Below are 47,410 nucleotides of genomic sequence, written 5' to 3' on the forward strand. Positions count from 1 at the left end.
GCCCGCCGATATCGGCGGTATGACGATCAAATCCTATATTCAGGAACAGCGTCTCGGTACCGGCCACGCCGTTCTCGCTGCCCGCGAGGCGATTGCCGAAGGCTATGACGATATCCTTGTGACCTACGGTGATGTGCCGCTCCAGACGGCGGGTCCGCTGCTCGAGGCGCGCAAGGCGATTGCCGAAGGCAGCGACATCGTCGTCATCGGTTTTCACACGGATCGTCCGACCGGCTATGGACGCCTGCTCGTCAAGGACGGCGAACTGATTGCCATCCGCGAGGAAAAGGACGCGACCGATGCCGAGCGCACCGTCAAGTGGTGCAATAGCGGTCTGATGGCGATCAACGGCCGCAAGGCGCTCGACCTTCTGTCACGCATCGGCAACAGCAATGCCAAGGGCGAATATTATCTGACCGATCTTGTCGAGATCGCCCGCTCGCTCGGTGGCCGCGTCACTGCCGTCGATGCGCCTGAAGTCGAGATGGCCGGCTGCAACAACCGTGCTGAACTCGCTGCGATCGAACGTTTCTGGCAGGAGCGCCGCCGTCATGAACTGATGCTCTCGGGTGTTACGATGATCGCTCCGGAAACGGTCTTCCTCTCCTATGACACCGTGATTGGCCAGGATGCGCTGATCGAGCCGAATGTTGTCTTCGGTCCGGGCGCCGTCATCGATAGCGGCGCGGTCATTCATGCCTTCTCGCATATCGAGGGCGCCCATGTCAGCGAAGGCGCAACAGTCGGTCCGTTTGCGCGTCTGCGGCCGGGTGCCGATCTCTCGGTTGGCTCCAAGGTCGGCAATTTCTGCGAAGTCAAGAACGGCAAGATCGGCGAGGGCGCCAAGGTCAATCACCTGACCTATATCGGTGATGCCGTCATCGGCTCCGGCACCAATATCGGCGCCGGCACGATCACCTGCAATTATGACGGCGTGAACAAGTTCGAGACTGTTATCGGCAAGGATACCTTCATCGGCTCGAACTCGTCGCTGGTTGCCCCCGTCACGATCGGGGACAGCGCCTATATCGCTTCGGGCAGCGTCATCACAGCGGATGTGCCGACCGAGGCGCTCGCCTTCGGCCGTGCGCGGCAGGAAATCAAGCCTGAACGGGCCAAGCTGCTGCGCGAGCGGGCGCTTGCCATCAAGGCGGCGAAAAAGGCCAAGGCTTGAGCCTTCTTGCGTAACGGGCGGAAACCGAAAGTGACCGCCGTACCAATTGAGAAATAAGCGAGAATCGCTACGAGTGACCTCACTGGATAGGTCTGAGGGGAAGTTTGCATGTGCGGAATTGTGGGGATCGTCGGAAATGCGCCGGTTGCGGGCCGTCTCGTCGATGCGCTGAAGCGGCTGGAATATCGCGGTTATGATTCCGCCGGCGTCGCCACGATCTATGAGGGTGTGATGGATCGCCGCCGCGCCGAGGGCAAGCTCTTCAATCTCGAAAAGCGTCTCGACAGCGAGCCGTTGCCTGGAACGACCGGCATTGCCCATACCCGCTGGGCAACTCACGGCGTGCCCAATGAGACCAACGCCCATCCGCATTTCGTCGAAGGCGTCGCCGTCGTCCACAATGGCATCATCGAGAACTTCTCCGAGCTGCGCGACGAGCTGAGCCACGAGGGCGCGGCCTTTCAAAGCCAGACCGATACGGAAGTCGTCGCCCACCTGATGGCGAAATATCTGCGCGAGGGTCTTTCCCCGCGCGAAGCCATGCTGAAGATGCTGAACCGCGTCACCGGCGCCTATGCGCTGGCGGTCATGCTGAAGAACGACCCCGGCACGATCATGGCGGCCCGCTCCGGCCCGCCGCTCGCCATCGGTTACGGCAAGGGCGAAATGTTCCTGGGCTCGGATGCCATTGCGCTATCGCCATTCACCAACGAGATCAGCTATCTCGTCGATGGCGACTGGGCGATCATCACCCGCGAGGGCGCGACCGTACTCGATTTCTCCGGCAAGGTGGTCAAGCGTCCGCGGCAGATCTCCCAGGCGACCGCTTATGTGGTCGACAAGGGTAATCACCGCCACTTCATGGAAAAGGAAATCTACGAGCAGCCTGAGGTGATTTCCCACGCGCTCAGCCACTATGTGGATTTCGCCGCCAACACGATCAGCCCGAATGCATCCGCCATCGATTTCAAGGCCGCGACCGGCCTTGCAATCTCGGCCTGCGGCACGGCCTATCTCGCCGGCCTGATCGGCAAATACTGGTTCGAGCGTTATGCGCGGCTGCCGGTCGAAATCGATGTCGCCTCGGAGTTCCGTTACCGCGAAATGCCGCTGCAGCCCTCGCAGGCAGCCCTCTTCATCTCGCAGTCGGGTGAGACCGCCGATACGCTGGCATCACTCCGCTACTGCAAGGACAACGGTTTGAAGATCGGCGCCGTCGTTAACGTGCGGGAATCGACCATCGCCCGCGAATCCGACGCCGTTTTCCCGATCATGGCCGGGCCGGAAATCGGTGTCGCCTCCACCAAGGCCTTCACTTGCCAGCTTGCCGTGCTTGCCTCGCTGGCAATCGGCGCTGGCCGTGCGCGCGGCACGATCAACGCCGACGACGAGAAGGCGATGGTGCGCCATCTTGCGGAAATGCCACGCATCATGAGCCGCGTCCTCAATCTCATCCAGCCTCAGATGGAAGGCCTGTCCCGCGAACTCTCCAAGTGCAAGGACGTGCTCTATCTCGGCCGTGGCACCAGCTTCCCGCTTGCCATGGAAGGGGCGCTGAAGCTCAAGGAAATCTCCTATATCCATGCCGAAGGTTATGCCGCCGGCGAGCTGAAGCATGGACCGATCGCGCTGATCGACGAAAACATGCCCGTCATCGTCATCGCACCCTATGACCGTTTCTTCGAAAAGACCGTCTCCAACATGCAGGAAGTCGCAGCCCGCGGCGGCCGCATCATCTTCATCACCGATGAGAACGGTGCGGCTGCTTCGAAACTGCCGACGATGGCGACGATCACGCTTCCAAATGTCGATGAAATCATCTCGCCGATGATCTTCTCGCTGCCGATACAGCTGCTCGCCTACCACACGGCGGTCTTCATGGGCACGGACGTCGACCAGCCGCGCAACCTCGCAAAATCAGTAACTGTGGAGTAAGTCCCGGCGGGCTGAAATATATTGTATGATAAGCCGAATTCTGGCAGTTTTGTGCCTGCGGACACAGGGGGAAGGCCGGGTGAACCGGCCTGTCTAAAGACTGAAACGGAGTTCATCAGAAAAGATGACCGAGAAGGCTCCCCGTGTGCCGGTCGCAATGCGGCTGAGGAATAATTTTCTCGCCGGCCTTATCATCTGCGCACCGATCGCGATCACCATTTGGCTGACTTGGACCTTCATCCACTGGTCGGACAGCTGGGTGCGGCCCTATATCCCGGCGCGCTGGAATCCGGAAAGCTACATAAATTTCGCCATTCCCGGCTTCGGCCTGTTGACCGCGGTGATTATCATCACGATCGTTGGCTTCCTCGGCAAGAACCTCATCGGTCAGAGCATCGTCCGCTTCGGCGAATCTATCGTTCAGCGCATGCCGCTGGTGCGCACCATCTACAGGAGCGTGAAGCAGATCTTCGAAACGGTGCTGAAGGAACAGTCGAATTCCTTCAAGAAGGTCGGCCTGATCGAATATCCTGGCCCAGGCCTTTGGGCGCTCGTCTTCATCGCCACCGATGCCAAGGGTGAGATTGGCTCGAAGTTCAACGCCATGGGTGAGGATATGGTCGCGGTATTCCTGCCGCCGACACCGGTGCCGACGGCGGGCTTTCTCATCTTCGTGCCGCGCGAGAAGATCGTCATGCTCGACATGAACCCGGAGGATGCCGCCAAATTCCTGATATCAGGCGGCCTCGTCGCCCCGGAACATTTGCCGGTCGTGCGTCCCAAGCCGAAAGCGATATCCAAGGTCGATTAGAGCCTTTCCTGGTCAGAATGCTGCAATCTAACCGGCTCTAAGGAACCGGATCGCTTCATCTCGACGGAAGAGATAGAGCAGGGTGCGCACTGCCTCGCCGCGCTCGCTCGTCAGTTCCGGATCGCGCTCGATCAGATAGGCCGCGTCCTTGCGGGCGATCTCCAGAAGGTCGGCATGGGCCTCGAGACTGGCGATACGAAATCCCGGCGTACCTGACTGACGCGTTCCGAGAACTTCGCCTTCGCCGCGCAGTTTCAAATCTTCTTCGGCAATCCGGAAGCCGTCTTCCGTATCGCGCATGATGGACAGCCGCGCATGCCCGGTCTCACCGAGCGGTCCCTTGTAGAGCAGGATGCAGGTCGAAGCCTCGTCCCCGCGGCCGACCCGACCGCGAAGCTGATGCAGCTGCGCCAGCCCGAAGCGCTCGGCATGTTCGATCACCATGATCGTCGCATCAGGCACGTCGACGCCGACTTCGACCACGGTCGTCGCCACCAGCAGCCGCAATTCGCCGCTCTTGAAGGCGAGCATCACGGCATCCTTCTCCGGTCCGCTCATCCGCCCGTGGATGAGGCCGATGCCTGGGCCGAGCGCCGAGACGAGGGTCGCATGCCGCTCTTCCGCCGACATCAGATCCAGCTCTTCGGATTCCTCGACCAATGGGCAGATCCAGTAGGCCTTCTTGCCTTCCGCCAGCGCGCTCTTCAGGCGGCCGACGATCTCGCCGGTCCGCTCGGTCGGAACGGTGATCGTCTGGATCGGCTTTCGGCCCGCCGGTTTCTCCGTCAGCTTCGAGACGTCCATGTCGCCGAAGGCTGCCAGCACCAGCGTGCGCGGGATCGGCGTCGCCGTCATGACCAGCATATGCGGTGAGATGCCCTTTGCTGTCAGCCGCAGGCGCTGGTGTACGCCGAAACGATGCTGCTCGTCGACAACGGCCAGCATCAGGTTCTTGTAATTGACGCTGTCTTGGAAGAGGGCGTGCGTGCCGATGATGATCTGAGCTTCGCCCGACGCAATACGCCCGAGACTATCTTCCCGCTCGCGGCCCTTGGTGCGGCCCGTCAGCACTTCGACGCCGAGACCGGCGGCGGCTGCAAATTTCGAGACCGTCGCATGATGCTGGCGGGCGAGAATTTCCGTCGGCGCCATCAGCACGGCCTGTCCGCCGCTCTCGATGACGGCGGCCATCGACAGCAGCGCGACCAGCGTCTTGCCCGAGCCAACATCGCCCTGCAGCAGCCGCAGCATGCGTTCCTCACCGGCCATGTCTTTGAGAATGTCGGCAATGGCTTCGGTCTGGCTGCGTGTTGGCGAAAAAGGAAGGTGTTGCAATATCTTGCCGCTGATTTCTCCAGTGGCATATACGGGTTGTCCGGCCACTTTGCGCAGCCGCTGGCGCACCAGCGCCAAGGACAACTGGCCGGCCAGGAATTCATCATAGGCGAGCCGGCGGCGGGCAGGGGCTTGCGGATCGATATCGGACGTATCCCGCGGCTCGTGCAGCATATGGAAGCTGTCGCGGATCGACGGCAGACCTTGCTTCTGCGCCAGCGAAAGATCGATCCATTCCGGCAGTTCCGGCATGCGTGGCAGAGCCGCCTCGATGATCTTGCGCAGCGTCTTCGGCGAAAGCCCTGCCGTCAGCGGATAGATCGGCTCGACCAGAGGCAGGTTCTCACCCTCGCTCGCCCTGACGATATAATCAGGGTGGACCATCGAGGCGCGGCCGTTGAACCAGTCCACTTTGCCGCTGACGGTCACTTCCTCGTCGATCGGCAGTTGTTTTTCCAGCCAAGCCGCCTGTCCGCGGAAGAAAACGAGCGTCAGCTCGCCAGTCTCGTCGTGCAGGAAGACGCGGTAGGGAATATTGCTCTTGCCGCGTGGCGGCGCCTGATGCCGGTCGACACGGGCGGTGATCGTCACGATAGCACCCTGCGGCGCGCGGGCTATCCCCGGCTGGTTGCGCCGGTCGATCAGCGAATAGGGCGCATGGAACAGGAGGTCGATGACCCGGCAATCGTCAGGCGTCTCGCGTCCGAGCAGCTTGACGAAGAGCTCCGAGATCTTCGGGCCGACGCCTGGAAGGCCCGAAACGGTAGAAAACAGCGGATCGAGAATGGCGGGGCGCATGGGCGCCAAAATGCGATGAACAATAGGGCCTTGGCAAGGCTGACAAGCTGCTTTCGAGGGTCTATAGAGGCGCATCAACAAAGAAGGTGAATGCCATGACAGGTGTAACGCTCACGAGCGCCGGTCTTGACCCGCGCCGCCGCCGGATTCTTTTCCGTTGCTGGCACCGCGGTATCAGAGAGATGGATCTTGTCTTCGGCCAGTTCGCTGAAAACGAACTTCCCACCATGAGCGAAGCCGAGCTCGACGAGTTCGAGACGATCATGGCCGAGGAGGACAATGACCTCGTGCGCTGGATCATGGGAACCTGGCCGACGCCTGAGCATTTAAAGACACCCATGTTTGCCCGCATCGCCGCCTATAAGCCCGATTTTGACACGCCCCGGATGCCTGAATGATCCCCGGTCTTGACGCCAAGAAGCTTGCAGCCGCCGCAGAGCCGCTGACGATCGGCAACGTGCCTGCCGGCATGGAACCGCTGCTGCTTGCCGAGCTCGCCCGCAACGGCGAACCCGTTGCCTATGTGCTGTCGGACGGTCATCGCATGGCCGATCTGGAGCAGATGCTGGGCTTCGTCGCCCCCGATATCCCGGTCCTGACGCTGCCCGCCTGGGACTGCCTTCCCTATGACCGCGTCTCGCCGAGCGCCGATACTTCGGCACGCCGTCTCGCAGCGCTTTCAGGCCTGATCGCCCACCGCAAGAAGCCGCATGCGGCAATCGTGCTGGTGACGGCCAATGCCATGCTGCAGAAGGTGGCGCCGCAGGACATCATCGAAAGCCTGACCTTCTCGGCGCGACCCGGCAATCAGGTCCGCATGGAGGATATTGCCGGTCGGCTCGAGCGCAACGGCTTCGAGCGCGTGGCAACCGTGCGTGAGGTCGGCGAATATGCCGTGCGCGGCGGCATTCTGGATGTCTTTGTTCCCGGGTCGGAAGAGCCCGTCCGCCTCGATTTCTTCGGCGATACGCTGGAGAGCATCCGCAGCTTCGATCCGGCAAGCCAGCGCACGATCGGCCAAGTCCGCTCCCTTGATCTCAATCCGATGAGCGAGGTGACGCTGACGCCGGATACGATCAGCCGCTTCCGCAAGAACTACCTCTCCACCTTTGGCGCTGCCACCCGCGACGATGCGCTCTACCTCGCCGTTTCCGAAGGTCGCCGCTATCCCGGCATGGAGCACTGGCTGCCGCTGTTCTACGAGAAGCTGGAGACGGTGTTCGATTACCTCTCCGGCTTCCGCATCGTCACCGATCATACGGTTCGCGAGGCGGCCGAAGAGCGTTCCAAGCTCGTCTATGATTATTATGATGCACGCCTGAATTCCGGCCAGCCGGGCAAGGGCCAGATGGCGCAGGGCACGCCCTATAAGCCGGTTTCGCCCGGTCAGCTCTATCTCGACAGCAAGACCTTCGCGCGCACGCTCGATGCGATCAACGCTATCAGGGTGTCGCCTTTCAACGAGCATGAGGGCGAGGCACGCCGCGTCGTCAATCTCGATGCACGCCAGGGGCCGCGATGGGCGCGCTCCAATGCCGAAGGCGGTGGCGATGCCGAGCGCGTCAACGTCTTCGACGTCGTTGTCAAACATATTGCCGATAAGCGCGCCGGCGGCGCGAAGGTCGTCATCACCGCCTGGACCGAGGGTTCGCTCGAGCGCCTGCTGCAGGTCCTGAACGAACACGGCCTTGAACGGGTCAAGCCGATCACCGCGCTGAAGGATCTCGGCGGCCTGGCAAAGGGGGAGGCGGCAGCGGCTGTATTCAGCCTCGAGTCCGGTTTCGAGACCGGCGATCTCATCGTCATCGGCGAGCAGGATATTCTCGGCGACCGTATGGTGCGCCGCTCCCGCCGCCGCAAGCGCGCGGCCGATTTCATCTCCGAAGTCGCCGGCCTTGATGAAGGATCGATCGTCGTCCACGCCGAACACGGCATCGGCCGTTTCGTCGGCCTTCGCACCATTGAGGCGGCCGGTGCGCCGCATGCCTGCCTCGAGCTGCAATATGCAGATGATGCCAAGCTCTTCCTGCCGGTCGAAAACATCGATCTTCTGTCGCGGTTTGGCGGTGAGGGCACGGAAGTACAGCTCGACAAGCTCGGCGGTGGCGCATGGCAGATGCGCAAGGCCAAGCTCAAGAAGCGGCTGCTGGACATGGCTGATGCGCTGATCCGCATCGCCGCCGAGCGCCTGACGCGCCAAGCGCCTGTACTGACGACGCCGGAAGGACTCTACGACGAGTTCGCCGCCCGTTTCCCCTATGACGAAACGGAAGATCAGGAGAACGCCATCGAAGCCGTGCGCGGCGATCTCGGCGCCGGCCGTCCGATGGACCGCCTCGTCTGTGGCGACGTCGGCTTCGGCAAAACCGAGGTTGCGTTGCGTGCCGCCTTCGTCGCTGCCATGAACGGCGCGCAGGTCGCCGTCGTCGTGCCGACCACGCTGCTCTCCCGCCAGCATTTCAAGACTTTCTCCGAGCGCTTCCGTGGTCTGCCGATCCGCATCCAGCAGGCCTCGCGCCTCGTCGGCTCCAAGGAGCTGGCGCTCACGAAGAAGGAAGTGGCAGACGGCAAGACGGACATCGTTGTTGGCACCCATGCGCTGCTTGGCGCCGGCATCAACTTCGCCAATCTCGGCCTGTTGATCATCGATGAGGAGCAGCATTTTGGTGTCAAGCACAAGGAACGCCTAAAGGAACTGAAGAGCGACGTGCATGTGCTGACGCTCTCTGCAACGCCGATCCCGCGCACGCTGCAGCTTGCCATGACTGGGGTGCGCGAACTCTCGCTGATCACCACGCCGCCGGTGGACCGCATGGCGGTGCGCACCTTCATTTCGCCCTTCGACAGCCTTGTCATCCGCGAGACGCTGATGCGCGAGCATTATCGCGGCGGCCAGAGCTTCTATGTCTGCCCGCGCCTTGCCGATCTGGAAGATGTGCACGCCTTCCTGCAGTCAGACGTGCCGGAGCTGAAGGTTGCCGTCGCCCACGGCCAGATGCCGGCCGGCGAACTAGAGGACATCATGAATGCGTTCTACGAAGGCCGGTATGATGTGCTGCTCTCGACCACCATCGTCGAATCCGGCCTCGATGTGCCGACCGCCAATACGTTGATCGTCCACCGCGCCGATATGTTCGGCCTTGCCCAGCTCTACCAGTTGCGCGGCCGTGTCGGCCGCTCGAAGGTGCGCGCCTTCGCGCTCTTCACGCTGCCGGTCAACAAGGTGCTGACCGCGACCGCCGAGCGCCGCCTCAAGGTGCTGCAGTCGCTGGATACGCTCGGCGCCGGCTTCCAGCTTGCAAGCCATGACCTCGATATCCGTGGTGCCGGCAACCTGCTCGGCGAGGAGCAGTCCGGCCACATCAAGGAAGTCGGCTTCGAGCTGTATCAGCAGATGCTGGAAGAGGCGGTCGCCGAGGTGAAGGGTGTCGACGAGATCCAGGATACCGGCTGGTCGCCGCAGATATCCGTCGGTACGACCGTGATGATCCCGGAAGGTTACGTGCCCGACCTGCACCTGCGCATGGCGCTCTACCGCCGCCTCGGCGAACTCACCGATCTCAAGGAGATCGATGGCTTCGGTGCCGAGATGATCGACCGCTTCGGCCCGATGCCGGTGGAGGTCCAGCACCTGCTGAAGATCGTCTACATCAAGTCACTCTGCCGCACGGCCAATGTCGAGAAACTCGATGCCGGCCCCAAGGGTGTCGTCGTGCAGTTCCGCAACAAGGAATTCCCCAACCCGGCCAATCTCGTCGGTTATATCGGCAAGCAGGGCGCGATGGCGAAGATCCGCCCCGACCATAGCCTGTTCCTGACCCGCGACCTGCCGACCCCGGAAAAGCGTCTGCAGGGTGCAGCCGTCATCATGACGCAGCTTGCGGAGCTCGCGAAAAGCTAAGGGCAGCCCGGCGAAAACCGGACTGCCCCCGACTGCGTTTTCAGTTTACCGATGCCGACGCGCGTCAGTTCATCCCGGCGCGTGCTTCGGCCTTTGCTGCGGCAATTTCCCTGAGAGCGCCTGCCAGCACATCCGGTGTCTGTGCGCCGCTGACGGCATACTGCTGGTCGAAGATGAAGAACGGCACGCCGTTGACGCCCATGCGCTGCGCTGCGTCGATTTCCGAGAGAATGACGCTGCTGTCAGCGTCCGAAGTGAGCAGGGCGGTAATGACGGAACGCTGCAAACCTGCCTTCTCGGCAATATCGAGCAGCACTTCATGATCGCCGACATTGCGGCCTTCCTCGAAATTGGCCTTGAACAGTGCCGAGACGACTGCCTCCTGCTTCTGCCGGTCCTCGACACCAGCCCAGTGGATCAGGCGGTGTGCATCGAGCGTATTCGGTCCGATCTTGATGGCCTCGAAATTGAACTTGATGCCGACGTCACGGCCATAGCCGGTCAGCATCTTGTGCGCCTCAGCCACGCGTTCGGCGCCACCGAGTTTCTGCTCCAGCATTTTTTTCTGGTCGACGCCTTCGGGCGGATAATCCGGGTTGAGGCGGTAGGGGCGCCAGTTGATATCTACGCCGATTTCATCCTGCACCTCGGCGATCGCCAGCTCCAGCCGCGCCTTGCCGAGATAGCACCAGGGGCAGACGACATCGGAGACAACGTCGATGGTGATGCGTTCCATTGTGATTCCTTATTCTGCCATCCCTCAATGACGGTTGGCTCGATCGCATAGAAGATGTTTTCGACGATCTTTAGAGGAAGGTCGAGGCAAGAGAAAGGAAATAGAACGATGCGCCTGATGATGTGATTATTGCGCGCTCGTATCCCACCATGTCTGCAGCTGATAGCCATAGAGCGGCACCGCATCCGGGTGGCCGATGCGCTTGTTGCGCGCCACCCATTGCTGATCGATGTGGTAGAGGGGCAGCACATAGTGGTTGGAGAGCAGCAGCCGGTCATAGGAGCGGACGGAAGCCGTAAAATCCTCCGTCGAGCGCGAGCGCAGCAGATGATCGATCAGCGTATCGAGATTGGGATCGTTGGCCCCGGCGAAACTGTCCGTCCCTTCACGCGTGCGGGCAGCGGAGGACCAGCGGCCGAGCTGCTCGTTGCCGGGTGACAGCGATGAGGTGTAGGCCTTCATGATCATGTCATAGTCAAAACTGTTCGTGCGGCTCTGATACTGCGAATCGTCGACGGTGCGGATTGAGGCTGCGACGCCGATCGTCTGCAGTGATCGCTGGTAGGCGACAGCGAGCTTCTCCTGGTCGGCATTCTGGGTCATGATCTCGAAGGAGAGCTGCTTGCCGCTCTGATCGGCCATCTTGCCGCCCTGGATCGTGTAGCCCCCTTGTTTCAGGAGGTCGACAGCCTGCTTCAGCACGTTGCGGTCGCGTCCCGAGCCATCGGTCACCGGCAGCTTGTAGCTGCCGTCAAGGATGGCGGGGTCGATCTGGTCCTTGATCGTTCCGAGCAGCGTCAGCTCACGCGCATCCGCCGGCACTCCAAAGCTCGACAGATCAGAGTTCTGCCAGAAGCTTTGTGTGCGCTTATAAGCGCCGGAATAGAGGTTCTTGTTGGCCCATTCGAAATCGAAGACCAGTGACAGGCCCTCGCGCACCTTGATATCGCTAAAGATCGGCCGCCGCGTGTTGAAGACGAAGCCGAGCATACCGCTCGGCAGTTTTGGCTTGAACACATCCTTCACGACCGCGCCCGACGTTGCGGCCGGGAAATCATAGGCATTGGCCCAATGCCCCGGATTGCCTTCCAGATAGATATCGACGTCGCCTTTCTTGAAGGCCTCGAAAAGCGTCGTATCCTGCAGGAAATACTGCACCGTGAGCTGGTCGTAATTGTCCATGCCGACCTTGGCCGGAATGTCCTTGCCCCAGTAATTCGGGTCGCGCTCATAGGTGATGCTTTCGCCTGGCTTCAGGCTCTTGATCTTGTAGGGACCGGAACCGATGGGCGGCGTGAGCGAGCTGCGGTCGAAGCTGTCAGGGTCGATCGCATGTTTCGGCAGGATGGGAAACAGGCCGAAGATCATCGGTGTCTCGCGGTCGGCCTTCTCATTGAAGGTGAAGCGCACGCTGTGGTCGCCAACCTTCTCCATCTTTGAAACGAGATTGAGGCGGCTGGAGAAGGGCACACGCCCCTTGTCGCGCAGCAGCTCGAAGGAAAACATCACGTCTTCCGGCGTGACCGGCTGCCCGTCCGACCACCTGGCCTTCGGATTGAGGTTGAACTGGATGAAGGTGCGGTCTTCATCCCATTCCACCGTTTCCGCCAGCAGGCCGTAGAGCGTGAAGGGCTCGTCGCTCGAACGCTGCAGCATGGATTCATAGATGAGGTTACCGAATTGCGGATCCCACATGCCGCGCGCCGTCGTGCGCATGCTTTTCAGGATAAAGGGGTTTAAACTATCGAAAGTGCCGACCACGCCATAGGTGATTTTCCCGCCCTTCTTCACGTCGGGATTGACGTAAGGGAAGTGTTTGTAATCGGCAGGCAGCGCCGCCGTACCATGCATGGCGATACCGTGCACGGGTTCCGCGGAGGCGGCACCGCCGATAAGCATGAAAGCGGCGAGGAGGACGATCCGAAGCATTCTGAAATTCCTTGATGCGTGGCGACGGGCACGATTCGCCGGAAGGGTAGCATGGGAGCGCTCAATTCCAACCGCGGTCGCCGCTTTCTTTACCTATGTGCCAAAATGCCCGCGAAATTGCCAAAGAAATGCTGGATATCTTCAACGCTGCGATGTAACACGTGACCCGAAGTTTTGGGGTCATGCATTTGCCTTATTTTTTTAAGAGGTGGAGTGCCGAACGACCCGGTGGTAGGGGCGGCCGAACGTAGCCCCGAAACGGATATCAGGAGACGGAATTCGTTATGATGTTCAAGTCTGAAAAGAAAATGCGGGCAGCACTGTCCGTTATGGCAGTGATCTTCGGCGCTTCGGCTCCGGTCTCGTCCTTCGCACAGGATGCGGCCGCCCAGGCTCCAGCAGCGTCGGCTGACGCTCCCGCACAGGCCGTCGGCGCCCCGCGCCTCGGCTGGTACAAGACCTGCAGCAAGCAGGAAGACAACGACATCTGCGTTGTTCAGAACCTCGTTCTCGCCAATGGCGGCCAGCTCGTGACGGCCGTTGGCCTGATCTCGGTTTCCGGCAAGATCAACCGCAAGATCCTTCAGGTCTCGGTTCCGGCCGCACGCCTGATCCCGCCGGGCATTGCGATGCAGATCGACGGCGGCAAGGGCCAGAAGCTCGACTACGCCGTCTGCCTGCCGGACAAGTGCACGGCTGAAATTCCGCTGACGGATGCCATGATCGCAAGCCTCAAGAAGGGCAGCGACGTGGTCTTCACCTCGATAAACTTCCGCCGTGCTCCGAACCCGATCAAGGTTTCGCTGGAAGGCTTTACCGGCGCTTATGATGGCGAGCCGGTTTCCGAATCGAAGCTTGCCGAAAGCCAGCGCAGCCTGCAGGACAGCATGCAGAAGAAGGCTGAAGAGGCCCGCAAGAAGCTGGAAGATGCCCAGAAGGCAGCAAAGGCCCAGTAATCAGAGCCTTCAGGAATTCCTTGAAAAACCCGGTTTCGAGCCGGGTTTTTTATTGCCAAAAAGAAAGGCCCCGACATGCGGGGCCTTGATGGATGGATATTGATGTCCGACTTAGTGGGCGAAGCTCATCTTGGGTTTGAACTGGCCCGTCGGGCCGCGGTCGAAGATCTGCTCGACCTGCGGATTGCGAAGCGGCGTGTCGCTCTCGTCGCTCACCAAGTTCTGCTCGGAAACGTAGGCGACATATTCGCTATCGTCGTTCTCTGCAAGCAGATGGTAGAACGGCTGGTCTTTGCTCGGGCGGACTTCCGCGGGAATGGAATTCCACCATTCTTCCGTATTCGCGAACTCCGGATCAACGTCGAAGATGACGCCGCGAAACGGAAAAACCTTGTGCCGAACCACTTCGCCTATACTAAACTTTGCAACTCTTTCTTTCATGGTACGACTTCCTTTCTCACCTGATTTGGTGATCGGTCCCCCGCAAATCAAGATTTTTGCGGGATTTCGTCACATGACTGTCATCTCTGCCCATCGGCCTTCATGGCCTCCGGATCGAAGAAAGCCCCGGCGAACCGGGGCTTTCATGTCTCATCTTATGCCGAGTAGTACATGTCGTATTCGACCGGATGCGGCGTCATTTCGAAACGCATCACCTCGGCCATCTTCAGCTCGATGAAGGCATCGATCTGGTCGTCGTCGAAGACGCCGCCGGCGGTCAGGAACTTGCGATCCTTGTCGAGGCTTTCGAGCGCTTCGCGCAGTGAGCCGCAGACGGTCGGGATCTTCTTGAGTTCCTTCGGCGGCAGGTCGTAGAGATCCTTGTCCATGGCCTTGCCGGGATGGATCTTGTTCTTGATGCCATCGAGACCGGCCATCAGCATGGCGGCGAAGGCGAGGTAGGGGTTGGCGGTAGGATCCGGGAAGCGAACTTCGACGCGCTTGGCCTTCGGGTTGGAGCCGAACGGAATGCGGCAGGAGGCCGAGCGGTTGCGGGCCGAATAGGCGAGCAGTACCGGAGCCTCATAACCTGGGACGAGACGCTTGTAGGAGTTCGTCGACGGATTGGTGAAGGCGTTGATCGCCTTGGCATGCTTGATGATGCCGCCGATATAGTAGAGGCAGGTTTCGGAAAGGCCTGCATATTCGTCACCGGCAAAGGTCGGCTTTCCGCCCTTCCAGATCGACTGGTGCACGTGCATGCCCGAGCCGTTATCGCCGAAGATCGGCTTCGGCATGAAGGTTGCCGTCTTGCCATAGGCATTGGCGACCTGATGAACGACGTACTTGTAGATCTGCATCTTGTCGGCGTTGCGAACGAGCGTGTCGAACTTGATGCCGAGTTCGTGCTGGGCGGCAGCCACTTCGTGGTGGTGCTTCTCGACGACGACGCCCATTTCGGAGAGAACCGTCAGCATTTCCGAACGCATGTCCTGGGCGCTGTCGACGGGCGGAACCGGGAAGTAGCCGCCCTTGACGCGCGGACGGTGGCCGAGATTGCCGGTTTCGTAATCGGTGTCGTCGTTCGACGGCAGTTCGGTGGAGTCGAGCTTGAAGCCGGTGTTGTACGGATCGGCCTTGTACTTGACGTCGTCGAAGACGAAGAATTCGGCTTCCGGGCCGACGAAGATCGTGTCACCGATGCCGGATGCCTTCAGATAGGCTTCGGCCTTTTTGGCGGTGCCGCGTGGATCGCGGTTATAGGCTTCGCCGGAAACCGGGTCGAGGATGTCGCAGACGATTACCATGGTCGATTGGGCGAAGAACGGGTCCATATGCACCGTGTCCGTGTCGGGCATCAGCACCATGTCGGACTCGTTGATGGCCTTCCAGCCGCCGATCGAGGAACCGTCGAACATGACGCCGTCGGCGAACATGTCTTCATCGACGCAGGCTATGTCCATCGTAACGTGCTGCAGCTTGCCCTTGGGATCGGTGAAGCGCAGGTCGACGAACTTTACATCGTTGTCCTTGATCTGCTTCAGGATTTCGCTTGCACTCGCCATAAGATGCTTCCTCTGTTTTGTGATGATGTTACGTTATGTGCGATGAGGATGGTCAAGCTTCGCCGAAGGCAAAGCCGGTCAGATGGCATCGATACCGGTTTCACCGGTGCGGATGCGGATGACCTCTTCGACGTTGGAAACGAAAATCTTTCCGTCGCCGATGCGCCCCGTCTGCGCGGCCTTGCGGATCGCGTCGATGACGGCCTCCGCGTTTTCATCTGCGAGCACGACCTCAACCTTCACCTTCGGCAGGAAATCGACGACATATTCTGCGCCGCGGTAGAGTTCGGTATGGCCCTTCTGGCGACCGAAGCCCTTCGCTTCCGTGACAGTGATACCCTGCAGACCGACTTCCTGAAGGGCTTCCTTCACCTCGTCCAGCTTGAAAGGCTTAATGATCGCTTCGATCTTTTTCATGAGAAAATGTCTCTCCGCTTCTCCCGTTACAGCAGGAACCTTCCCGCTCGCGGGATATGATGCAGATATCGTGCCAGTTTGAAATCCATCTCACGCAAAAAATCGCGGAATTTTGTGCGCGCGACCTTGTTTGCCCGCGTTTCCGTGTCGTTTTGATGAAGAACGAGGTGAGCAATAGTGCATTTTGATCAAAAATGACGCGAAAATTGAAAAAATCGCTCGACTCATAATTTCTTGTGGTTCGTTACAGAGGGGGCAAAAAATAGGCAATTGCACAATATTTGCTCTTTGGTTTTGGCAATCAGGCGGTTGTTTTTTAGGCGCTTTTTGAATTGAATAGGGGGCATGAGCAAACGTCTCGCCGATCTTCTTCTGACACCTGTCGAAATGGCTGCGGCCGATAAGGCTGCAGCCGAATCCGGAATCGATTCCTATGGCCTGATGGAAAAGGCAGGTGCCGCGGTCGCCGCTGCAGCATTGCGTCTTTATCCCGGCGCACAACGTTTCGCGGTGTTCTGCGGTCCCGGCAACAATGGTGGTGACGGTTATGTCGCCGCCCGGCTCCTTCGGGAGAGTGGTGGACGGGTGGAGATCTTCCATCTTGGCAACCCGGAAAAGCTGAAGGGCGATGCGGGCCGCGCTAGGGCGGCCTGTGCGCTGAAGGGGCAGGATATCGCGTACTATGGCCAGCAGCAGGGTGATGTCATCATCGACGGCCTCTTCGGAGCCGGCCTTGCACGCGATGTGCCACCCGAGGTCGCCGATCTGATCCACAAGGTCGGCAAGGCAGGAATTCCCGTCATCGCCATCGACCTGCCATCTGGCCTGGACGGGCGTACCGGCGCCGTGCTCGGTGGCGCCTTCCGAGCGGCGCACACCGTGACCTTTATGACCCGCAAGCCCGGCCATCTGCTGATGCCGGGCAGGGAGCTTTGCGGTACGCTCGAGGTCTTCGACATCGGCATCCCCGGACGCATCATCAGGGCACAGACGGATGGCCGTGTGGACGAGAATACACCTGCCGCATGGCGCGCTGTCATTCCGATCGAGCAGCTGGAGACCCACAAATATAAGCGTGGTCACCTTGTCGTATTTTCGGGTGAGGCGAGCAAGACGGGCGCCGCCCGGATGTCGGCCATGGCGGGGTTGAAGGCCGGGGCAGGGCTCGTTACCATCGCCGCGCCGACCGAAGCACTTTCCGCCAATAGCGCGCACCTGACAGCAGTCATGCTGCACGCCATTGATGATGCAGCAGCATTGGCAGGATGGCTGAAGGACACACGCCTTCAAACCTTCGTTCTCGGCCCCGGTTTCGGCATCGGAAAGAAGGCCCGCAAATTCGTATCCCTACTGCGCGACCGTCATCTCGTTCTCGACGCCGATGGCATCAGCTCCTTCAAGGACGATCCGCAGGCGCTTTTCGAGCTGTTCAAGGGAGTGCCGCGCCTCGTTCTCACGCCGCACGACGGCGAGTTTGCCCGCCTCTTTCCCGATATTGCCGCCGACAAGAAGGCGGGCAAGGTCGACAAGGCGCTCGCCGCTGCCAGCCGCGCCAATGCTGCTATCATCTATAAGGGGGCGGATACCGTTATCGCCTCACCAGACGGCCGGGCGCTGATCAACACCAACGCACCGGTCTGGCTTGCCACCGCCGGCTCAGGCGATGTGCTGGCAGGCATTATCGGCGGTCTGCTCGCCCAGGGCCTGCCGGCCTTCGAGGCGGCCGCCGCTGCTGTCTGGCTGCATGGAGGGGCAGGCCATCGCGCCGGCAAGGGGTTGACGGCCGAAGATCTCGCCGCGCACGTGCTGCCTTATTGAGCGATTACTTGTCGACCCGCTTCTGTAAGGCGATCGCCCCGTGCGGCGCATTGACCTTGCCCTCGTGGATCATGAAGGCAAAGACGTCGCGCGGCTCGACCTTGACCTTCCTGTCCTTGTCGATCAGCGGTAAGTCGTCAGGCACTTTGCCCTCGGCCCAGATCTGTAGCCGCTTGGTCCAATCCTTCAGCTCCGGTTCCGGATAGCAGGTCGGGATATCGTCGGACCCTTTCTGCAGCCGCGTATAGACGAAATCCGCTGTCACATCGGCAATCATCGGATAGTCGAAATGCTCGGCGCAGACGGGTGCCACGCCATATTTCTCCAGCAGCGACACGAATTCCGGCACCTTGAAGGAATCGTGCCGGACTTCCACGACATGGCGCAGCTTCAGCCCATCCTGTTTTTCCGGCAGCAGCTTCAGAAAGGCTTCAAAATCATCGGGTTCGAATTTCTTTGTTGGCGCGAATTGCCAGAGCAGTGGGCCGAGGTGATCACCAAGTTCGCTGATGCCCGACGAGAGGAACCTCTCCATCGATTCCCAGGCCTCGGCTAGCACACGGCGGTTCGTGGTGTAACGCGTCGCTTTCAGCGAAAAAACGAAGCCATCGGGCACATCGGCGGCCCACTTCGCGAAGACTGCCGGCTTCTGCGTGCTGTAATAGGTGCCGTTGACCTCGATGACCTTCAGCTGGCGGCTGGCATAGTTCAGCTCGTCCTTCTGCTTGAGATCGGTGGGAAAGAAATGGCCGCGCCACGGCTCGAACGTCCAGCCGCCGATGCCTACGCGGATCGTGCCCGATTTGCTCATCTGCTCCTCCTCGCTTGCGATCTCTCAGATCGCACCAACCTTTTTCGTCATGTCGACGATGGTCCATCCTGGCCGATAGGGATTGGGCCGGCGACCCGTTTCCTGAAAACCGAAGGCGGAATAAAGCGCGATGTTCCGCTCCATCCGTGCATTGGTATAGAGCCGCATCTCGAGTGTTTCCCACTCCTGCGCCTTGTCCTCCAGCCAGCGCAACATGGCCACACCATGTCCCGCCCCCTGGAAGTCCGGCGATACCGCGATACTGAAAAGCATCACATGGTCGGCATGGCGCTCGACGACCGAGAGCCCCGCCACAGCACCGTCAGCCTCCCGCAGCCAGACCTCGCCGCGCTCAATCCGCGGCTTGTAATCTTCCGTCACCGGAATCGGCGGATAGCCGAAAAGATCGGTATAGGGCTGGTAGGCGGCCGTCGTCAGCGCCACCACGGCGGGCAGGTCCGCAATCGTGGCGAGCCGCATGGTCATTCCGCCGCTGCGACCGCCTTCTTGACCGGCCGCCGCTCCAGCAGCTCCTTGAGGAACTGGCCGGTATAGGAGCGCTTCTCCTTGACGATCGTCTCTGGCGTGCCGACAGCCACGATCTCGCCGCCGCCGTCACCACCTTCGGGCCCGAAATCGAGGATCCAGTCGGCAGTTTTGATGACTTCGAGATTGTGCTCGATGACAACGACAGAATTGCCCTGATTGACCAGTTCGTGCAGCATTTCCAGAAGCTTGGCGACATCATGGAAATGCAGGCCGGTGGTAGGCTCGTCGAGGATATAGAGCGTGCGGCCCGTCGAGCGTTTCGACAATTCCTTGGCGAGCTTGACGCGCTGCGCCTCGCCGCCCGACAGCGTATTGGCCTGCTGACCGACCTTGATGTAACCGAGGCCGACATCGAAAAGCGACTGCAGCTTGTCGCGCACGGCCGGGACGGCCGTGAAGAACTCGACACCTTCCTCCACGGTCATATCGAGCACGTCGGAAATCGACTTGCCCTTGAAGGTGACATCGAGCGTTTCGCGGTTGTAACGCTTGCCGTGGCAGACGTCGCAGGTGACGTATACGTCAGGCAGGAAGTGCATCTCGATTTTGATGACGCCGTCGCCCTGGCAAGCCTCGCAGCGGCCGCCCTTGACGTTGAACGAGAAACGGCCAGGCTGGTAACCGCGCGCCTTCGCCTCCGGCAGGCCGGCAAACCAGTCACGGATCGGTGTGAAGGCGCCGGTATAGGTCGCGGGGTTCGAACGCGGCGTGCGGCCGATCGGCGACTGGTCGATGTCGATCACCTTGTCGATATGCTCGAAACCATCGATGCGGTCGTGATCGGCAGGGATTTCACGAGCGCCCATGACACGCCGTGCCGCCGACTTGTAGAGCGTTTCGATCAGGAAGGTGGATTTGCCGCCACCGGACACACCCGTTACAGCGGTAAAGACGCCGAGCGGGATTGCCGCCGTGACATTCTTCAGATTGTTGCCGCGTGCGCCAACGACCTTGATCTCCTTGCCCTTCTTCGGCTTGCGCCGCTCGTCAGGCAGGGCCACGCCGAGCTCGCCCGACAGGTATTTGCCGGTAAGCGATTTCGGATTGGCCATGATCTCCTGCGGCGTGCCATGCGCCACCACCTGGCCGCCATGCACACCGGCGGCGGGGCCGATATCAACCACATCGTCAGCCGTCAGGATCGCATCTTCGTCATGTTCGACGACGATGACCGTATTGCCGATGTCGCGAAGGTGCTTCAGCGTATCGAGAAGACGGGCATTGTCGCGCTGATGCAGACCGATCGACGGTTCGTCGAGCACATAGAGAACGCCGGTCAGGCCCGATCCGATCTGCGAGGCAAGGCGGATACGCTGGCTCTCGCCGCCGGACAGCGTGCCGGAATTGCGCGACAGGCTCAGATATTCGAGGCCCACATCATTGAGGAACCGCAGGCGGTCGCGGATTTCCTTGAGAATGCGCACGGCAATTTCGTTCTGCTTGGCGTTGAATGTCGCCGGCAGCGTCTCGAACCAGTCGCGGGCGATGCGGATCGACATCTGCGTGACTTCGCCGATATGCAGCTTGTTGATCTTGACCGCCAATGCTTCCGGCTTCAGGCGAAAACCGTTGCAGGCCGGGCAGGGGGCTGCCGACATGAAGCGTTCGATATCTTCGCGCGCCCAGGCGGAATCCGTTTCCTTCCAGCGTCGCTCGAGATTGGGCACGATGCCTTCGAAATTCTTCGAGGTCGTGTAGGAGCGCGCGCCATCCGCATAGTGGAACTCAATCCTCTCCTCGGTGCCGTTCAGGATGACATCCTTGGCTTTTTCGGGAAGGTCGTTCCAGCGGCTGCCGAGCTTGAAGCCGAAATGTTTGCCGAGCGCTTCCAGCGTCTGATTGTAATAAGGAGAAGTCGACTTGGCCCAGGGCGCGATAGCACCGTCGCGCAGCGTACGCTCCGGCTCGGGCACGATCAGGTCAGGGTCGATCTTCTGCTGCGAACCGAGACCGTCGCAAGTCGGGCATGCGCCGAAGGGATTGTTGAACGAGAAGAGCCGTGGTTCGATTTCCGGAATGGTGAAACCGGAGACCGGGCAGGCGAACTTCTCCGAAAACAGCACGCGCTCATGCGTTTCATTGAGCGACTTGTTGGCCGAGCCGCCGGCCGAGGTTTCCTCGGGCGGCAGCGGCTTGTCGGCGAATTCGGCAACGGCGAGGCCATCGGCGAGCTTCAGCGCCGTTTCGAAACTGTCGGCCAGGCGCGAGGCCATGTCGGGCCGCACGACGATACGGTCGATGACCACGTCGATATCGTGCTTGTATTTCTTGTCGAGAACAGGTGCATCGGCGATTTCGTAGAACTGACCGTCCACCTTGACGCGCTGGAAGCCCTTTTTCATGAGCTCCGCCAGTTCCTTCTTATACTCGCCCTTGCGGCCGCGGATCATCGGCGCCAAGATGTAAAGACGCGTGCCTTCCTCGAAGGCCAGCACACGGTCAACCATCTGGCTCACCGTCTGGCTTTCGATCGGCAGGCCCGTGGCCGGCGAATAGGGAACCCCGACGCGTGCAAACAGCAGGCGCATATAGTCGTAGATTTCGGTGACCGTGCCGACCGTCGAGCGCGGGTTGCGCGAGGTCGTCTTCTGCTCGATCGAGATTGCCGGCGACAGCCCGTCGATCTGGTCGACATCGGGTTTCTGCATCATTTCCAGGAACTGGCGCGCATAGGCCGAAAGGCTTTCGACATAGCGGCGCTGGCCTTCGGCATAGATCGTATCGAAGGCGAGCGAGGATTTGCCGGAGCCGGAAAGGCCGGTCATAACGATCAGCTTGTTCCGCGGCAGATCGAGGTCGATGCCCTTCAGATTATGCTCGCGCGCGCCACGGATGGAGATCGTCTTCAGTTCGCTCATCGTCTCTGCTTCAGATGGTTTGGGGATAACAGCCCTTATTTAGTGATGCCAGCGGGCGAGTCGAGGCTGAATGTCCGGAACAACAAAGGTTTTCGATTCTGTTGACAGGATCATAGCGAATAATTAGAACAAATAAAGAACAAAATTCCTTGTGGATTAAGAGGCCCTGGATGCGCATCGCTTGTCCTCTATGGTTTAAGGTGCGCCGATGATTTTTGAACGTCGCCGGTCAGGGCGGCAGTAAGGTGAATGATATGGCTGGCAGTGTGAACAAGGTAATTCTTATCGGAAACGTGGGTGCCGACCCCGAAATCCGGCGCACGCAGGATGGCCGGCCGATCGCCAATCTTCGCATCGCGACTTCGGAAACATGGCGCGACCGCAATTCCGGCGAGCGCCGCGAGAAGACCGAATGGCACACGGTGGTGGTCTTCAACGAAGGCCTCTGCAAGGTCGTCGAGCAATATGTGAAGAAGGGCGCCAAGCTCTATATCGAGGGCGCGCTGCAGACCCGCAAGTGGCAGGACCAGACCGGCAACGATCGCTACTCGACGGAAATCGTGCTGCAGGGCTTCAACTCGACGCTGACGATGCTCGATGGACGTGGTGAAGGCGGCGGCGCAAGTTCCGGCTTCGGCGGCGGTCGCGGCGGCGATGATTTCGGTGGCGGCGGTTATGGCGATGATTACGGCGCACCCGCTCCATCGTCCGGCGGTGGTCGCAGCGGTGGTGGCCGTAGCGGCGGAAGCAGCGGCGGCGGTAACGCTGGTGGCGGCAACTTCTCGCGCGATCTCGACGACGATATCCCGTTTTGATCGATGCTATCCGAAAGTTCTGATGACGGCGCCCTTGGGCGCCGTTTTCATGTCGGCGTGGCGCTGATCAGATTGAGAGCAGATTTCGCACCGTCGACAACGAACTGCGCGGCGAGTGCGGCCAGGATCACGCCAAGAAGACGGGTGAGGATCGCCCGGCCGGTCACGCCGAGGAAGCGGTCGAGCCGGTCGGCAAGGAACAGCACCACTAGGGTGATCAGCAGGCAGCCGGCAATGACGCCGATCAGCTGCGCCCGCTCGACGGTAGAGGGCAGGGTGCCTCCGAGCAGGATCGTCGCGGAAATGGCGCCCGGCCCGGCAATCAGCGGCAGTGCCAGCGGGAAGACGGCAATATTCTCGATATGATCCTTGGTGATCGCCACTTCCGTGGTCTTTTCCTTGCGGTCCTGGCGCTTCTCGAAAACCATTTCGAAGGCGATCCAGAAAAGCAGCAGTCCGCCGGCCAGCCGGAAGGCGCCGATGGAAATGCCGAGCACCCCGAGCACGCTGGAGCCGAACAGCGCGAAGACGGCAAGGATGATGAAGGCGATGGTAGCGCCGCGCAGCGCCACCTGCTTACGCTCCGGCCTGCTCATGCCGACGGTGAGGCCGAGGAAGAGCGGAGCAAGCCCCGGCGGATCGATGGTAACGAGCAGCGTCGTGAACGCGTTGATCAGTTGGTCTGCGCTTGCCATCGCTTCTTCAAAACCCCATATAGATGCTTGTTTTTGATGATTGTGATGTGCGGCTTCCGATTTGGCAAATGCATGATCGCTGATTGTCTCCTACCCATGGGCAAATGGCGCGATTTGCCCTCTTTCGACCGCAAAAGTCTGTTCAAAACCCCTGGCTAAATTGGCGCGGGAACAGGCTTTCCGCTATAAATCTTCAAGTGATTCTAGAAGAGAACGTGAACCGTTTTGACTGAGCAAACACCCCCCGGCGGCGGGAAGCTCCCGCCAGGTATCGAGCCCATCTCCATTATGGAGGAAATGCAGAGGTCGTATCTCGATTACGCGATGAGCGTGATCGTGTCCCGCGCACTGCCTGACGTGCGCGATGGCCTCAAGCCCGTGCACCGGCGCATTCTCTACGGCATGTCCGAACTCGGCATCGACTGGAACAAGAAATACGTCAAATGCGCCCGTGTCACCGGGGACGTGATGGGTAAATACCATCCGCACGGCAACGCCGCGATCTATGACGCGCTGGCCCGCATGGCGCAGCATTGGTCACTGCGCCTGCCCCTGATCGACGGTCAGGGCAATTTCGGCTCTGTCGACGGTGACCCGCCGGCGGCCGAACGTTACACCGAATGCCGCCTGCAGAAGGCCGCCCATTCGCTGCTCGACGATCTCGACAAGGAGACGGTCGACTTCCGTGACAACTATGACGGCACTCTGTCAGAGCCGGTCGTGGTTCCCGCCAAGTTCCCGAACTTGCTGGTCAATGGTGCGGGCGGCATTGCCGTCGGCATGGCGACCAATATTCCGCCGCACAACCTGTCTGAGGTCATCGACGGCTGCATCGCGCTGATCAACGATCCGGCGATCGAGCTGCCTGATTTGATGCAGATCATCCCGGGTCCGGATTTCCCGACCGGCGCCAAGATCCTCGGCCGCGCCGGCATCCGTTCGGCTTATGAAACCGGCCGTGGTTCGGTCATCATGCGCGGCGTTGCCGCCATCGAGCCGATGCGCGGCGATCGCGAACAGATCATCATTACTGAAATTCCCTATCAGGTGAACAAGGCGACGATGATCGAGAAGATGGCCGAACTGGTGCGCGAAAAGCGCATCGAAGGCATTTCCGATCTGCGCGACGAATCCGACCGTCAGGGCTACCGCGTCGTCGTCGAGCTGAAGCGCGACGCCAATGCCGACGTCATCCTCAACCAGCTCTACCGCTACACGCCACTGCAGACCTCCTTCGGCTGCAACATGGTGGCGCTGAACGGCGGCAAGCCGGAACAGCTGACGCTGCTCGACATGCTCCGCGCTTTCGTCTCCTTCCGTGAGGAAGTCGTTAGCCGGAGAACGAAGTTTCTGCTTCGTAAGGCGCGCGAACGCGCGCATGTCTTGGTGGGTCTCGCAATCGCCGTCGCCAATATCGACGAAGTCATCCGCGTTATCCGCCAGGCGCCGGACCCGCAGTCCGCCCGCGAAGAACTGATGACCCGCCGTTGGCCGGCGGAAGACGTCGAAAGCCTGATCCGCCTCATCGACGACCCGCGTCACCGCATCAATGACGACCTGACCTACAACCTCTCGGAAGAGCAGGCCCGTGCGATCCTTGAGCTCCGCCTTGCACGTCTGACGGCCCTCGGCCGCGACGAAATCGGCGATGAACTCAATAAGATAGGCGAGGAAATCAAGGACTACCTCGATATCCTGTCGTCGCGCGTGCGCATCCAGACAATAGTCAAGGACGAGCTGACCTCTGTCCGTGACGAGTTCGGCACACCGCGTCGCACAGAGATCATCGATGGCGGCCTCGAGATGGACGATGAGGACCTCATCGCCCGCGAAGACATGGTCGTGACCGTCTCGCATCTCGGCTACATCAAGCGCGTGCCGCTCGCGACCTATCGTGCGCAGCGCCGCGGCGGCAAGGGCCGCTCGGGCATGACCACTCGCGACGAAGATTTCGTTAGCCGGCTATTTGTGGTTAACACTCATACCCCGGTTCTGTTCTTCTCCTCGCGCGGCATCGTCTACAAGGAAAAGGTCTGGCGCCTACCGATCGGCACCCCGACTTCGCGCGGCAAGGCGTTGATCAACATGCTGCCGCTGGAATCCGGTGAACGCATCACCACCATCCTGCCTTTGCCTGAGGACGAGGATAGCTGGGATAACCTCGACGTCATGTTCTCGACGACGCGCGGCACTGTCCGCCGCAACAAGCTGTCGGATTTCGTCCAGGTGAATCGCAATGGTAAGATCGCCATGAAGCTGGACGAGGAGGGCGATGAAATCCTCTCGGTCGAGACCTGTACCGATCAGGACGACGTTCTGCTGACCACGGCGCTCGGCCAATGCATCCGCTTCTCCGTCGATGACGTCCGTGTCTTTGCCGGCCGCAACTCCATCGGCGTGCGCGGCATCAATCTCGGCGACGGCGACAGCATCATCTCGATGACGATCGTTGGCCATGTCGATGCGGAGCCATGGGAACGTGCTGCCTATCTCAAGCGCTCGGCTACAGAGCGTCGTGCAATAGGCGTGGACGAAGAGGATATCGCTCTGGTAGGTGAAGAAGTCACCGAAGAGGGACAGCTCTCTGACGAGCGTTACGAAGAGCTGAAGGCGCGCGAACAGTTCGTGCTGACGGTCTCGGAAAAGGGCTTCGGCAAGCGCTCGTCCTCTTACGATTTCCGCATCTCCGGCCGTGGTGGCAAGGGTATCCGCGCCACCGACACGTCGAAAACAGGCGAAATCGGCAAGCTGGTCGCGGCCTTCCCGATCGACGACGGCGATCAGATCATGCTCGTCTCGGATGGCGGTCAGTTGATCCGCGTCCCGGTCGGCGGCATCCGCATCGCCAGCCGCGCTACGAAGGGCGTGACAATCTTCTCCACCGCCAAGGATGAGAAGGTTGTCTCGGTCGAGCGCATCAGCGAGCCGGAAGAAGAAGAGACGACGGAAAACGGTGACGAAGCCGTGGTTTCCGAAGGCGAAGCTCCTGCAGCGGGCGAAGCTGACGAAACCCCGTCGGCTGAATAATTCACCACTTTCTCATTGCAGACCGGGCGGCCCCTGCCGCCCGGTTTTTTATTGCGCTATGAAGGACTTGCCGATTCATCCGGAGGGGGAATGTTGTGGGCAGGTGGACAAGGCGAGGAGTGCTGGCCGGTATTTCGGCCGCAGCCGGTGTGGCGGCGGGGCGTTTTCTGCTTCAGCCGCAAAGTGATCCCGGACCAGCCTTTCCAGCGGAACTTCCCATTGAAGATGGCGCGACCATTCTCAATGACGCCGGAGAACTGACACCGACCCGGGTCGCGGCACATCTGACCGTCAAGGAGCCGCCGCAGGAGGCCATGATCGGCCGGTTGCGCACGGCGCTCGCTGAAGCCGTCAGGGCAAACAGGCCCTTCATCGCCAGCGCGGCGCGCCATTCGATGGGCGGCCAGAGCCTTGTCGAGAATGGCACGGCACTGACGCTTGATCAGGATTGGCTGGAGGCAGATACAGCCGCCAAGACCTACCGCGTCGCGGCCGGCGCGCGTTGGTCGACGATCATTTCCAAGCTCGATAGCATCGGCTTTTCGCCCGCCGTCATGCAGTCCAACAACGACTTCGGCGTTGCCAGCACCTTTTCGGTCAATGCCCATGGCTGGCCGGTTCCATTCAGTGCTTGCGGCAGCACTGTCCGCTCCATCAGGTTGATGACGGTGGACGGCAATCTGATGACCTGCTCACGCACGGAGAATGCGGAGCTCTTCAACCATGCCATGGGTGGATACGGCCTTTTCGGTGTCATCACCGAGCTTGAACTCGACATGGTGCCGAATATGCTCCTGCAGCCGACCTTCGAGCACCTGGCGGGCAAGGATCTCGGCCGCCGCTTTGCCGAGGTTCTGGCGGGCGACAGCGCGATCAACATGGCCTATGGCCGCATGGATGTTTCGCTCGACCGTTTCTTTGAAGATGCGCTGTTGATTACCTATCGCGCCGCTCCGGACCAGACGAAGATACCTCCGGCCTCCGGTTCCGGCTTCATCAGCCACGTGTCGCGTGAAATCTTCCGGGCGCAGCTCGGTTCGGATGCGGCCAAACATCTTCGCTGGTGGACCGAGGCTGTCATCAATCCATCGCTTGGGGCGCAGGCGACACGCAACAGCCTGATGAACGAACCCGTCATCACACTCGATGACCGCGATCCGTCCCGCACGGATATCCTGCACGAATATTTCGTCTCGCCGTCTCGCTTCGCTGATTTCGTTGCAGCCTGCCAGGATGTCATCCCGGCTTCGTATCAGCAGCTTCTCAATATTACGCTGCGTTATGTCGATACCGATCGCGCCAGTGTGCTGGCTTATGCTGGGGAACCCCGCATTGCCGCCGTCATGCTCTTCTCGCAGGAAAAAACGGTGAGGGGCGAGGCTGACATGCAGCGCATGACAGAAGCGCTGATCGAGCGCGTGCTCGCAATCGGCGGCAGCTATTATCTGCCGTATCGGCCGCATGCCCGATTGGATCAGTTTACCCGCGCCTATCCCCGCGCTGAGGAATTTGCAGCGGCCAAGCGCCGGCTGGATCCCCGCCTTACTTTCCGTAATCATTTCTGGGATCGCTATCTCGGAAGCCTCTAGGGAGATGACATGTCCAGGCTTCGGCTGATTGCTGTGCTTTATACGGTGACTCTGCTCTTTGCGGCCGCATTGAATTACATTCCGGGACTGACGGATGCGGAGGGGCGCGCATTCGGCATCTTCGCGCTCGATATCTACGACGACAGCCTGCATCTGGCCTCGGCTGCCTGGGCCGGCATCGCAGCCTTCCTGTCGGCCCGGGCGTCCCGAAACTTTCTTTTCTATTTCGGCCTGCTCTATTTCAGCGATGGTCTGCTCGGCCTGATCACCGGGTCGGGTTACCTTGATCTCGGCATCGTCAATTACGGCATTCAGGATCTTCCCTTTACGTTCAAGATCCTCGCCAACCTGCCGCATCTCTTTCTTGGCGGTGCGGGAATCGCCTCCAGCTATATTTTCCGCCGTGAGGCTCTGTGATGCGCCGCCTTCTGAAGATCATCGGCTGGCTCCTCGCGGTTCTCATCGTCGCCGTCCTGCTGCTGCTGAGCCCGGCCGCCTATGTCGAGACCTTCTGCCACGCCGACCCCGAGCCCGACAGCTACAAACCGCTGATATCGGATCCTGAATTCCGCCGGCAGGGGGCCAATACCTATCTCACCTATCCGGAGTGGCATATCGTCTATGCCTATGACGGCCTCGCCGAAACGCTGAAGACGAGCGACGAATATGGCTTCGGCTATTTCTCCAGCATGAAGGATTTCTGGATCGCAGACTGCGCGCTGACCCGCATTGCCGATCGCCACGGCGGCGCCGACAGCGAGACGCGAATGATGATCGCGACCATCGGCGTCAGCTTCACGCTCGAAATGGGCCTGAAGGCGGCCTATGAGGAAACGATCGGCCGAGTTTTTGCGCTCTGGCGCGGCAGCCAAAAGTCACCGCAGGATATCGTCGCTCGCGATATGGCGATCGATTATGCAGCCTTCCTGCGCCAGACACCCTGGTACAAATATCCCTTCCAGCCCTGGATCGACAGGCTTTGGGCCGCACCGGTGGAAGAGCCGTTGCGTGGTTGGGAACGCCGTCTGGCACTCGGCGGCGAGTGGCGTGCAAAGATCGCCTATGCCGGCATGATCGCCAGCGCTGTTGCCGCAACCGGCGAGGCGAAGTTGACGATCCGATCGGTCGTTTCAGGCCTGCCGGCTACCACGCTTTCGGCAATTCCCGATGTATCGGTCATTTCAGAAAGTGCCGATGGCGTGCTGATCGAGACGCCGCGCTACGACCGCTTCACCCATATCCTCGCGGAGATCGCCAAGGCAGGCGGTACAATCCGCGAGATTGCCGGCAATGACGAGATCATGGTATCGCTTACCATGCCGTCAGGGATGGAGCAGGGCAATCTGCCCGGCGAGGTGATCGCACGCCTGCCTCGCACCGGTTTTGACAGCGACCGCCTGCTTCTGTCGGTCAAGATGGCTGATCTCGCGCCTCTGCTCAAGGACCGGCCAATTGCCGATCCGGGCCTCGAACATATATTCGATTTCTGAAACATCGGACGGGTGGCTCTTTGATCAGGCGCTTGGCACGCAGGACCGGCACTGCGATTGCGGTCGTTGCCGCAGTCTTCGCGCTGTTTGCTGTCGTCTTCGCGGCAACGGGCGAGGCGCCGGCTGCCATGGTCTTTCCCGCCGGCAGCATCGAACCCGGCGCATTGCCCGAAGGTGTCTCCATCCTGCGATGGGGCAGGGGCTTTGCCGTCGTCACAAGCGAACGCAGCGACTATGTGCGTGCGCTCTATGGCAAGGGGGCTCTTCTTGTTCTGCCGCTGCGAAAGAGCGGCTGTCTGGCGCTGCGGCCTGCATCTTCGACATGAGAAAAGCCGGATGCAGAACCTCCGGCTTGCATTCATGCCTTGTGCTGCGGGAGCGGCTTTAGAAAGCGCTATGCTTCTTGTTCATCGATTTCACTTCCTCGCTTTCACGGCGCAGCGCGGAAATCGTCGAAGTAACGGACACTATGAACATGATGCTGATGAGTGCTGTGAAAACTGTCAGGATCGTGAACATGGTGGCGTTCCTTTCTGTAGGGAGTTGCGTTCGCGCCCCTCAGTACTGACCGAGCACGCTTACGGAGCGAGCCGAAGCGAACGGGCCATAGACCTTCGAGGTATCGACCTTCTGATTGTCATAGAGAGCGATTGTGGCAGTCAGCATGCCTGTAATCATTACCATCCAGAGCATGTTAATCATGGTGATCTTGCCAGGCATCTTAATTCCCTTCCTGCCGCGCTTCCGCATCTCATATGTGTCGATCATTTGAACGCATCCGTCTTTAAAAGGTTCCCGCCGGATGTTGACGGGGGATTTACCAACCGTGATCTGAAGCGACCTTGAATGTCGCGTTCATCTGCCGTTCAGAATTCAAATCGATTAGAACGCATCCGGCCAAGCTGTCGCATCATGGCCGCATGTTCATTGACCTCCGGCCGTACCCAGCCAAGCTGATGCCGATCTGCGAAGTAGCCGTAGAAAAGCTCCGCAAACACCGAAAAAATAACGGCTATGGCGATAAGGATGATCAGCATGATCGGGGTCTTTCCGGGGAGTGACGCTGCCGGGACCGGCAGCTTCTGTTGATGATCCGAGTAAAGCAGATCGCATCTGAGCGGGCCTTGAACGCCCCGTTCATTCATCGTTCAGACGCGTGGGGCGGCACGGCTAAATAACTTGCGGGAAACCGGCTTCCGTGACAAAAGGCGTGAAAACAAACGGCCGGACGACATGACCAACGCTTTCTATCCGGGGTCCTTCGACCCGATCACCAATGGACACGTTGACGTGCTGGTCCAGGCGCTCAATGTCGCCGAGAAGGTGATCGTCGCGATCGGTATTCATCCTGGCAAGGCGCCACTCTTCTCCTTCGAGGAAAAGGCAGCGCTGATCCGCGCGTCGCTCGCTGAGGTCCTGCCAGAAAAGAGCGCGCATATCGACGTCGTCTCCTTCGACAATCTCGTTGTTGATGCCGCACGGGCGCACGGTACGAGCCTGCTGATCCGCGGCCTGCGCGACGGTACGGATCTCGACTATGAAATGCAGATGGCCGGCATGAACCGGCAGATGGCGCCTGATATCCAGACCATCTTTCTGCCGGCAGGCACGGCCTCGCGGCCCATTACCGCCACATTGGTGCGCCAGATCGCGGCCATGGGCGGCGATGTCAGCGCCTTCGTGCCGGCCGCCGTCTTGCAAGCCCTGAAATCCAAGCGCAAAGCCTAGGCGGATACCGCCTCAATGGAGCTCACATGAAACTCTTTTATCTTGCATTTGCCGGCGTGCTCTATCTCGCTTCCTTCGCGGGCGACGCTTTTGCGCAGGCTGCCGATCACTATGTCACCATTCAGTTGAAGAGTGGCCCGGTCGTCATTCAGCTTCTGCCTGACGTCGCGCCGAAGCATGTGGCGCAGATCGAGGCGCTGGTGAAGAAGGGCGAATATGACAATGTCGCCTTCCACCGCGTCATCCCTGGCTTCATGGCCCAGACCGGCGACGTGAAGTATGGCAACATGGAAAAGAACTTCGATGCGAGCCAGGCCGGTACCGGCGGCTCCGACCTGCCTGACCTTCCGGCTGAATTCTCCAAGACGCCCTTTGTCCGCGGCACGGTCGGCATGGCGCGCGCCCAGGATCCGAATTCCGCCAACTCGCAGTTCTTCATCATGTTCGCGGACGGCTCCTTCCTGAACGGCCAGTACACGGTCGTCGGCAAGGTTGTCTCGGGCATGGAAAACGTCGACAAGATCAAGAAGGGCGAAGGCCAGAACGGCGAAGTCAGCAATCCTGACCGCATGATCAAGGTCACGATCGGCAAGAAGTAAGTTCAAGACAAGAAGGAGAACGACAATGGCCGAGATCAAGGATCCGGAAAACACCATCATTCTGGAAACCACCAAGGGCAAGGTTGTCATCCAGCTTCTGCCGCAGGTCGCGCCCGAGCATGTCAAGCGTATCAAGGAACTCGCCCGCGAGAAGGCATATGACGGTGTCGTTTTCCACCGCGTCATCGCCGATTTCATGGCGCAGACCGGTGACGTGCAGTTCGGTAAGAAGGGCGGCGAAAACTTCAACCCTGGTCGTGCCGGCATGGGCGGCTCTGAAAAGGACGACCTGAAGGCTGAATTCTCGGCAACGCCGCATATCCGCGGCACCTGCTCGATGGCCCGTTCGCAGAGCCCGAACTCGGCGAACTCCCAGTTCTTCATCTGCTTCACCGACGCTCCGTGGCTGAACAAGCAGTATTCCGTCTGGGGCCAGGTTATCGAAGGCATGGACAATATCGACAAGATCAAGAAGGGCGAGCCCGTCTCCGATCCGGATTCGATCGTCTCCTTGCGGGTTGCCGCCGACGTCTGATTGTGATTTCTGCTGGAACCCGCCCTTGCGCGAGAGCGCGGGGCGGGTTTCGCTTTGCCTGAAAGTACCTTGATGCGCGTAGACCTCTTCGATTTCGACCTGCCGGATGAACGCATTGCGCTGCGGCCCGCCGAGCCGCGCGATAGCGCGGGTCTGCTTGTCGTCGATCCGAATACGCAGCCCGTTCTTTCCGATCATCGCGTCTTCGACCTGCCGTCTTTCCTGCGGGCAGGCGACGCGCTGGTGTTCAACGATACCAAGGTCATTCCGGCCCAGCTTGAGGGCATTCGTCATCGCGAGGGCGCTGGCGGCCAACAGGTGTCGGCCACACTCCACATGCGCATCGGTGCCAGCAAGTGGAAAGCCTTCGCCAAGCCCGGCAAGCGTATCAAGGAAGGCGACCGTATCGCCTTCGGCCACGGCGGCGAAAGCTGCATGATCGGCTCGCTCGATGCGACGGTCGAGGAAAAGGGCGAAGCGGGTGAAGTGACGCTCGCATTCGATCTCTCCGGCCCTGCGCTGGACGAGGCGATTGCCAGCGTCGGCCATATTCCGCTGCCGCCCTATATCGCCGCCAAGCGTCCCGAAGACGAACGTGACCGCGCCGATTACCAGACCATCTATGCGCGGGAGGAGGGCGCCGTCGCCGCCCCGACTGCCGGCCTGCATTTCACGCCCGGCCTGTTTGAAGCGCTCGACAAAGCGGGCATCGAAAGGCATTTCGTGACCCTGCATGTTGGCGCCGGCACATTCCTGCCGGTCAAGGCTGATGATACCGACGATCACAAGATGCATCTTGAAAGCGGCTATGTAAGCGCGGAAACGGCGGCCCGGCTGAATGCGGTCAAGCAAAGGGGCGGGCGCATCATCTGCGTCGGCACGACCTCGTTGCGGCTGATCGAGAGCGCTGCAGACGAGAACGGTGAGATAAAGCCCTGGGCCGGCGCGACAGGCATCTTCATTACGCCCGGCTACCGCTTCAAGGCGGTCGATATCCTGATGACGAACTTTCACCTGCCGCGCTCGACGCTCTTCATGCTGGTTTCGGCCTTTGCCGGTTTCGACACCATGCAAGCGGCCTATAAACACGCCATTTCGACAGGCTACCGCTTCTATTCTTACGGCGACGCGAGCCTTCTTTTCCGGAAAGACCGATGACGACTGAGAACTTCCAGTTCACCCTCAAGAAGACCGATGGCGGTGCCCGCCTCGGTGAAGTTTCCATGCCGCGCGGCACGATCCGCACGCCGGCCTTCATGCCCGTCGGCACGGTCGGCACTGTCAAGGCCATGTATCTCGACCAGGTGCGCGAGACGGGTGCCGACATCATCCTCGGCAATACCTATCACCTGATGCTGCGCCCAACGGCCGAACGCGTTGCTCGCCTCGGCGGCTTGCACAAGCTCATCCGCTGGGAACACCCGATCCTGACGGATTCCGGCGGCTTCCAGGTCATGTCGCTTTCCGGCCTGCGCAAGCTCGATGAGCAGGGTGTCACCTTCAAGTCGCATGTCGACGGCAGCCTGCATCACATGTCACCGGAGCGCTCCATCGAAATCCAGGGGCTGCTCGGCTCCGATATCCAGATGCAGCTCGATGAATGCGTGGCATTGCCGGCCGAACCCAAGGAAATCGAGCGCGCCATGGAGCTCTCGCTGCGCTGGGCCGAGCGCTGCAAGGTTGCCTTCGGCAACCAGCCGGGCAAGGCCATGTTCGGTATCGTCCAGGGTGGCGACGTGCCGGCCCTGCGTGTCCGCTCAGCCGAGGAACTCGCCAAACTCGACCTCAAGGGCTACGCCGTCGGCGGTCTTGCGGTCGGCGAGCCGCAGGACGTCATGCTGAAGATGCTCGAGGAGACGCTTCCGGTCCTGCCAGGCGAAAAGCCGCGTTATCTGATGGGTGTCGGCACGCCCGATGACATCCTGAAATCCGTTGCCCGCGGTATCGACATGTTCGACTGCGTGATGCCGACCCGCTCGGGCCGTCATGGTTTGGCCTTTACCCGCCGTGGCAAGGTCAATATCCGCAATGCCCGACACGCCGAGGACATGCGGCCGCTCGACGAAAAGTCGAACTGCCCGGCAACGCGTGACTATTCCCGCGCCTATCTCCACCACCTCGTCCGCGCCAACGAGGCGCTCGGCGGCATGCTGCTTTCCTGGCACAATCTGAACTACTATCAGGAACTGATGCAGGGCATCCGCAAGGCGATCGCCGAAGGCCGTTTCGCCGATTTCATGGCCGAGACGATTGAGGAATGGGCGAGGGGTGATCTCGAACCCGTCTGATCAGATGCCCTTGCTGTCGGCATTCGGCACGATCTGCACGCCGTTGATCTTGAAGCTGCCGTCAGGCTGACGAGCGACCTGATAGATCGCCGTCCAGTCCTTGCCGTCGCGGCCGGAAATCAGCACTTCCTGATAGATCATTGCGCCATCGTCGATCGACCTGCTGCGCCCGAAGGCATAGTTGCCAGGATGATAGACCGGCTCGTAGCTCTTCTTCACCATGGCGAAGAAGACATTCTTGTCGGGATACATGGCCTTGATGCCGGGCGCAGCGAAGGAATAGGCGGTATCCGCATCGTCCTTGAGGAATGCCCTGATCTGCTCCTCGATCATCGTCTGTGTTGTCTGCACGGGATCTTCGGCGCGGGCCGCCATGCCTGACATTACGGATACGGCACACAGAACCAGCACTGCGAAGAAAGCGCGCATGGGATCATCTCCGGCTATATCACCGGAAGTGTAGGCTATTTTGCGCGCAAGGAAAGAGCCCGATAAAAACCAGGACCTCAGGACCAGCGGCGAAAGAGGGCGCTGGCATTCACGCCGCCGAAGCCGAAGCCGTTGGTGATCGCATATTCCATCGCTACCGTGCGGGCCACCTTTCCCACGAGATCGATGCCTTCGGCTGCCGGATCGGCCGTTTCCAGATTGCGCGTCGGCGGGGCGATCTGATCGCGCAGCGCAAGGATCGTGAAGATGGCTTCAAGCCCGCCTGCAGCACCCAGAAGATGGCCAGTCGCCGATTTGGTGGCGCTGACGGCAATGCCGCCGTCACGGCCGAAGACCGTACCAATTGCAGCGATCTCGCCCTTGTCGCCGACCGGTGTCGAGGTCGCATGGGCGTTGAGATGCCTGACCTCGGAAGTCGGGATCCTGGCCTGCCGTAAGGCTGCCTCCATCGCCCGGCGGGCGCCATCGCCATCTTCCGGCCCTGCCGTCATGTGATAGGCGTCGGCGGCCGTGCCGTAGCCGACGAGTTCGGCAAGCGGCGTCGCGCCGCGCGCCAGCGCATGCTCAAGCGTTTCGATGACGAGAATGCCAGCCCCTTCGCCCATCACGAAGCCGTCGCGCGCGGTATCGAAGGGACGCGAGGCAAGTTCAGGCCTGTCGTTGAAACCGCTCGAGAGTGCACGGGCTGCGGCAAAGCCGCCAAGGCTTACCTTGTCGATGCAGGCTTCCGAGCCGCCGCAGATAGCGACATCCGCCTCGCCGGACCGGATCAGCCGCGCTGCATCGCCGATTGCCTGAACGCTTGCCGCGCAGGCCGTTACCGGCGCCCCGAGCGGCCCCTTGAAGCCGTAGCGGATGCTGACCTGACCGGCCGCCAGATTGACGAGGAAGGAAGGCACGGTGAAGGGCGAGAGCCGCCGCACTCCGCGCGTCTCAGCCGTGCGTACCGCATCCGCAATCGCCGGAAAGCCGCCGACGCCGGAGGCGATGATCGTCGCCGTTCGCTCGCGCGCATCGACGCCCTCAGGCATCCAGCCGGCCTGGCGCACAGCTTCGTCTGTTGCCGCCATGGCGAACTGAATGAAGCGGTCCATCTTCTTCTGGTCCTTGGGCGGAACGGCGCGATCGGGATCGAAACCCGCTTCGGCATCCTCCTCGATGGAGGGAACGACCCCGCCGACCTTGGCGGCGAGATCGCCGACCACAGTCTCTGGCAGCACGCGCAGGCCGGAGCCGCCTGCGACGAGCCGATTCCATGCGGGTTCGACGCCAACGCCGAGCGGCGAAACAAGTCCCATGCCGGTGACAACAATGCGTTCCATGGATTTGTCCTTTCTAAAGCAATTCCGGCAAAAGTGCGCAGCGGTTTTGCGTTCCGAATTGCGTAAAAACAAAGAGATAGAGCATTCCCGTGCCTCGCAGAAAAGTGGAAATGCTCTAGGCGTCGATGCCGAGGTAATAAGCGCGCATGCGGGCGATCCGTTCGAGATCGCTTTCATCAGCGGCCGGTCCTGGCAGCAGGCAGGTGTTTTCGGGTTTCAATTCTTCGCCGCTGGCTGCATCCACCAGCACGGGCTGGCGTTCCTCGCCGGAAACGGCATTGCCGAGCAGGAAGGCAAGATCCTCTTGCGGAGCGTGCCGACGTCCCCAGGAAAACAAGGTCATCAGAACGGGGAAGAAATCACGTCCCTTGTCGGTCAGTACATATTCATAGCGGGTAGGGCGCTCGTTGTAGAGGCGCTTCTCGAATAGTCCTTCATCGATCAGATGCGCGAGACGCCGCGTCAGGATATTCGGCGCGACGCCGAGGCTCTTCTGGAATTCGTCGAAGCGCGTCAGCCCCTGAAAGGCGTCGCGGAGGATCATCATGCTCCACCAGTCGCCGACGCTGTCGAGCGCGCGGGCCGCCGGGCATTTGAAATTGGCGAAGCTTGTTCGTTGCATGATGCAAGTCTCTACAGAAGTGACTTGCATAATGCAAGTAACTTGCTATGCGCAAGTAACTTGTCAGGCGTTGTCTCGCCCGAAGGTCCGCGCCAGAGGAATACCGGTTACAAGAACGCCCGCTGCAACAAAAAACGTATCGCCCGGCGTGCCGATATAAAGCGGCCGAGATTGCTAAAGAGCAGGAAGGCGACGAGGAAATGAACCAGCTGATGGGGCTCTGCTGACAATGTTGTGCGGGGCCGGCGCAGAATAAGAAAAGGGGCTCCGGAAAGGAGCCCCATATGGGACCGCCGCTTGAAGACGTCACGTTCGGATGTCAGATGAACAGGAAATCGTCGTGATGAAGCGCCGCCAGATTGGAGAGGGTCGCGATCTGTACGGCCGCGCCACCCCCGCTTCCGTCTGCATCGTAAAAAAGCTTTCCCGTTGTCTGGTCGTAGATCAGGCGGTCGTTCGAATCCAAAGCCTTGGTGCCGAGTACGAAGTTCCCAGCGGAAAAATTCGCTGGATCGATGGCGGTGAAAATCTCGTGATCGAGCACGATCTTGTCACCGGCACTTTCCGAGAAATCCTCGATTTTGTCGATGTTGTTGTAAGCGCTGGGTTTGAAGTCGAAGACGAAATGGTCGGCTCCAGCTCCGCCGTTCAGGATATCGTTGCCGTTGCCGCCGATGAGCTGGTCGTTTCCTGCGCCGCCCGACAGCATGTTGCCTGCGATGTTTCCGGTCAGCACGTTGTTTTCGCCGTTACCCGTGGCATTGATCGCTGACGAGCCTGTGAGCGTCAGATTTTCGACTGTCCCGAGAACATTCTCCAGAGAGAAGGATACGGAGGCATTGACGGTGTCGTTGCCAGCACCGCCTGTTTCGTCGACGATGTCGCCCGCCGAATCCACTTTGTACGTGTCGTTGCCAAGACCGCCGATCATTCGGTCTTCGCCTCTGCCGCCATCGAAATAGTTGTCGCCGGAATTGCCGGTGAGAACGTTGTTCATGACGTTGCCGGTCGCATTGATGTTGTCGGTACCCAACAGGGTCAGGTTCTCGACAGTTCCCGTCACGTGATCCTTGTCCATCAGGCTGAGGGAGACATAGGACTTGATGGTGTCCTTTCCGGAGCCGCCAGCTTCGATCACCACATCATTGATGTTGTCGACAATATAGGTGTCGTCGCCGCCACCGCCCTTCATGCTGTCTGCGCCCGCGCCGCCATCCAGCACATTGGCTCCGTAATTGCCGACGAGAATGTTGGCGAGTTGATTGCCAGTGGCGTTGATGTTGGCGTTGCCGGTCAGTGTCAGGTTCTCGATGGCGCCGATCGCATGCGCGGTATCGGCCAGACTGAAGCTGATCGACGACATGACGGTATCGGTTCCACCGCCGCGGCTTTCGTCAACGATGTCGGTCGGGGAGGTGACCGTGAAAGTATCGTCTCCGGTGCCGCCATAGATGTGGCCGGGTTCCAGCGCCGCGCCGCCACCTGCCGCTATGTTGATAATGATGGGATGGTCGACGACGTCCACATTGAGGGAGGATATGTTGCTGAAGCTTTTGACCGGCGTATCGCCCGCCAGCGGATCGTAGACCTGCACCGTCCCGAAAGCTCCGCCCAGATTGACGTTGACGCTGGTCGTCGACGCCTGGATCGCCTTGTCGGTCGTCTGGTTCCAGATATCGGGCTCGTTCCAGATGATGATCTGGTAGCTTCCGTCGGATTTCTCCGTCAGGTAGCTGCGCGCTGTGGAGGGTAGTCCGTTGATGGAATAATTGAGCGCACCCGGATTGAAACTCGCCTGCGTCGCGCCGTCATCTGCGAGAATTTCGGTCAGGTTGTGGATCGCCGTTGCTGCCGGCTTCGGGGTGTAATCCAGGCGAAAGAGCCCGAAATGCTTTTCCTGGTCGGAACCCTGCGGATCCGAATAGGCATCGAGAAGCTGGTAGATGAAGGTTCCCTCCGATCCGAGAAAGGCGCCGTCCATCAGCGTGTTGAGAAGCAGTTTTGCCTGCGTCGTCTCGTCGACGCCTTCCCATCCACCGTTGGTGTCGGCGGTCAGCGATGTGTGGTAACCGATCTCGGTGATGGCAAGCGGCTTGCCGGGATCGGCCTGCATCTGGTCGCCGGATTCACGTGAGAGCCAGGAGAAGGGCTGGTCGCCCTCTTTCGCATAGGTGTGGATCGTCGTGTAATCGTTGGCAGAGGCAACCGTGTAACCGGTAAAGCCGAGAACCGGAATGTCCTTCAACAGCGGATCGGCATTTACCGCATTGAACAGATCCTTTTGGTAGGCAAGTGCCGCAGCCTCTCCTGACAGCCCTTTGTAGGCGACAGGCCAATTGTTGACCTCGTTCGGGCCTTCGATGCCGACGATCGAACCCGGATGCGCTTCCACGAAGGCATGCAGTCGCTGGACCACGGTGGCGGGAGTGTCATCTCGCCCGGAGACGAAAACGAATTTGACACCCGCATCTGCCGCATCCCCAAGATGGCCTTGACCATAAGGGTCGGAGGCGGGGGTGGGGGCATGATCTCGAACTGTGTCGAGGCCGAGATAGCCCAATGCTTTAACAACTTCCGCGATATTGGAATATTTCCCATCGGTATAGTCGATATGTGTATCAATTCCGAATGAATCGATAACATCTGTAATTCTAATAGCTTGGGCCATTTCATCCTCCTCGCCTGGAAGTAGAAAACATTACTTCGATGGTATAGTGATTCTCTTCAAAAGTAGGGCCTGCTTCACAGTAGAATCCGCCAAAGTTATGATCACGTTAACTATATTGTATTGTTCGCAATATGATTGCTAAGCACTGCTTTGGAGGCGATCCGATATTATGCGGACCTTGCATCTCGCCCGTCAGGGCGGCAGGAAGGGCCTCGTTGCCCAAAGCGATAAGGTTTAGTCGCCGAGCGGAAGATCGCCACACGTGATATCGATCATCTCGTGCTCGGCCTTAAGGCCGGTATCCGCTTCAGTGCTTTCGATCAGGGGACGACGCCGGAATTGAGGGCGAGGTCGTGCCGGTTCCACCTGATGTGGTGGCCAAACAGCGCAGCGGCGTCGATTGTTGGCCGGTGCCCATCAAGACGGAACCGACAAGCTCGTAAAAGCTCACCCACATAGCGCTCTATTCAAGTGCCGGCGGAGGTCTTCATTAAGGTCGCGGATCGTTCCGTTACCTCATACATGACGAAGCCGCTGATGCGTCAGATCAGCCACACTTTCTGTGAACATTAGTTGGCTGGCGAATGTGTAGAGGAGGCGCGTCGATCGCGTTGCCAGTCGGGAATGCCGGGGCGTTTCTGCCCCGGCACATCATATCGATCACGCTGCTTTGGCAATTGCACCATGCGGGTCGAGAACGAATTTCGTCGCGGCACCCTGGTCAAAGCTTTCATAGCCCTGGGCGGCATCTTCAAGCGAAATCACCTTCGCATTGACGATGTCGGCAATCGGCAGGCGGTCATGCAGGATCGCCTGCATCAGCTGTCGGTTATATTTGAGCACCGGCGTCTGGCCGGTATGGAACGACTGCGCCTTCGCCCAGCCGAGACCGAAGCGTAGAGAGAGGCTTCCCTGCTTGGCCGCATTGTCCACTGCGCCCGGATCTTCCGTGACATAGAGGCCGGGAATGCCGATGGAGCCGGCGGCGCGGGTGATCTCCATCATCTGGTTCAGCACGATCGCCGGCTGTTCGCCGCCGGAATGTCCACGCGCTTCAAAGCCGACGGCATCGATGGCGCTGTCCACTTCATTGGTGCCGACCACCTGGGCAATCATGTCTCCCAGCCGGTCGCTCTTCGAGAGATCGATCGCCTCGAAGCCGACGCGGCTGGCATGGGCGAGGCGGTCTTTGTTAAAGTCACCGATCATGACGACGGCCGCACCGAGGATACGGGCGGATGCCGCCGCTGCAAGGCCGACCGGGCCGGCACCTGCGACATAGACAGTAGAACCGACGCCGACGCCGGCTTTGACGGCGCCGTGGAAGCCGGTTGGCAGGATATCGGACAGCATGGTGAGATCACGGATCTTGGCCATCGCCTTGTCGCGGTCGGGGAATTTCAAGAGGTTGAAATCCGCATAGGGGACAGTGACGTAACGAGCCTGGCCGCCGATCCAGCCGCCCATGTCGACATAGCCATAAGCGCCGCCCGCCCGTGACGGATTAACCGTCAAGCAGACGCCAGTATCCTGTGATTTGCAGCAGCGGCAGCGCCCGCAGGCCACGTTGAAAGGTACGGAGACGATGTCCCCGACATCGAGCATTTCCACATCGATGCCTTTTTCGATGATCTCGCCGGTGATCTCATGTCCCAGCACGAGGCCCGGCATCGCTGTGGTGCGGCCGCGGACCATGTGCTGGTCCGAACCGCAGATATTGGTGGAGATGACTTTCAGGATGACGCCATGTTCGATACGGCGGCCATCCGGCGCCTCGAGTTTCGGATCGTCGATGTCGCGGACTTCCACTTTTCCGGGCCGCAAATAGACGACGCCACGGTTCTTGCTCATTTCCGTCTCCTCCGTTTGAAATCAAGGCAACGCGCTAGCAGCTCCTCCCGCAGCGGTTGCCTGCTACAGAGTAGACCAGAAAGATCCCAGTGCCGTCCCGAAAGCGACGCCTTGCAGGCGGAAACCAGCAAAACCGGACCAAAGCGCCGCTCGCGCCGGTACGGTCCGGCCACCCGCCTTGGCGGACTCGGAGGCAGGTGGCCTTTCCCAGGCAGGTGGGGTGTCTCCTGCCGAGGCGCCGCGTTAGCATCACCCCGACAGATGCAATATCAAAACAGCCGCTCCCTTTTGACGCGACTTCCGCTATAGTTGCAGAAACAGAGCCTGGGGGCGATCATGACGCAACGCGGCCGTGCTTTCGCAGACATCGTCTACACTATTCTCGTTGTAGAGAAAGCCTATCCGGTGGATGTCGTCGCCGCCGCCCTAGGGATGAATTACGCGGCCTTCCACTCGCGCCTGATCAGCAGAACCTGTTTTTCCGCTGACGAAATCCAGAATCTGCTGGAGGTCGTGCCCGATCCACGCCTCGCATCCTATCTCCTCGAGGGAAGTATCTTTGTTGCAGCGGAGCGCTCTTCCGGTGTGGAACAGGCAGAGCCTGTCGCATCTCTGCAGAGAGGTGCTACGCGAGTGGTCGTCGAGGCAACGGATGTGCTCGAACTGGTGGATGCCGCGCTTGCCGGGGGCGGAATGGATCATCGCAAGCAGCGCCTGGTGCTCAAGGAGATCGAGGAGGCGGAGAGGGCGCTCGCATCCCTTCGCCTCGGCCTGAAGGGAGCTTACGTCGGGCAGTCCTTGCGTATCAGCAAGAGATAGCCTTCGCCCTCCTCCTCAAGCGCAAGCATCGCTTCGATGACCGAGAGGCGCGTCTCCTCCAGATAGGATTTCCAGGCGCCGCTGGCCGTGGCAAGCTGCCGGTCAATCGAAAGAAGACGAAGCTTCAAGAGGTTCTTCTCGCGCACAACGCGCGCATATTCCTGGAGGGGATGAGAATGATCGGATGCCATGCGAAGACCGGTGAAATTCGTTTGGGCATCTAGCCAGCTGAGTGCAGCTTCGCCATCAAAACGATCTCGATGTTTTTACGCAGGCAATCCAGCCCGGCATTGTCAGGCATTAACGGTGTAGACGAGATAAAATCGGAAGCGGATCCCAAAGCACGCGGCCGCGTTCGGGATCCGGCTTTGAAGCACCTTGTGCCTATCGTACCGCTGCCGGCAGCACCTCGAATTTCCAGAATTTATCCGGCCGGAAATAGGTCGTGGCAAATTGACGAATATCCTCGGCGGTGACTTTGTCGTAGCCGCTGAGATTGTCGCGTATCCGCTTCAGACGGCGAGGGTCGGTTTGAGCGCCATTCAGATACTGCACCCAATATTCGTTACTCTGCTGCTGGTGCTTCAATGTTTCGATGATCGGAGCCCGGGCCCTGACTAGCTCGTCTGGCGAGACATCGTTTGACCTGAGATCATCAGCGATCTTGTCCACGAGCGCATAGAAATTCTCGACTTTGTCCGGCGTCGTCTCGACATAGAGATAGGCGTAGCCATAGCCAGGAATGTCCCACGACAGGTCCATGGCGCCCTGTGGACTGTAGGTCGCGCCTTCGGCAATTCGGAACTGGTCGATCAGCCTGTTTTCGAAGATTTGGCCGGCAACGTTGGCGACAAAGCCCCGCTGTATATCCGAGAGCATGTCGCCAACGGGGGCAGCGACGATCGCCGCGGCATTATCGCCCCGGCCGTTATGGGTCCGCATGACGGGTTTTTCAGTGGGGGCGGGGAAATGCACATCGTTTGCAACATTGTCCGTTGTCGCGTCCGGGCGAGCCGGCAAAGCCCCGAAGGTTTCAGCCGTCAGGCGGATTGCTTCGTCCGCCGTTATGTCGCCGACAATGGTGATATCGATCGGGCCTGCGGAAATTTGCGGCCGGAACAGCGCTTCGAAATCTTCCAGTTTCGTGGCGGACAATTGCGCCCTGTCCGGGAAGGTCCAGCGCGGGTCGCCGGAATGCACGAGGCCTGCAAAATCGCGGCCGATGACGGCTCCCGGCGTCGCCTCATACTGATCGAGGTTGTTCAAATAGGCTTGCCGGACGCGCTTGAAAACTTCCGGCCGGTACATGGGATCGGAAGTGTAGGCGGCCATGATCTGCAATTGCGTCGCAAGGTCCCCTGTCTGCGTCTGGCCGGTGAACTGGAAGGAGCTGTCATCCACCGAGAAATCGATGCCGGCGATTTTGGCGGCCAGCGCTTTCTGTAAATCCGGATAGTCCATGGCCTTGGTGCCCGACAAGACGACGGCCGGCGATGTCCAGATCGCCAGGGGATGGTCGTTCGGCAGTCCCAGCCGGCCGCGACCGATATCCTCGCGTACCAGCACTTCGTTGGCGCGCAGCTTGCTCGGCTTGATTGTCAGCCGCACGCCGTTGGCAAAGCGCACCATGGTCAGGCCGAGATCCTCGACGACGCGACGTTCGACGACAGCGCCAGGTTCACCGAAATGGGTATAGGGCCAGACGACGGCTGCCGCGGTGGACGGCGCGGTGACCGGAACGGCAAGGGAGGTGTCATATGCCTGCTTGATGTCGCTGGCGCCGCCCTGTGGCGCTTGCGCAGTCTGCAGGACGAGCTGCGGACCATTGCCGGAGAAGACATGCGCGACAACCTCGTTGACCTCGGCCGCTGTCAGGCCCTCGGTGATTATCTCGAACATCGAAAGATCTTCCGCAGGTGAGGTGAAGACCTCATTGTCGTCCACGCTGCTCGCCAGCATGGAAGCGATGTCGGTGCTCGTGCGCGTCGCAGCACCGGCGGCGGCCGCTTCAAGGAGAGAGCGATATTCGACGATTTCCCGATCGAGCTCGGCCTGCTCGGCGCCGAATTGTTGGAAACGGCGCTGCTCCTGATCGATGGCCGCGAGTGCCTGCTGCCATTTATCCGTCTCGGAATTTGCCGTGACGACAACGATATGGGCCGAGTCGAAAAGATCCTGAGAGCCGACGGCGGCGCTGATGAAGGGTGCATTGGCCCTGTTGGCCATGGCGCCCAGCCGACGTTTGAGTACCAGGAGACCGAGATCTTCGACCAGGTGCTGGCGACGCTTGGCGAAAGTGTCAGGCGAAGCATCATAGGGTCGCGTCCAGGCGACCTGGACATTCGTTGTGCCGCCCGGAACCGTGATGACCTCGGCGCTTTCGCCTTTCGGCCTCAGCGTGCCGAGATCGGGCTTTTGCGGGGCAGGGGTGGCGCCCTTCCAGTCGCTGAAGCGCTGCCGGATTTCCAGTTCCATGGCTGTTGGATCGACATCGCCCACCACGATAAGCGTGGCGCGATCGGGCCGATAGTTCGCATGGTAGAAATCACGCAGCAGATCGACAGGGGCACTGCTGATGATGTCGACCTTGCCGATCGGCGCGCGCATCGTCACGCGCTGGCCAGCGAGCATGGAATTCGTGACGCCGATTGCGGCGCGATATTGCGGCGTGTCGCGCAGCCGCTCTTCCGACAGGATGACGCCGCGCTCGCGGCCGAAGGCGCCGGCATCCAGCGTCAGCTCGCTCGCCGTCTCGCGCATCAGCATAAGGCCGGTCGAAAGCGTATCCGCATCGACCTCGGGCAGATCGAGCGAATAGACGGTCTCGTCATAGGAGGTGTTGGCGTTGGTATCGGGCCCGAAGGCCAGGCCCTTGCGCTGCAGGATACGGATCATCTCGTCCTGTCCGACATGCGTCGAGCCCTTGAAAGCCATATGCTCGAGGAAATGCGCAAGCCCCTGCTGGTCATCCCTCTCGTCCAGCGAGCCGGCGCCAATCCGGAAACGGATAGCCGCTTGTCCCGTTGGCGTGGCATTGCGCATAATCGCAAACCGCATACCATTTTCGAGCGTGCCGAAGCGTATGCCGGGTTCGGCCGGCAGGTCGCTGATCGTCTGCGGCCAGGGAGCGGACGGATTTTCTGCATGGGCTGCCGACCCCAAGGCGACGGCTGCAGCAAGCGCGGCTGCAGCCAGGAGCTGAGAAAAGATATGGATTTTCATATGTGTAAAGGGCATTTCGTCCAGGTGGTGGGCAGGAAGAGGGCGTAACGTCAGCACGGACTATCGAACAGGCTTTGCTTCGCATCAATGTCTATTTTGAGACAGGCTCGTGCCAACGACCGCTCTCCCTCCAAATGGCCGGCTCCCAGCCGCAGCGGGGGCGAAGAAAATTGGCGCGGCACCGGAGCCGTGGTTTCTTCCACAAGGTCGGATGCGCGCCAATTGCATCAACAAACGGGGAGCTTTTCAGGATGATGACTTCAGAGCGGAATTCCGCCGGTGCCCGTGCTCGGTGGGCCACTCGGAGAGGCAGGCGGGCCGCTCGGAGCCGGCGAGCCACCTGTACTCGGCCGGGATGTCGTACCTGAGTTGCCATTTGATTCACTTGGTGCAAATGCCGATTGCTGGGGTCCCTTCGCATCGTCTTTCTTCTTCTGCTGCTGCGAGATGATCAGAGCCCACTCGCTGAGCACGCAACCCTGCAAGAGGCTCGCTGCGCTTGCGAGCACCATTAAGACCACGACAACGTGTCTGATACGCCTGACTGGAATTGGCATGTGAGTATCGTCCCTCAATAAAATGAGTGCGCAGGCGGCGTTTAGCGCGTCGCACTCATGATAATTTCAACCAGTTGTTGCTCCATACACTCTCTGAATGTGTTATCCTGGGAGCGACAACAGCGGTCGTGGCTATCAGGCAATTGTTTGCCCAATATTTGAGGCTCGAAAAAACGGCATTGTGGTCGGTACGCACGATCGACCGGCGCCGGTGGAGCTCGCGACGTTTTAGATCAGTCTGCTCAGGCGGAGGCGAGGGAGCCGATGCTGCGAAGCACGAAATCAGGAACGACCTGTTTGCCGTAAAGCCGTGACAGATGCGCTATCATGTTGCGCATGATGTTCGCGCGTCCATGTTCGAACGTGACGTGGCGCGTCGACGTGAAATAGAGATATTCGATTGCTCTTGTGGCACGATGGAAACCAAGCGCGGCAAGGGCCTGGCGCGACGCGTCGGGCAATGTCTGATCCGGAGCAACAGCCGTCCAGCCGATCATCAAGGCGATCTCGGGCGGGCAATCCGAACCAAGGTGGGCCATGTCGGTCGTCCGGGCTGCCGACGAAGCGCTGTTGCCTGCAGCCAGCAATGCGAGATACTTCAGCACCCTCATATGCCGATGAAATTCCGCTCCTGGTTCGGCTGCACGTATGCCCTGATCAAAGATGGTGACAGCCTCGTTGAAACGCCCGCGCGCAAACCGTAACTGTCCAAGGAGGGGTAGGGCGGCCGTGGAATCCTGGGTGCGGGTGAGGGCACGCTCGGCTATTTCCTCGGCGAGTTCGAGATGGCCCCGGTCTATGAAATAGAGAAGCTTAGCGGCCCCCAGCATCAGCAGGGGCTAGCATTCGCAAAACAATATACGTCGTTTGACAGAAGTGACTGGCGCTTGCACCGCCATCAGGAGGCGGAGCTGACGCATCGTCTCATGGAACTCTCAGTTGCGCTCAACGCGATGGGAAGTGGAACGGCGAGGGATAGTGATTAACGTTACAGGACGGGCTAAAGCATCCGCAGGGAAAATACTGAAATCATTGGAATATCGTGCATCGAAACAGAGTGCGCCGATGGTCACATGGTGTCAAAGCTGAATAGGGCTGC

40 protein-coding genes are annotated in these 47,410 nt (G+C 60.1%); 19 read left to right on the forward strand and 21 right to left on the reverse strand.

The genetic code is table 11. The features are described from left to right. From glmU to PMI11_RS00070, 3 genes are all read left to right on the forward strand, one after another. Positions 1-1,174 (forward strand): bifunctional UDP-N-acetylglucosamine diphosphorylase/glucosamine-1-phosphate N-acetyltransferase GlmU (glmU, locus tag PMI11_RS00060; protein ID WP_007811938.1); only part of this gene is annotated, 1,174 nt, incomplete at its 5' end. A gap of 108 nt (positions 1,175-1,282) precedes the next feature. After that, the gene (gene glmS / locus PMI11_RS00065; RefSeq protein WP_007811939.1) at positions 1,283-3,109 is read left to right on the forward strand and encodes a glutamine--fructose-6-phosphate transaminase (isomerizing); all 1,827 of its coding nucleotides are present in this window, start codon (positions 1,283-1,285) and stop codon (positions 3,107-3,109) included. 124 nt (positions 3,110-3,233) lie between these two features. After that, positions 3,234-3,920: a DUF502 domain-containing protein gene (locus tag PMI11_RS00070; protein WP_007811942.1), complete on the forward strand. Its 687-nt coding sequence runs from the start codon at positions 3,234-3,236 to the stop codon at positions 3,918-3,920. A gap of 27 nt (positions 3,921-3,947) precedes the next feature. Here the strand turns inward: PMI11_RS00070 and recG are convergent, their stop codons facing one another. Next, a complete protein-coding gene (gene recG / locus PMI11_RS00075) occupies positions 3,948-6,053 on the reverse strand; it encodes an ATP-dependent DNA helicase RecG (protein ID WP_007811943.1) in 2,106 nt (701 codons plus the stop codon). A 95-nt stretch (positions 6,054-6,148) separates the two neighbouring features. On the opposite strand from recG, the gene PMI11_RS00080 reads away from it, so the two are divergent. Then, a complete protein-coding gene (locus PMI11_RS00080) occupies positions 6,149-6,451 on the forward strand; it encodes an FAD assembly factor SdhE (protein ID WP_007811944.1) in 303 nt (100 codons plus the stop codon). Further along, the gene (gene mfd / locus PMI11_RS00085; RefSeq protein WP_007811946.1) at positions 6,448-9,954 is read left to right on the forward strand and encodes a transcription-repair coupling factor; all 3,507 of its coding nucleotides are present in this window, start codon (positions 6,448-6,450) and stop codon (positions 9,952-9,954) included. Before PMI11_RS00080 ends, mfd begins: the two co-directional genes overlap by 4 nt. A gap of 64 nt (positions 9,955-10,018) precedes the next feature. Here the strand turns inward: mfd and PMI11_RS00090 are convergent, their stop codons facing one another. Continuing rightward, positions 10,019-10,690, reverse strand: coding sequence for a DsbA family oxidoreductase (locus PMI11_RS00090; protein ID WP_007811949.1), 672 nt, complete (start codon positions 10,688-10,690; stop codon positions 10,019-10,021). Between the two features lie 126 nt (positions 10,691-10,816). Continuing rightward, entirely contained in the window at positions 10,817-12,619 is a 1,803-nt protein-coding gene (locus PMI11_RS00095) for an extracellular solute-binding protein (RefSeq protein WP_007811951.1), read from the reverse strand. A gap of 284 nt (positions 12,620-12,903) precedes the next feature. On the opposite strand from PMI11_RS00095, the gene PMI11_RS00100 reads away from it, so the two are divergent. Continuing rightward, a complete protein-coding gene (locus tag PMI11_RS00100) occupies positions 12,904-13,575 on the forward strand; it encodes an invasion associated locus B family protein (RefSeq protein ID WP_007811953.1) in 672 nt (223 codons plus the stop codon). 111 nt (positions 13,576-13,686) lie between these two features. On the opposite strand, the gene hspQ is transcribed toward PMI11_RS00100, so the two are convergent. The 3 genes from hspQ to PMI11_RS00115 form a co-directional block, all read right to left on the reverse strand. Then, positions 13,687-14,016 (reverse strand): heat shock protein HspQ, encoded by a 330-nt coding sequence (hspQ, locus tag PMI11_RS00105; RefSeq protein ID WP_007811955.1) that lies wholly within the window; start codon positions 14,014-14,016, stop codon positions 13,687-13,689. A gap of 155 nt (positions 14,017-14,171) precedes the next feature. After that, positions 14,172-15,581 carry a type I glutamate--ammonia ligase gene (gene glnA, locus PMI11_RS00110; RefSeq protein WP_007811957.1) on the reverse strand — a complete coding sequence of 470 codons (1,410 nt, stop codon included), beginning with the start codon at positions 15,579-15,581 and terminating at the stop codon, positions 14,172-14,174. 78 nt (positions 15,582-15,659) lie between these two features. Next, positions 15,660-15,998 (reverse strand): P-II family nitrogen regulator, encoded by a 339-nt coding sequence (locus PMI11_RS00115; RefSeq protein WP_003539626.1) that lies wholly within the window; start codon positions 15,996-15,998, stop codon positions 15,660-15,662. A 345-nt stretch (positions 15,999-16,343) separates the two neighbouring features. On the opposite strand from PMI11_RS00115, the gene PMI11_RS00120 reads away from it, so the two are divergent. Further along, positions 16,344-17,816 carry an NAD(P)H-hydrate dehydratase gene (locus PMI11_RS00120; RefSeq protein ID WP_007811959.1) on the forward strand — a complete coding sequence of 491 codons (1,473 nt, stop codon included), beginning with the start codon at positions 16,344-16,346 and terminating at the stop codon, positions 17,814-17,816. A 4-nt stretch (positions 17,817-17,820) separates the two neighbouring features. On the opposite strand, the gene PMI11_RS00125 is transcribed toward PMI11_RS00120, so the two are convergent. Genes PMI11_RS00125 through uvrA form a run of 3 tightly spaced genes read right to left on the reverse strand, consistent with a single transcriptional unit; the run spans position 17,821 to position 22,034 of the window. After that, on the reverse strand, positions 17,821-18,627 hold the full coding sequence (locus tag PMI11_RS00125; protein ID WP_007811961.1) for a DUF72 domain-containing protein: 807 nt from the start codon (positions 18,625-18,627) through the stop codon (positions 17,821-17,823). 24 nt (positions 18,628-18,651) lie between these two features. Next, positions 18,652-19,113, reverse strand: coding sequence for a GNAT family N-acetyltransferase (locus PMI11_RS00130; protein ID WP_037070475.1), 462 nt, complete (start codon positions 19,111-19,113; stop codon positions 18,652-18,654). Beyond that, positions 19,110-22,034 carry an excinuclease ABC subunit UvrA gene (gene uvrA / locus PMI11_RS00135; protein ID WP_007811967.1) on the reverse strand — a complete coding sequence of 975 codons (2,925 nt, stop codon included), beginning with the start codon at positions 22,032-22,034 and terminating at the stop codon, positions 19,110-19,112. The genes PMI11_RS00130 and uvrA overlap by 4 nt, the downstream gene beginning before the upstream one ends. A 254-nt stretch (positions 22,035-22,288) precedes the next feature. Here uvrA and PMI11_RS00140 point away from each other — a divergent pair, with 254 nt between their 5' ends. Further along, on the forward strand, positions 22,289-22,849 hold the full coding sequence (locus PMI11_RS00140; RefSeq protein WP_007811971.1) for a single-stranded DNA-binding protein: 561 nt from the start codon (positions 22,289-22,291) through the stop codon (positions 22,847-22,849). A gap of 47 nt (positions 22,850-22,896) precedes the next feature. Here the strand turns inward: PMI11_RS00140 and PMI11_RS00145 are convergent, their stop codons facing one another. Continuing rightward, entirely contained in the window at positions 22,897-23,544 is a 648-nt protein-coding gene (locus tag PMI11_RS00145; protein ID WP_007811973.1) for a MarC family protein, read from the reverse strand. 225 nt (positions 23,545-23,769) lie between these two features. On the opposite strand from PMI11_RS00145, the gene gyrA reads away from it, so the two are divergent. The 5 genes from gyrA to PMI11_RS00170 all read left to right on the forward strand — a co-directional run bounded on the left by gyrA (position 23,770) and on the right by PMI11_RS00170 (position 29,976). Next, positions 23,770-26,571, forward strand: coding sequence for a DNA gyrase subunit A (gene gyrA, locus PMI11_RS00150; protein WP_037070477.1), 2,802 nt, complete (start codon positions 23,770-23,772; stop codon positions 26,569-26,571). A gap of 119 nt (positions 26,572-26,690) precedes the next feature. Next, entirely contained in the window at positions 26,691-28,160 is a 1,470-nt protein-coding gene (locus PMI11_RS00155) for an FAD-binding oxidoreductase (protein ID WP_244430512.1), read from the forward strand. Positions 28,161-28,169: 9 nt separating this feature from the next. Next, positions 28,170-28,577 carry a hypothetical protein gene (locus PMI11_RS00160; protein WP_007811980.1) on the forward strand — a complete coding sequence of 136 codons (408 nt, stop codon included), beginning with the start codon at positions 28,170-28,172 and terminating at the stop codon, positions 28,575-28,577. Continuing rightward, positions 28,577-29,650, forward strand: a complete 1,074-nt coding sequence (locus PMI11_RS00165; RefSeq protein WP_007811983.1) for a hypothetical protein — start codon at positions 28,577-28,579, stop codon at positions 29,648-29,650. The genes PMI11_RS00160 and PMI11_RS00165 overlap by 1 nt, the downstream gene beginning before the upstream one ends. Positions 29,651-29,682: 32 nt before the next feature. Beyond that, the gene (locus tag PMI11_RS00170) at positions 29,683-29,976 is read left to right on the forward strand and encodes a hypothetical protein (protein WP_244430513.1); all 294 of its coding nucleotides are present in this window, start codon (positions 29,683-29,685) and stop codon (positions 29,974-29,976) included. Positions 29,977-30,034: 58 nt separating this feature from the next. On the opposite strand, the gene PMI11_RS38340 is transcribed toward PMI11_RS00170, so the two are convergent. The 3 genes from PMI11_RS38340 to PMI11_RS38465 all read right to left on the reverse strand — a co-directional run bounded on the left by PMI11_RS38340 (position 30,035) and on the right by PMI11_RS38465 (position 30,687). Beyond that, positions 30,035-30,169, reverse strand: a complete 135-nt coding sequence (locus PMI11_RS38340) for a hypothetical protein (protein ID WP_007811987.1) — start codon at positions 30,167-30,169, stop codon at positions 30,035-30,037. Between the two features lie 39 nt (positions 30,170-30,208). Next, positions 30,209-30,370 carry a hypothetical protein gene (locus tag PMI11_RS37625; protein WP_162831965.1) on the reverse strand — a complete coding sequence of 54 codons (162 nt, stop codon included), beginning with the start codon at positions 30,368-30,370 and terminating at the stop codon, positions 30,209-30,211. Between the two features lie 146 nt (positions 30,371-30,516). Continuing rightward, a complete protein-coding gene (locus tag PMI11_RS38465; protein ID WP_348257786.1) occupies positions 30,517-30,687 on the reverse strand; it encodes a hypothetical protein in 171 nt (56 codons plus the stop codon). A gap of 196 nt (positions 30,688-30,883) precedes the next feature. Here PMI11_RS38465 and coaD point away from each other — a divergent pair, with 196 nt between their 5' ends. The 5 genes from coaD to tgt all read left to right on the forward strand — a co-directional run bounded on the left by coaD (position 30,884) and on the right by tgt (position 34,800). Continuing rightward, a complete protein-coding gene (gene coaD, locus PMI11_RS00185; protein WP_007811992.1) occupies positions 30,884-31,378 on the forward strand; it encodes a pantetheine-phosphate adenylyltransferase in 495 nt (164 codons plus the stop codon). 26 nt (positions 31,379-31,404) lie between these two features. Further along, positions 31,405-31,977, forward strand: a complete 573-nt coding sequence (locus tag PMI11_RS00190) for a peptidylprolyl isomerase (RefSeq protein ID WP_007811994.1) — start codon at positions 31,405-31,407, stop codon at positions 31,975-31,977. 25 nt (positions 31,978-32,002) lie between these two features. After that, positions 32,003-32,512, forward strand: a complete 510-nt coding sequence (locus PMI11_RS00195; RefSeq protein WP_007811996.1) for a peptidylprolyl isomerase — start codon at positions 32,003-32,005, stop codon at positions 32,510-32,512. Positions 32,513-32,584: 72 nt separating this feature from the next. Further along, complete coding sequence (gene queA, locus PMI11_RS00200; RefSeq protein ID WP_007811998.1) at positions 32,585-33,670, forward strand: tRNA preQ1(34) S-adenosylmethionine ribosyltransferase-isomerase QueA; 1,086 nt, start codon at positions 32,585-32,587, stop codon at positions 33,668-33,670. Continuing rightward, positions 33,667-34,800 (forward strand): tRNA guanosine(34) transglycosylase Tgt, encoded by a 1,134-nt coding sequence (gene tgt, locus PMI11_RS00205; RefSeq protein WP_007812000.1) that lies wholly within the window; start codon positions 33,667-33,669, stop codon positions 34,798-34,800. Before queA ends, tgt begins: the two co-directional genes overlap by 4 nt. Here the strand turns inward: tgt and PMI11_RS00210 are convergent, their stop codons facing one another. The 5 genes from PMI11_RS00210 to fdhA form a co-directional block, all read right to left on the reverse strand. After that, on the reverse strand, positions 34,801-35,229 hold the full coding sequence (locus tag PMI11_RS00210) for a DUF4864 domain-containing protein (RefSeq protein ID WP_007812002.1): 429 nt from the start codon (positions 35,227-35,229) through the stop codon (positions 34,801-34,803). 77 nt (positions 35,230-35,306) lie between these two features. Next, the gene (fabF, locus tag PMI11_RS00215) at positions 35,307-36,572 is read right to left on the reverse strand and encodes a beta-ketoacyl-ACP synthase II (protein WP_007812003.1); all 1,266 of its coding nucleotides are present in this window, start codon (positions 36,570-36,572) and stop codon (positions 35,307-35,309) included. A gap of 115 nt (positions 36,573-36,687) precedes the next feature. Then, positions 36,688-37,194, reverse strand: a complete 507-nt coding sequence (locus PMI11_RS00220; protein ID WP_007812005.1) for a winged helix-turn-helix transcriptional regulator — start codon at positions 37,192-37,194, stop codon at positions 36,688-36,690. Between the two features lie 319 nt (positions 37,195-37,513). After that, a complete protein-coding gene (locus PMI11_RS00225; protein ID WP_007812007.1) occupies positions 37,514-39,862 on the reverse strand; it encodes a calcium-binding protein in 2,349 nt (782 codons plus the stop codon). 660 nt (positions 39,863-40,522) lie between these two features. Next, entirely contained in the window at positions 40,523-41,713 is a 1,191-nt protein-coding gene (gene fdhA / locus PMI11_RS00230; protein ID WP_007812009.1) for a formaldehyde dehydrogenase, glutathione-independent, read from the reverse strand. Positions 41,714-42,049: 336 nt separating this feature from the next. On the opposite strand from fdhA, the gene PMI11_RS00235 reads away from it, so the two are divergent. Next, positions 42,050-42,532 carry a phage regulatory CII family protein gene (locus PMI11_RS00235; RefSeq protein WP_007812013.1) on the forward strand — a complete coding sequence of 161 codons (483 nt, stop codon included), beginning with the start codon at positions 42,050-42,052 and terminating at the stop codon, positions 42,530-42,532. Here the strand turns inward: PMI11_RS00235 and PMI11_RS00240 are convergent. The 3 genes from PMI11_RS00240 to PMI11_RS37160 form a co-directional block, all read right to left on the reverse strand. Next, positions 42,496-42,723: a hypothetical protein gene (locus tag PMI11_RS00240; RefSeq protein WP_007812015.1), complete on the reverse strand. Its 228-nt coding sequence runs from the start codon at positions 42,721-42,723 to the stop codon at positions 42,496-42,498. The two genes, PMI11_RS00235 and PMI11_RS00240, sit on opposite strands and share 37 nt — an antisense overlap. Before the next feature lie 193 nt (positions 42,724-42,916). Beyond that, the gene (locus PMI11_RS00245) at positions 42,917-45,754 is read right to left on the reverse strand and encodes a M16 family metallopeptidase (RefSeq protein ID WP_085990517.1); all 2,838 of its coding nucleotides are present in this window, start codon (positions 45,752-45,754) and stop codon (positions 42,917-42,919) included. Positions 45,755-46,553: 799 nt separating this feature from the next. After that, complete coding sequence (locus PMI11_RS37160) at positions 46,554-47,141, reverse strand: hypothetical protein (protein WP_007812019.1); 588 nt, start codon at positions 47,139-47,141, stop codon at positions 46,554-46,556. Positions 47,142-47,410: the final 269 nt, after the last annotated feature.

This window comes from Rhizobium sp. CF142, assembly GCF_000281145.1.
Classification (GTDB): Bacteria; Pseudomonadota; Alphaproteobacteria; order Rhizobiales; family Rhizobiaceae; genus Rhizobium.

Coding starts and splice junctions, on each gene's coding strand:
- glmS (WP_007811939.1), top strand. CDS start 1,283: ATGTGCGGAATTGTGGGGATCGTCGGAAATGCGCCGGTTGCGGGCCGT.
- PMI11_RS00070 (WP_007811942.1), top strand. CDS start 3,234: ATGACCGAGAAGGCTCCCCGTGTGCCGGTCGCAATGCGGCTGAGGAAT.
- recG (WP_007811943.1), bottom strand. CDS start 6,053: ATGCGCCCCGCCATTCTCGATCCGCTGTTTTCTACCGTTTCGGGCCTT.
- PMI11_RS00080 (WP_007811944.1), top strand. CDS start 6,149: ATGACAGGTGTAACGCTCACGAGCGCCGGTCTTGACCCGCGCCGCCGC.
- mfd (WP_007811946.1), top strand. CDS start 6,448: ATGATCCCCGGTCTTGACGCCAAGAAGCTTGCAGCCGCCGCAGAGCCG.
- PMI11_RS00090 (WP_007811949.1), bottom strand. CDS start 10,690: ATGGAACGCATCACCATCGACGTTGTCTCCGATGTCGTCTGCCCCTGG.
- PMI11_RS00095 (WP_007811951.1), bottom strand. CDS start 12,619: ATGCTTCGGATCGTCCTCCTCGCCGCTTTCATGCTTATCGGCGGTGCC.
- PMI11_RS00100 (WP_007811953.1), top strand. CDS start 12,904: ATGATGTTCAAGTCTGAAAAGAAAATGCGGGCAGCACTGTCCGTTATG.
- hspQ (WP_007811955.1), bottom strand. CDS start 14,016: ATGAAAGAAAGAGTTGCAAAGTTTAGTATAGGCGAAGTGGTTCGGCAC.
- glnA (WP_007811957.1), bottom strand. CDS start 15,581: ATGGCGAGTGCAAGCGAAATCCTGAAGCAGATCAAGGACAACGATGTA.
- PMI11_RS00115 (WP_003539626.1), bottom strand. CDS start 15,998: ATGAAAAAGATCGAAGCGATCATTAAGCCTTTCAAGCTGGACGAGGTG.
- PMI11_RS00120 (WP_007811959.1), top strand. CDS start 16,344: ATGAGCAAACGTCTCGCCGATCTTCTTCTGACACCTGTCGAAATGGCT.
- PMI11_RS00125 (WP_007811961.1), bottom strand. CDS start 18,627: ATGAGCAAATCGGGCACGATCCGCGTAGGCATCGGCGGCTGGACGTTC.
- PMI11_RS00130 (WP_037070475.1), bottom strand. CDS start 19,113: ATGACCATGCGGCTCGCCACGATTGCGGACCTGCCCGCCGTGGTGGCG.
- uvrA (WP_007811967.1), bottom strand. CDS start 22,034: ATGAGCGAACTGAAGACGATCTCCATCCGTGGCGCGCGCGAGCATAAT.
- PMI11_RS00140 (WP_007811971.1), top strand. CDS start 22,289: ATGGCTGGCAGTGTGAACAAGGTAATTCTTATCGGAAACGTGGGTGCC.
- PMI11_RS00145 (WP_007811973.1), bottom strand. CDS start 23,544: ATGGCAAGCGCAGACCAACTGATCAACGCGTTCACGACGCTGCTCGTT.
- PMI11_RS00160 (WP_007811980.1), top strand. CDS start 28,170: ATGTCCAGGCTTCGGCTGATTGCTGTGCTTTATACGGTGACTCTGCTC.
- PMI11_RS00165 (WP_007811983.1), top strand. CDS start 28,577: ATGCGCCGCCTTCTGAAGATCATCGGCTGGCTCCTCGCGGTTCTCATC.
- PMI11_RS38340 (WP_007811987.1), bottom strand. CDS start 30,169: ATGTTCACGATCCTGACAGTTTTCACAGCACTCATCAGCATCATGTTC.
- PMI11_RS37625 (WP_162831965.1), bottom strand. CDS start 30,370: ATGCCTGGCAAGATCACCATGATTAACATGCTCTGGATGGTAATGATT.
- PMI11_RS38465 (WP_348257786.1), bottom strand. CDS start 30,687: ATGCTGATCATCCTTATCGCCATAGCCGTTATTTTTTCGGTGTTTGCG.
- coaD (WP_007811992.1), top strand. CDS start 30,884: ATGACCAACGCTTTCTATCCGGGGTCCTTCGACCCGATCACCAATGGA.
- PMI11_RS00190 (WP_007811994.1), top strand. CDS start 31,405: ATGAAACTCTTTTATCTTGCATTTGCCGGCGTGCTCTATCTCGCTTCC.
- PMI11_RS00195 (WP_007811996.1), top strand. CDS start 32,003: ATGGCCGAGATCAAGGATCCGGAAAACACCATCATTCTGGAAACCACC.
- queA (WP_007811998.1), top strand. CDS start 32,585: ATGCGCGTAGACCTCTTCGATTTCGACCTGCCGGATGAACGCATTGCG.
- tgt (WP_007812000.1), top strand. CDS start 33,667: ATGACGACTGAGAACTTCCAGTTCACCCTCAAGAAGACCGATGGCGGT.
- PMI11_RS00210 (WP_007812002.1), bottom strand. CDS start 35,229: ATGCGCGCTTTCTTCGCAGTGCTGGTTCTGTGTGCCGTATCCGTAATG.
- fabF (WP_007812003.1), bottom strand. CDS start 36,572: ATGGAACGCATTGTTGTCACCGGCATGGGACTTGTTTCGCCGCTCGGC.
- PMI11_RS00220 (WP_007812005.1), bottom strand. CDS start 37,194: ATGCAACGAACAAGCTTCGCCAATTTCAAATGCCCGGCGGCCCGCGCG.
- PMI11_RS00225 (WP_007812007.1), bottom strand. CDS start 39,862: ATGGCCCAAGCTATTAGAATTACAGATGTTATCGATTCATTCGGAATT.
- fdhA (WP_007812009.1), bottom strand. CDS start 41,713: ATGAGCAAGAACCGTGGCGTCGTCTATTTGCGGCCCGGAAAAGTGGAA.
- PMI11_RS00235 (WP_007812013.1), top strand. CDS start 42,050: ATGACGCAACGCGGCCGTGCTTTCGCAGACATCGTCTACACTATTCTC.
- PMI11_RS00240 (WP_007812015.1), bottom strand. CDS start 42,723: ATGGCATCCGATCATTCTCATCCCCTCCAGGAATATGCGCGCGTTGTG.
- PMI11_RS00245 (WP_085990517.1), bottom strand. CDS start 45,754: ATGAAAATCCATATCTTTTCTCAGCTCCTGGCTGCAGCCGCGCTTGCT.
- PMI11_RS37160 (WP_007812019.1), bottom strand. CDS start 47,141: ATGCTGGGGGCCGCTAAGCTTCTCTATTTCATAGACCGGGGCCATCTC.